Raw genomic sequence first — 56,105 nt, forward strand, 5'->3', positions numbered from 1 at the left:
TCGCGTTCGGCGTCGACTCGACGTTCGCCTCGCGGGCGTTGTCGGAGGGCGTGTTCGCCGAGTACGCCTCGCCGGAGGCCTCGAAGGGCGCCCAGCGGTACAAGGCCGACGACACGAACCGGTTGCAGGCCGTCGACGTCGGTGACGTGTGCCTGAACATCGACCCGGCCAAGCTCGGCGGCGTCGAGCCGAAGTCGTACGACGACCTGGCCGACCCGAAGTTCAAGGACAAGCTGGTCGTCGAGAACCCGGCCACGTCCTCGCCCGGTCTCGCGTTCCTGCTCGGCACGATCGCCAAGTACGGCGAGAACGGCTGGCAGGACTACTGGACCAAGCTCAAGGCCAACGGCGTCAAGGTCGTGAGCGGCTGGGAAGAGGCCTACAACCAGGAGTTCTCCGCCACCAAGGGCGACCGGCCGATCGTCGTGTCGTACGCGTCGTCGCCGTCGGCCGAGGGCGGCAAGACCAAGGCCGTGCTGGACACCTGCTACCGCCAGGTCGAGTACGCGGGTGTGCTGTCCGGCGCCAAGAACTCCGCCGACGCGCAGAAGGTCCTCGACTTCCTGCTGGGCGAGAAGTTCCAGGCCCAGGTGGCCGAGCAGATGTACGTCTACCCGTCGCGTGAGGGTGTCGCGCTGCCCGAGTCCTGGGCCAAGGACGCGCCGTTGCCGTCCTCACCGCAGTCGCTTCCCGCGGACAAGGTGAAGGACAACCGCGAAGCGTGGGTCGAGCAGTGGCGCAAGCTCGTGCAGGGCTGAGTTCCCGCACGGGGTGGTCGGCGGCGGCGCTGTTGCCGCTGGCCTTCCTGGGTTTGTTCTTCGCGTGGCCCGTGCTGGCGATCGTGTCGCTCGGGCTGCGCGAAGGTGGCGTGGCCTCCGCGCTCGCCGACAGCGACACCTGGGAACTCGTCGGGTTCACGCTGGGCCAGGCGCTGGCGTCGACGGTCGTGGCAGTTGTCGCCGGGATGCCGCTGGCGTTCGTGCTGGCACGGTGCCGGATCCGCGGGCTCGGCGTGATCCGGGCCGCGGTGATGGTGCCGTTCGTGCTGCCGACCGTGGTGGTGGGCCTGGCTTTCCGGACGTTCTGGCCGGACGGCGGGGTGTTGCCGATCGTGCTGGCGAACGCGTTCTTCAACGTGGCCGTGGTCGCGCGAACCGTGGGCGGGCTGTGGGCCCACACCGATCGACGGGCTGAGGACGCGGCGCGGGCTCTGGGAGCTTCGCGTCCGCGCGCGTTCGTGTCGGTGGTGCTGCCGGCGTTGGCACCGGCGATCGGCTCGGCCGCGGCGGTCGTGTTCCTCTTCTGCGCTACGAGTTTCGGCGTGGTGCTGGTGCTGGGCGGGTCGCGGTACCGGACCCTGGAGACCGAGATCTACCTGCGGACGGTCGAGTTGTTCGACCTGTCCGGGGCGGCGGCTCTGTCGTTGTTGCAGTTCCTCGCCGTGCTCGCGGTTCTGGTGCTGGGCGCTCTGGCCCGGCGCCGGCGCGAGACCGCGCTGGCGTTGCGGGGCAGGGAAGAGCTGGCGCGGCGGCCGTCCGGTGGCGAGTGGTACGTGGTGTTCGCCGCCTTCGCCGTGGTGGTGGCGTTGCTGACGCCGGTGGTCGGGCTGGTGACGCGGTCACTGTCCACTCGGGACGGATGGAGTTTCGCCGGGTACGTGGCGCTGAACTCCCGTGGCGACCGCGGCACGCTGGCGGTGACCGGGATCGACGCCGCGGTGAACTCGTTGCGGACGGCCTTCGACGCGACGCTCGTGGCATTGGTGGTCGGGGTGTTCTCGGCGGTGGTGCTGGTCGGGTTGCGGCGGTCCGGGAGCCGGGTGTCCGAGGTGCTCGACACCGCGCTGATGCTGCCGCTCGGGGTGTCCGCGGTGACGGTCGGCTTCGGCTACCTGATCACGATGGACGCGCTGCCCGGCGACTTCCGCACCTCGCCGTTGCTGGTACCGCTGGCGCAGGCGTTGGTGGTGACGCCGTTGATCGTGCGGATGGTGCTGCCGGTGCTGCGGGCCGTCGACGAACGGCTTCGGCAGGCGGCGGCGACGCTGGGCGCCTCACCGTTCCGGGTGTGGCGTGAAGTGGACCTGCCGCTGGTCGGGCGGTCTTTGGTGGCGGCGGCCGGGTTCGGGTACGTGGTGGCGCTGGGCGAGTTCGGGGCGACGAGCTTCCTGGCCCGTCCGGACGCGCCGACGCTGCCGGTGGTGATCGCGCGGCTGATGTCGCGGCCGGGGGAGTTGAACAGCCAGATGGCCTACGCGGCGTGCGCGCTGCTGATGGTCGTGACGGTCGGGTGCGTGCTGCTGATCGAACGGTTGCGCGTACCGAGCAGCGGGGAGTTCTGATGGCGCTGGAACTGGACTCGATCACCGTCCGCTATGGACAGACAGCCGCGGTGTCGGACGTGTCGCTGTCGGTGGCGGACGGCGAGGTCGTGGCGTTGCTCGGGCCGTCGGGGTGCGGGAAGTCGACGTTGCTGCGCACCGTGGCGGGGCTGGAGAAGCCGTCCGCCGGCGCGGTCCGCTGGGACTCCGCCGACCTGGCCGGCGTTCCGGTGCACCGGCGCGAGTTCGGGCTGGTCTTCCAGGACGGGCAGCTGTTCCCGCACCGGACGGTCGCCGGGAACGTGGCCTTCGGCCTGCGGATGAAGAAGGTCGAGCGCGAGGCGCGGGACAAGCGAGTGCTGTCGCTGCTCGAACTCGTCGGCCTCGAAGGCTATGCCGACCGGCGGGTGACGCAGCTGTCCGGCGGTGAGCAGCAACGAGTCGCGCTGGCACGGGCTTTGGCGCCGTCGCCTCGGTTGCTGCTGCTGGACGAACCGCTGTCGGCGCTGGACCGGGCGTTGCGCGAACAGCTCGCGGTCGACCTGGCCCGGTTGTTGCGGGAGGCCGCGACCACGGCTCTCGTGGTGACGCATGACCACGACGAGGCGTTCACGCTGGCCGATCGCGTGGCGATCATGTCGCGCGGCCGGATCGTCCAGGTCGGGCCGCCGGCCGAGGTGTGGTCGTCACCCGTGGACGTGGAGACGGCGAAGTTCCTGGGCTGCAACAAGTTCGTGCCCGGTTCGTTCGTCGGGCTGGACGTGGAACGGGTCGGGCTGCGGGCCACCGCGCTCCGGGTCGACTCCGACGGCCTGCTGGAGGGCACCGTGCTGGAGCGGGTGCACCGACGCGATCACGTGCGGCTGCTCGTGGAGATCGGCGGCGAGGAGTACGAGGCCGTCGGTCCGGTGTCCGTGGGGGACCGCGTGCGGCTCGCAATTGACTTGGACGGCGTCGCGCGCGTCGGGTAGTCATGGAGCCCTATGGGACTTCATGAGGGACGGGTCGCGCTCGTCACGGGCGTGAGCAGGCGGCAGGGCATCGGCTACGCGATCGCGTCCCGGCTTCGTGGCCTGGGCTTCGATCTGTTCGTGCAGCACCACGTCGCACACGACGCCGCACAGCCGTGGGGCGCGGACTCGGTGGACGAGGTGCTGGCGGACCTCGGCGCTCAAGGCCTGGGTGTGGATCTGGCCCGGCCGGACGCGCCGGACGAGCTGATGGCCGCGGCTGTCGAGGCTTGCGGACGTGTCGACGTCCTGGTGTGCAACCACGCGCGGTCTGGCGGCGACGGTCCGTTGGGCTCGTTGGACGCGGCGATGCTCGACGAGCACTACGCGGTGAACACCCGCTCGTCGATCCTGTTGGCGCAAGCGTTTGCCCGCCAGTGGACCAGCACCGGCGGCGGACGGGTCGTGTTCCTGACGTCCGGGCAGAACCTCGGCCCGATGCCCGGTGAGATCGCCTACGCGGCCTCGAAGGGGGCGCTGGCGGCGATCGTCGCGACGCTGTCGCACGAGCTGGCGGACCGGGGCGTCACCGTCAACGCGGTGAACCCCGGCCCGACCGACACCGGCTGGGCCGGGCCCGGGCTGACCGACTTCGTGAACGAGCGGATGCCGGCGAAGCGCTGGGGCCAGCCGGACGACGCCGCCCGGCTGATCTCCTGGCTGTGCACCGACGACGCCGCGTGGATCACCGGACAGGTGCTCAACAGCGAGGGCGGGTTCCGGCGGTGATCAGCCACGCCCCGGACGGGTACGAGTGCCCGTTCTGCTTCCTGCTCGCCGGCGGGGAGACCGAGATCGACAGCCAGAACGACGTCGTGCTGCGCACCGAACGAGCCACGGCGTTCGTCGCGTCCGGCTGGTGGGCCAACAACCGCGGCCACGTCATCGTGATCCCCAACGAGCACCACGAGAACATCTACGACCTGCCCGCCGAGTACGGCCACGCCGTGCACGACGTCGTCCGCGAGATCGCCATCGCGATGCGGGACGCGTACGGCTGCGAGGGGATCTCCACCCGTCAGCACAACGAGCCCGCCGGTGGCCAGGACGCGTGGCACTTCCACATCCACGTCATCCCGCGGTACCAGGGCGACGACCTCTACGGGTCGAAGCCGCTGCCGGGATTCGCCACCGGCGAGCAACGCCGGCCTTACGCGGACAAGCTGCTAGCTGTCCTTCGTGACCAGGCGGATCGCCGCCAGCCCGGTGCCGATCAGCAGGTAACACCCGGCGAGCAACGTGCTGTCGCCGATCTGCCCCCACGGGATCGGGTCGCGCATCACGTCGATCAGCCCGGGGAATCCGGTCGTGATCAGGAACGGGTGCAGCCAGTCCAGTGACGAGAACTGCCCCAGCACCTGGAACACGATGATCGTCACCATCGTCGCCGCCTGCACCACCAGCGGGTGCTCGGTGGCGGACGAGACGGCGAGGGCGACCGCGCCGATCGACACCATCTGGAACGTCACCAGCAGGATGAACAAACCGATGCGCACCAGGCCCTCTCCGGTCGAGAGGGTGGTGCCGGACAACGTCGCCATGCCGTCGGAGCCGAGGAACGCGGTGCCGGCGATGATGCCGACGACGGCCATCAGCGTGACGGCCAGCAGCGACATCGCGGTGAGCCCGAACAGCTTCACGAACAGCAGCCGCACGCGGGACACCGGCGCGACCAGCAGGCCGCGCAACGTGCCGTGCTGGGCCTCGCCCGCCAGGCCGTCCGCCGCCCAGATCGACGCCACCAGCGGCAGCAACAGGTTGAGCGACAGGAACAACGTGAAGATCGGCACGACCATGCCGTTGCCCTCGATGATCGCGGCGAGGCCAGGACCGCCGCCACCGTCCTCGCCGGCCGTCCAGATGCCGAAGCTGATGATGATCGGCACGAGGATCAGGCCGAACAACCCGATGAGGGTCCGCGGCCTGCGCAGCATCCAGCGCACCTCGGAGCCGAACTGACGCGTGATCATCGCCGTCCCCCGTCCAGAGTGTCCACAGCGGACATTCCGCGCTCGGCCTCCTCGGCCTCGGTGAGCCGCGCGAACAGCTCCTCCAGACCGGTCTTCCAGCGCGTCGCCTCGTAGACCTGGGCGCCTCCGTGCACGAGCGTCTCGATCACCTGCGGCGCGCTCGTCCCCGCGAGCTCGACCCGCAGGCCGTCACCGAGCGGCCGGGCGGAGATCTTGGCCTGCCGCAACGCGCTCAGCGCCTTCTCGACGTCCGGTGTGATCACCTGGAGCGCCGAACCGCCCGCCTGCAGCAGTTCGGTCAGCTCTCCTTGCGCCACAACGGTTCCCCGGTGCAGCACGGCGACGTGCGTGCAGGTGGCCTCGACCTCGCTGAGCAGGTGGCTCGACACCATCACCGTGCTGCCGGACGCGTGCAGGTCCGCGATGATCTTGCGGATCTCCCGCGTGCCGGCCGGGTCGAGGCCGTTGGTCGGCTCGTCGAGGACGACGAGCTTGCGCGGCACGAGCAGCGCCGCGGCCAGGCCGAGACGCTGCTTCATGCCGAGCGAGTACCCCCGGTACCTGCGGTGGGCCGCCTGCGCGAGCCCGACGCGTTCGATCGCGTCCTCCACCGCCTGCTTGATCTCCTTGCGCGGCAGCAGAGGCTCGAACGCGGCACACCTGACGAGGTTCTCCCGCCCGCTCAGGAACGGGTGGAACCCCGGACCCTCGACCAGCGCGCCGACGTGCGGCAGCACCTGCTCGGCTCCGTCGGGAAGACGTTGGCCGAGCAGTTCGATCTCCCCCTGCGTGGGGCGGACCAACCCGAGCAGCATCCGGATCGTGGTCGTCTTGCCGGACCCGTTGGGCCCGAGCATGCCGAGCACGGCACCTTCCGGCAGCTCCAGGTCGACGCGGTCCACGGCGACCGTGCTCCCGTACTCCTTGCGCAGACCCTTGGTCCGCGCGGCGACAGCGTGTTTCGACGGCGCTGTCACCGGCGCGCTGGTCGAGGTGGTCACTTCACCTGTCCGATCGTGTCGAACAGGACCTGCTCGGGCACGGCGCCCGCGACGACACGGCCGTCGTCGGCGATCAGGACCGTGGCGACCTTCGTGTTGAAGATCTTGCCGCTACCCCAGGCACCGCTCACCTTCTTGGTGAACCGGTCGACCATGCCCTGCGCCTCGGCGGGCACCTGGGTCATGGCCTCCGCCGGAATCCTCGCGCCGACGACGGTGTCCCAGCCGGTGCCGAAGATCTGCGGGTCCTTGCCCTGCAGTGCCTGCTCGATGCCCATCTCGGGCATGCGGTCGCGGCCCTTCTCCTCCTTGGCCTCCGGCGTGGTGACCTTGGCGTTGGCGGGCGGCGTGAACTCGAACAGCTTCGAGTCCTGCGGGCCGACGTTGATCTCGCTGAAGCCGACCAGGCCGACCGGCTCGCTCGTGCCGTTGGTCAGCACGGCGACGCGCAGCGGCATCTTGAGCTCGGAGTCGACCGCGATCCGCACCTCGCGGATCAGGGTCTTCTCGCTGGCCTTGGGGGTCAGCACGAGCTCGTAGGCGGCACGGTTCGCGACTCGCGCGGTGCCGTCGACGCTGATGTCGCTGAACTCCTTGGTCAGCCCGACGACCTGCTTGGCCGCCGCGGCCGGGTCCATCGTCTCGGCCTTGCCCGCGTCCGGCTTCGGCTGGTCGGCCTTGTGCTCGGACTTGGTGACCTCGTTGTCGGCGGAGTTCCACGACCACGTGGTCGTGCCGTCGTCGACGATGGTCTGCTCGGACTGGCCGTTCGGCAGGGCGGCGCGGAACTTGCCGTTGCCGTCCGTCCAGATCCGCGCGCTGTGCTTGCCGTCGGCGAGCTGCGGGATCTCCGCGATCGACGGGAGACCGAGCTTGTTGTCGACCTCCACGGTTCCGCCGAACGCACTCGGGTTGCTCGTCAGCACCTGCTCGACGAGCGTTTCCGCGGACACATCAGGCAGGGACGGCGGCTGGCCCGCACCCGCCGGCATGGCGAGCAGGCTCAGGCCTGTCGCTCCGGTGATCACTCCGGCCGCCGCAGCGGCCAGGGTCACCTTTCGCTTGTTCATCAGTGGTCCCCTCCTCCAAGGGCTTGTGCTCATAGCTTGGTGGTGGGTTGCTGAGATGGTGCTGAGACTACTCCCACCTGCGGTTTTGCGCTCCGCGCAGAGCGCTTTCTGAGAGTCGGCTGAGATCTTGCGCGCGGCTGAGAGTCACGCGCGGCATGCTGTGACCCGTGAAGCCTCGGGTGCTGGTCGTGGACGACGAAGTCGGCGTGCGTCGGGCGTTGGAACGCGGCCTGACGGCGGAGGGCATGGAGGTCGTCACCGCCTCCGACGGGCCCACGGCGTTGCGGGTCGCGTTGACCGGGGCCTTCGACGTGGTGCTGCTCGACATCATGCTGCCCGGGCTGTCCGGGTACCGGATCCTGCAGCGCATGCGCGCCGACGGGGTGCGCACGCCCGTGCTGATGGTGTCCGCGAAGGACGGCGAGGTCGACCAGGCCGACGGGCTGGACCTCGGCGCCGACGGGTACCTGGTCAAGCCGTTCAGCTTCGTGGTGCTGGTCGCGCAGGTCAGGGCGTTGCTGCGGCGCGGTGGCGGGGCGCGCCGGAGGCTGACGCTGGGGCACCTGGTGATCGACCGCGGGCTGCGCGAGGTCAGCTGGGCCGGGCAGGACGTGTCGCTGTCGCCGCGCGAGTACGCGGTGCTCGACGTGCTGGCGTCACGGGCGGGGTCCGTGGTGACCAAGGACGAGCTGCTGCGGACCGTCTGGGGAGACGAGCAGGCCGCCACTCGCAACGCGGTCGAGGTCTACGTGGGGTACCTCCGGCGCAAGCTGGACGCCGTGGGGGCGGGCGAGGTCGTGCGGACCATCCGTGGACACGGCTACATCGCGTCGACCCCTGACCTCGACAACGCGCTGGGGAACAAGTGAACCCTCGCCGCTGGTGGTTGCGGCGCACGTTGCGCTTCCGCATCACCGTGGTGGCCACGGGGGTGGCGTTGCTGTGCCTGCTGGCGTTCACCGGGCTGGCGCCGGCGTTGATCGGGCTGATCCAGATCACCGCCGTGGACCAGGAACTGGAGAAGTCGCCGCCGCGGGTGCTCGACGTGTCCGGGACGCCGGTGGACGGCCAGCCGCCGCTTCCGTTGACGGCGCAGGACATCCGGGCCCTGAGGTCCGGCGAGCCCGTGCTGCGGATGGAGGGGGAGTCCGCGCTCAGGTTCCGCGGGCAGGTGGTGTTCGCCGGGGACGGGTCGCCTCGCCTGGAGGTCTACGCGAGCACGTTGCTCGGCTACGGGAAGGCCAACACGCTCGGCACGCGCTGGCTGGCGTTCGCGGCGGTGCTGGTGGCGGGGCTGGTGGGGATCGCGACGTGGCTGTCGGTGCGGTCGTCGTTGCGGCCGGTCGAACGGATGCGGGTCGCGGCGGGGGAGCTGCCGCACGGGGAACGGTTGCCGGTGCCGTTGGCGCGGGACGAGTTGCAGGCGCTGGCGGAGGCGTTGAACGGGTTGCTTGCCCGGCGAGATGAGGCTTCTGACCGGTTGCGCAGGTTCACGGGCGACGCGGCGCACGAGTTGAGGTCGCCGGTGGCGTCGGTGCGGGCGCAGGCCGAGGTCGCGGTGGCGCATCCGGATCCGGACTTCTCGATCGAGGTGCTGGAGTCGGTGGTCGAGGAGTCGATCCGGCTCAGCGCGCTGGTGGAGTCGCTGCTGATCCTGGCGCGGGCGGACACCGGGGTGCCGGGGCGGGCGGAGGCGGTGGACCTCGTGCTGGAGGCCGAGGCGGCGATCTCCCGGCTGGACACGGAGTTGCTGGTCCGGCTGACCGCGCCGCCGTCGGCGTGCCTGGTGTCGGCCACCCGGTCCGAGGTCGAGCTGGTGCTGGACAACCTGCTGCGCAACGCCGCCCGGTACGCGTACTCGACGATCACGCTGACGCTGGTGCCGGTCGGGCGGGACGTGCGGTTGCTCGTGGACGACGACGGGCACGGGATCCCCGCCGAGCACCGGACGAAGGTGTTCGACCGGTTCTACCGGGTCGAGGAGGACCGCGGGCGCCGCTCCGGCGGGTTCGGTCTGGGGCTCGCGCTGGTGTCGCACCTCGTCGGGCGGCGCGGCGGGTCTGTCCGTGCCGCGGAGTCACCTGCCGGTGGTGCGCGTTTGGAGATCCGCTGGCCGTCCTGGTAGCAAGCTCTGGTGCCAGAGTTGCGAGCGTCGGCGCTGGTCGACGCGCCTGTTTCCGCTGTCGCGGGTGCCCTGTTGGACACGTCGCTGATCACGGGGTTCGGGGTTCGCGTCCCAGGACCCTTGCTGTGTCCGGGAGATGTGCTCGTCGGGCCGTTCGGAGTCCGGCTGACGGTCACCCGTGTTGATCTGTCCGGTGTGTCTGCTTCCGGCGATTTCCTGGAGCTGCACACGGATCTCGTCGTGACCGGGGCCGGGACGATGGTGATCGACCGGGTGGGCTGGACCTCCGTGCGCGGCGTCGTCGGGTGGTTCGCGGACATGACGGTCGGGCGCGGCATGGCGTTGCGGGTGCTGGAGAAGCGTTCGGCGTTGCTCGCGCGGCGGTGCGAGGAGCTGCGCACGGCCCGGGTCGTCGTGGGGGCCGCGATCGTCCGGGATGGACGGTTGCTGGCGCAGCAGCGGTCCTACCCGGAAAGCCATGCGGGCCAGTGGGAACTGCCCGGCGGCCGGGTCGAGCCCGGCGAGAAGCCCGCCGACGCGTTGGTGCGCGAGTGCGTGGAAGAGCTCGGGGCGACGGTCGTCGTCGGTGAGCAGATCGGGCCGGACGTGCCGTTGAAGAAGGACCTGGTGCTGCGGATCTTCGCGGCCGAGCTCGCCGGCGGTGAGCCGGAAGCGTTGGAGCACAACGCTGTCCGGTGGCTCACCGTCGGCGAGCTGGCCGGTCTGGACTGGCTGCCGGCGGACCGGGTGCTGGTGCCGGCCCTTCACTCGCTCCTCAGCTGAGTCCGGACAGGCGCAGGGCCGCGTTCAGCCGGTGCTGGGCGCGGTCGCGGGCCCGTTCCGCACCGGCCTCCCGGATCCTGTCCAGTTCGGCGGGGTCGGCGAGGAGCTCCAGCGTGCGGTCGCGCACGGGTTTGAGCTCCTCGATCACCGCTTCGGCCACGACGTCCTTCAGTTCGGAGAACCTGCTCGTGTAGTCCTCCGGCTCCTTCCCGGTGCAGGAGCTGAGGATCTCGGCCAGGTTCGCGATGCCGTCGGTGGACGAGACGGCCCTGCGGACCTTGCGCCGCACCAGGTCCGGCTCGTCCAGCACGAAGACGACGCCCGCGGAGTTCTGCGCCGACTTGTCCATCTTGCGCGCCGGGTCCGAGAGGTCCTTGATGCGCGCCCCCACCTTCGGCACCACCGCGGTCGGCACGATGAACGCGTCGCCGTACGCGTGGTTGAACCGGCGGGCGAGCGCACGGGCCAGTTCGACGTGCTGGAGCTGGTCCTCGCCGACCGGGACCTCCGCGGTGCCCTGCAACAGGATGTCCGCGGCCATCAGCACCGGATAGGTCAGCAGGCTCAGCCGCACCGACTCGCGGCCGAGCGACTTCTCCTTGAACTGGATCATCCGCGCGGCCTCGCCGTAGGTGCAGGTGCACTCGAGGACCCAGTTCAGCGCCCCCAGTTCGCGGATCAGATCGCTCTGCACGCACACGCTCGCCGGGTCGATGCCGGACGCGATGAGAACGGCGAGCTGTTCGCGCGTCAGGGATCGCAGACGTTGTGGATTGTGCGACGACGTCATCGCGTGCAGGTCGCTGATGAAGTACACGTCCTCGTGGGTGCCCTCACGAGCCCACGTGCGCAGCGCACCCAGGTAGTTGCCCAAGGTGGGCTGGCCCGACGGGGTGATGGCGGAGAGCCGGATCATGGTGGTGGTCCTTCCGTTAGGACCGCCCCGGGACGAACGCATCAAAAAAGCCGCCCGTCGGGGCGGCCTGGGTACGCGTCAGTGGTTTCTGCGCGCAGCTACTCCGGCCGCCTGAAGGCGGCCCACCAGAAGGCGTTCAGAGTGCGCACGTCGCCCAGTATAGGGCTACCGTCGAAGGATGTTCATCGTGCTGCTGAAGTACGCCGCGCCACTGGAACAGATCGACTACGCCCTCCCCGACCACCGAGCCTGGGTCGAGAAGCAGTACGAGCGAGGCCTGTTCCTCGCCTCGGGGCGCCAAGTGCCGAGGACTGGCGGCGTGATCATCACGCGCCCCATGCCCCGGGGCAAGCTCGAGGCGCTGCTCGCCACGGACCCGTGGGCCGAGCAGAAACTGGTGAAGTACGAGATCTGCGAGTTCGAGGCGACTCGGACGGCGCCAGAACTCGTGAAGCTCAACGAGGCCGTGCTCCAGCACTAGGGCCTTGCGGCGAGCCACGCGATCGCGGTGTCGAGCACGCGATCGTGGGTGCCGTCTGGGTTCTCCGCGTGGTTTTTTACGTGGTTCCCCACGGGCTCGTGCGGGGCGATCGGCTCGTTGCCGTACGTCCGGCCCGTGCGGTCGGCCATGTACGCGGTCGTGATCGCGAGCCGGGCACCGTCGGAGAGCCTGAACGTCTGGTTCGCCGTCGCGTAGCCGGCCGTCGGTTCGCCGAAGGTCCGGATGTTCCGCGCGCCCAGGAACGAGATCAGCACCGCCTCTCCCGAACTCGCGGTGTGGCGGTCGGTGAGCACCGCCACCGGTTCGGTCCGCGCCGGCGGGATCCTTCGCCACCGGAACGCCGTCCTCCCGCCGTTGTAGACGTGGCCGCGGCGGACTCCCCAGCCCGACGAGCCACCGTCCGGCCCGATGAACCTGCCCCTCTCGCCTTCGCCGAGCAGCGGCGCGACCACCGTGAGCATCGGGTGCATGTCGCCGCCCCGGTTGCCGCGCAGGTCCACCACCCACCCGGTCGGTCCACCCGCGATCAGGCCGCGCAGGAGGGTGAGACCGGCGGAGACGTACGCCCCACCGTTGCGGGAGTCGGTCTCGGGCAGAACCAACCACCCGGTTGCCCCAGTCGACCGACCGGTTGGTCCGAGTAACCGACTGGTTGGTCCAGTCGATGGGCCAGTCGGTCCAGGTAACTGGCTGGTTGGTCCGAGCGACCGGCGGGTTGGTCCAGGTAACTGACCGGTTGGCTCAGCTGACCGACTGGTTGGTTCGACTGACCGTCCGGTTGGTTCGGATAACTGACCGGTTGGTTCGAGTAACCGTCTGGTCAGCCTGGCCAACCGGTGAGTCAGCCCAGCCAACTGGTTAGTCGCTCCAGCCAACCGCTCAGTCGCCCCAGCCGGCTGGTTAGTCGCCCTGGCCGGCCGCTCAGTCGGCTCGACCAACCGCCCAGTCAGCCCGGCCAACTGGTCAGTCGGCTCAGGTAACTGACCGGTTGGTCCGACCAACTGGCCAGTCGGTCCGGCCAACCGCCCGGTCAGCCCGATCAACCGACCGGTCGGAACGGTCCGCCTCGCAGGCGAGGCCGCCCACGAGGCCGTGATCAGGTGGGTGTGCGGGTTGCCGAGGGTGGCGATCACGTGACGGATCGCTTCGTAGGTGTCCTCAGGCCCGTTCGCCGAGGCGGTGGCGACGTGAGCTTCGGCACGCAGGGCGGGCCAGTCGGCCTGAGCGCTCTCGATCGAGTGAAGCTGGAGAAGTTCTAGGGCCCTGTCCAGATATGCGCGGACCTCGGCGGTGCTCAAGCGGCCTTCTTCAGCGCCTTCTTGGCTGCCTTCGCGGCCTTCTTCGCAGCCTTCTTGCGGGCCTTGTCACGCTCCTTGAGCAGGAACGGGACCGGGCAGCGCTTGCACTGGGGCTTCGACCGGCAGCACTTCTTCTTGAGCTTTTTACCCACTGGTTGCACTCCACTCCGACACGTTTCGCTAGAGTAGGTGAGGCTCAGTTCACTGGCAGTCTTGTGTGGTAATGGCGACGCAGCCGGTAGTATTGGTAACGGCCCTGCGCATCGACGTGTCCGGCGCGAGCCCCTCCAACGCCTTCGAAGCTCTAGGAGTTCCGCGTGCCCACGGCCACCGCGTCTGCCCTTCAGACGCGAACTGACCTGCGAAATGTCGCGATCGTCGCGCACGTCGACCACGGTAAGACCACCCTGGTCGATGCGATGCTGCGCCAGTCCGGCGCCTTCTCCGCGCGTGCCGAGCTCGTCGACCGGGTCATGGACTCCGGCGAGCTCGAGCGCGAGAAGGGCATCACGATCCTCGCCAAGAACACGGCTGTGCGCAGGCACACGCCGGACGGCGACGTGATCATCAACGTGGTCGACACCCCCGGCCACGCCGACTTCGGCGGTGAGGTCGAGCGCGCGCTGTCGATGGTCGACGGCGTCGTCCTGCTGGTCGACGCGTCCGAGGGCCCTCTGCCTCAGACGCGCTTCGTGCTGCGCAAGACGCTCGCGGCCGGCCTGCCGGTGATCCTGCTGGTCAACAAGGTCGACCGTCCCGACGCCCGGATCTCCGAGGTCGTCGAGGAAGCCCACGACCTGCTGCTCGACCTCGCGACCGAGGTGGGCGCCGACGAGTCCGTGCTGGACCTGCCGGTCGTCTACGCCTCCGCGCGCGCCGGTCGTGCGTCGCTGAACCAGCCCGAGGACGGCGGCCAGCCGGACGAGGAGAACCTGGACGTCCTGTTCCAGGTGCTGCTCGACCACATCCCCGCTCCCCACGTCGACGTCGACGGCCCGCTTCAGGCGCTCGTCACGAACCTCGACGCCTCGACCTTCCTCGGTCGTATCGCGCTGTGCCGCATCCACCAGGGCACGATGCGCAAGGGCGAGACCGTGGCGTGGTGCCGTGAGGACGGCGAGCCGGTCAAGGTCCGCATCACCGAGCTGCTCATCACCGAGGCGCTGGACCGCGTCCCGGCCGAGTTCGCTCGTGCGGGTGACCTGGTCGCCATCGCCGGCATCTCCGACATCACCATCGGTGACACGCTGGCCGACGCCGAGAACCCGGTGCCGCTGGACCGGATCACGGTCGACCAGCCGGCCATCTCGATGACCGTCGGTGTGAACACCTCGCCGCTCGCCGGCCGCAACGGCGGCACGAAGCTCACCGCCCGCGTGCTCAAGGCCCGTCTCGACGCGGAACTCGTCGGCAACGTGTCCGTCAAGGTGCTCCCGACCGAGCGTCCGGACACCTGGGAGGTGCAGGGCCGCGGCGAGCTGGCGCTGGCCATCCTGGTCGAGCAGATGCGCCGCGAGGGCTTCGAGCTCACCGTGGGCAAGCCGCAGGTGGTCACGCACACGGTCGACGGCAAGATCCACGAGCCGTTCGAGCGCCTGTCCGTCGACTGTCCCGAGGAGCACCTCGGCGCCGTCACGCAGCTGCTGGCCAACCGCAAGGGCCGCATGGAGAACATGTCGGGCCACGGCACGGGTCGCATCAAGCTCGACTACGTGGTTCCGTCGCGTGGCCTCATCGGCTTCCGCACCGAGTTCCTCACCGAGACCCGCGGCACCGGCATCGCGAACGCCGTCTCCGAGGGCTACGCCCCGTGGGCCGGCGAGATCCGCACCCGCCACAACGGTTCCCTGGTTGCCGACCGCACCGGCTCCATCACCGCCTACGCGATGATCCAGCTGGCCGACCGCGGCACCTTCTTCGTGGAGCCGGGCGCCGACGCCTACGAGGGCATGGTCGTGGGCGAGAACCCGCGCGCCGAGGACCTCGACGTCAACATCACCCGCGAGAAGAAGCTCACGAACATGCGCTCCTCCACGGCTGACGTGATGGAGACCCTGGCCCGCCCCCGCAAGCTCTCGCTGGAGGAGGCGCTGGAGTTCTGCGCGTCCGACGAGTGCGTGGAGGTGGCCCCGGAGGTCATCCGCGTCCGCAAGGTCACGCTGGACGCGAACCTGCGCGGCCGCGAGCGCTCGCGTCTCAAGGCGCGCGGCTGAGCACGACGCTGACGTAACGTCCGACAGGGGCGGCTGGGCCGATGGCCTGGCCGCCCTTCGTCGTGCGTGGGGGCGTGTGGGTGCCCGCGTGGACGCCGGTGGAGCGAACGGACTCGGGCGCGCTCACGCAAGGGTCCCCTTGGAGTCAGGGTCCCCCGCGACCCAACGTACCGAGCAGGTCTGACACTTCCGGACGCCTGAACAAGCCTCACCCCAGTGGAGCGCGGTCGGCCCGAACGAAGCCGCGGGCGTAGCCGTCCGCCAACGCCGCGTCACACCGGCGCGCGGAGGGTTTCGCCGCCACAACCGCACGGTGTCCAGGTCGAACCACCCGACCAGGTGAGCCGTAGTACCCACCGGGCGAGCAACCCCGCGACCGCGCGGCACGTCCTTCAGTGGCACGGGTGACAAATCCTGGGTTGCCCGAACGCCACCACCAACCTTCTGGCAATGTGAGGACCATGAGGCGACTCGGGGGAGTGCTTGCTGCTGCCGTTCTGTGCGGCACAGCCGCGGCGTGCACGAACGCGCCGCCTCCGCCCCTGGTCGCGAAGTCCGAGGCTCCCGTCATCACGACCACGGGGCCCAAGGTCACCGAGATCGTGGTGGGCGTGGACGACGTGGCGGGTGGTTACAACCCGCACGCTCTCGCGGCGCAGAGTCCGATCACGACGGCGCTCAGTTCGCTGGTGCTGCCCAGTCCGTTCCGGCCCGGCAACGACGGCGCTCCGCAGCTCGACCGGAACCTCATGGTGAGCGCGAAGGTCACCAAGGCAGAGCCGTTCACGGTCACCTACACGATTCGCAAGGACGCCAGCTGGTCGGACAGCGCTCCGATCGCCGCCGAGGACTTCTACTACCTCTGGCAGCGTATGCGGACCGAGCCCGGTGTGGTGGATCCGGCAGGTTACCGGCTCATCAACAACATCAGCGCGCGTGAGGGCGGCAAGGTCGTCGAGGTCGCGTTCGGCAAGCCGTTCCCTGGGTGGCGCAGCCTCTTCTCGAACCTGTTGCCCGCGCACCTGCTCAAGGACGCGCCCGGTACGTGGTCGAACGTGCTGTCCACCGGCTTTCCCGCCACCGCAGGGCCTTTCCAGGTGCGCAGCCTCGACGAGCCGCGCGGTGAGGTCGTGCTCGAGCGCAGCGATCGGTACTGGGAGGTGCCGACGACGCTCGACCGGGTCGTGATCCGCAGGGCCACGCACAGCGCGATGGCCGAGTCACTGTCCAAAGGCGACAACCAGGCGGCGCTGCTGCGGGCTGACGCCGCGGACGTGAACCTGTTCCAGGCGATTCAGAACGTCACGACGAAACCCGTGCCGCGCAACGAGGTCGTGCAGGTGCTGCTGCGGCCCGCGAGCGAGCAGCTCAAGGACGTCAAGACGCGCAAGGCGATCGTGGCCTCATTGGACCGCGAGGCGCTCATCGCGTCCGGGACGCAGAGCGGGCCGAGCACGCCGTTCCGGGCCGACTCGTACGTGGTGCCGCCCAGCCGCGCCGGGTACGTGAAGACGATCACCGCGAACACGCTCGACGCGGCGGCGAGCGACCAGCTGCTGACCGAGGCCGGGTACGTGAAGACCGGCACCGAGTGGCAGAAGTCCGGCAAGGCGCTGAAGCTCAGGATCGCGGCGCCGGAGAAGGTCGAGCCGTACGTCGGCATCGCGAACAGGATCAAGGCCCAGCTGAAGGACCGGGGCATCGACTCCGAGGTCGTCACGCCCCCGGCCGAGGACCTCTTCAGCAAGCAGCTGACCGAGAAGGACATCGACATCGCCGTCGTGCCCCGAGTGGACGCCGGCGACTCGGCGGCGGCGCTCGCGAGCGAGTACGGGTGTGCCGGTGACGCTCCGGACGGGGCGACGCCCAGCCCGCAGAACATCGCGGGTTTCTGCGATCCGGCGATCCAGGCCGACATCGACGCCGCGCTGAACGGCAAGACGCTGGTGTCCGACGTGCTGGCTCGCGTCGAGCCGTTGATCGCGGCCCAGGCCGTTTCGGTACCCCTGTTCCAGATCGTCGATCTGCTCGGAGTTCTGCCGGCGACGGTTTCGGGCGTCGACACCGGGGCACCCCTGGCGGGCGTGCTCAGCGGTGCACCCGAATGGCGGCGTCTCGACAAGTAGCGGCGGGTGGGAAATCCGTTGCGCGAGTCCTTTTCGTGTTGCTACGTTCGGCCGTTCTCGTTGACAGAATTTCACTCGCCCGGTCAACGAACGCTGGCGCCCGGTAATCGGGCCATTGCGGCGTGCAACAACCTGTTTCCATTGGGTCACGATCCCCCTCTCAGGTAGTGACCGCCACCTCAACGGGTTCTTACCGTGCTGCCCACGATGTGCCGGTTCGGGGCGCGTATGGCACATCTCGGTTATGGGCGTGCATGCCGACCTGGCCACGGCCGCCCAGTGCTAGGAGGGCACGTGTCAATGAGGAGAACCAAAGCACTTCCGGCGATCGCGCTGGTTGCCAGCGCGTCTCTCGTGCTGGGTGCCTGTGGTGGCGGTGGCGGAACCAGCGACGCGGACGGTGGCGACGCCACTGTCGCGGAGATGGCGACTGCCCGCGGTGAGTCCGCGGACGGCTACACCGCGCCGGATACGAAGCAGAGCGACCAGGTCGTCGTGTCGACCGACAAGCCGTTCACCTCGTACAACAACGCGACGGAGGACGCCAACCAGTCCTACAACACGTTCGCGCTGACGCTCGTGCAGCCTGGTGCGCACCTGCTGAACGGCAACAACAAGGTCATCCTGAACAAGGACGTCATGGAGTCCGTCGAGGTCACCTCGAAGTCTCCGCAGGTCGTGACCTGGAAGCTGAAGAAGGGCGTCAGCTGGTCCGACGGCGAGGCCTGGGACTGCGACGACTTCTACATGGCGTGGTTCACGCAGAGCAACTCCTCGAAGAAGGCCGACGGCAGCAAGTACTTCAAGCCGGCCGGCACGACCGGGTACGACCTCATGACCGGTGAGTGCAAGGACGACCAGACGTTCGTCGGCACGTTCTCGGCTCCGTACCCGGACTACGAGGACATGTTCAACAACGACGTCCTCCCGGCGCACATCCTCGAGAAGAACGCCGGCGTCGCGGACATCACCAAGCTCAACAAGGACAGCGCCGCCGCGGACATCCAGAAGGCAGCCGACTTCTGGAACGAGAAGTGGAACGGCTTCACCAAGGACCTCATGCCCGGCGCGGGTTCCTACGTCCTGACCGGCTTCGAGCCGAACCAGTCGGTGACGCTGGAGCGCAACCCCAAGTGGGTGGGCAAGCCCGGTGGTCCCGCCAAGATCGTCCTCAAGGCGATCCCGGACCCCGTCGCGCAGGCGCAGGCACTGGAGAACGGTGAGCTCGCCGTCAACTCCTTCGCCCAGCCGGACGCGAACGCGGCCACGAAGCTCAAGGGCCTCAACGCCCAGGGCGTGACGTTCGGCGCGGGCCCCGGCCTGTCGTTCGAGCACCTCGACATCCAGATGAAGAACCCGGTGCTCGCCAAGGAGGAGATCCGCAAGGCCTTCTTCATGTGCGTCAAGCGCCAGGACATCATCGACAAGCTCATCAGCGAGGTCCAGGCCGACGCGAAGCCGATGGGCAGCCTCATCTTCTTCCCGAAGGACGAGGGCTACAAGGACGTCTACGCGGACAAGGCCAAGGGTGACGCGGCCGAGTCCAAGAAGATCCTGACCGCCGCCGGTTGGGCGCAGGGTGCCGACGGCGTGTTCGCGAAGGACGGCGTCCGCGCCTCCTTCCGGATCAGCCACACCGACATCCCGCGTCGCAAGCAGACCGTCGAGCTGATCCAGGGCCAGTGCAAGGAAGCCGGCATCGAGGTCAAGGACGACACCGACCCGAACTTCCTCGACGAGCGCGTCTCCGCGGGTGACTACGACGTCGCTCTGTTCGCGTGGTCCGGCTCGCCGTTCAAGGGCGGCAAGAAGTCGATCTACGAGACCGGTGGTGGCCAGAACTGGCAGAACCTGACCGTGCCGAAGGCCGACGAGGCCATGAAGCAGGCCGTCTCGCAGACCGCGATCGCCGAGTCCCTGAAGTACTGGTCCGAGGCGGACTCCGAGCTGGCCAACGCCTACGGTTCGCTCCCGCTGTTCCAGATGCCGAACATGTGGGCCTTCAAGGGTCTCGACCGCGTGTACTTCCAGAGCTACTACGGCGCGCTGTGGAACGCCAACGAGTGGCAGACCAAGTAAATCGCCTTAGCTCATCAGCTGAAGTGCGCAACGCCTGACCGGGCGGGGCCGGACCACGAGTCCGGCCCCGCCCGAGCCGGGTTGCCCCCTAGGAGCCCGCCCGTGATCCGCTACATCATCCGGCGCCTGCTGATCTCCATACCCATCCTGCTGATCGGCAGCTTCGCCTGTTACGTCCTCGTCGCGACCGCCGGAAACCCGTTGGCGGAAATGCGATTCCGGCCCGGTGTCACCGAAGCCGACATCAAGGCCGCGGAGATCTCCCTGGGCCTCGACAAGCCCGTGATCATCCGCTACTGGAACTGGCTCACCGACTTCCTGTCGGGAGACTGGGGCCAGAGCATCGCCCTCGGTCAGGCCAAGACCGCTGTCTTCCCGGCCGTCACCGACGCGCTGTGGACCACCGGACGCCTCGTCATCGGCGCCGAACTCCTCGCTCTGACACTGGGTGTCTCGGTCGGCGTGCTCGCCGCCGTGCGCCAGTACTCGATCTTCGACTACCTCGCCACCAGCACCGCGTTCCTCATGTTCTCGATGCCGATCTTCTGCGTCGCGGTCATCGTGAAGAACTACGGCATCCAGTTCAACAACGTCCTGGAGTCGATGGGACTGGACCGCTGGCTCACCACCGCAGGCCCCCGGCCGGGTGGCTTCAGCGGCAGCTTCGGTGAAGTGATCTTCAAGTACACCGGCACGTTCCTGCTCCCGACGGTCGCGCTGATGCTGATCAGCTTCGCCGCGTACAGCCGGTTCGAACGCGCCTCGATGCTCGAGATCCTGCACTCGGACTTCGTGCGCACCGCGCGGGCGAAGGGCATCTCGCAGAGCCGCGTGATCTTCCGGCACGCGTTCCGCAACGCGCTGATCCCCGTGGCCACGCTGTTCTCGCTGAACTTCGGTGGCGTGCTCTCCGGCGCGATCATCACCGAGACCGTGTTCGGCTGGGCCGGGATGGGCACGCTGCTGGTGAACTCCGTGCGGCAGTTCGACCCGCCGATGCTGATGGGCTGGCTCGCCATCACGGCCACCCTGATCGTGCTGTTCAACCTGATCGCCGACGTCGTGTACGGCATCCTCGACCCTAGGATTCGCCTTGGCTAACATCAACCTGGCGTCCGAGGGCGGAGTGGTGAACAGCGCTCCCCAGTCAGATTCCCACGAGTTCGACGCGTCCAAGACCCGCACCCAGGGCCAGCTCGTCCTGCGGCGCTTCCTGCGCCACCGGCTCGCGATGGTGAGCCTCGGCGTCTTCGTCTTCCTGGTCCTCTTCGCGTTCGTCGGCCCGTTCATCTGGACCTACGACTTCGAGGACGTGACCAGCAAGTCCTACCAGCCGATGAGCGGCACCCACCCGCTCGGCACCACCCAGGTCGGCAAGGACATGCTCGCGCTGCTCATGCGCGGCACCGGCTACTCGCTGCAGATCGCGTTGATCGTGGCCGCGCTGGCGACGGCGATCGGCGTGACGTTCGGCGCCCTTGCGGGATATCTGCGCGGTTTCGTCGACACGGCGCTGATGCGCCTGGTCGACCTGCTGCTGATCATCCCGCAGATCGCGGTCGCCGCGATCGTCGTGAAGGGCTTCTCCGGCAGCTGGTACGTCGTCGCGCTGGTGCTCGCCGCGTTCGCCTGGATGCAGATCGCCCGCATCACGCGCGGTGAGACGCTTTCCCTGGCGCAGCGGGAGTTCATCGAGGCGGCGCGGGCCTGTGGCGCCTCGACCTCGCGGATCATCTTCAAGCACCTCGTGCCGAACATGATCGGCAGCATCACCGTCAACGCCACGCTGGCGATCGCGTCCGCGGTGCTCACCGAGGCCGCGCTGTCGTTCCTGGGACTGGGCGTCCAGCCCCCGGACACCTCGCTCGGCGTGATCGTGCTGGAGAACTACGGGCAGTTCCTGAACCGGCCGTGGCTGTTCTGGGGTCCGTTCATCGTGCTCGTGTCGCTCTCCCTGGCCGTCAACTTCATCGGTGACGGCCTGCGCGACGCGTTCGACCCGAGGCAGACGAAGGTGCGTGCCTGATGACCTCTGTTTCCGAACTGTCGGAGGACTTCCTGCCCTCCAACACCACCGCACCGCTGCTGTCGGTCAAGGACCTGTCGGTCACCTTCCCGACCGACGACGGCGACGTCCGCGCCGTGCGCAACGTCTCGTTCGACCTCAACGCCGGCGACGTGCTCGGCATCGTCGGCGAGTCGGGCTCCGGCAAGTCCGTGTCCTCCATGGCGATCATGGGGCTGCTGCCCAAGAACGCGGTCATCGACGGCTCGATCCGCTACCGCGGCGAGGAGCTGAACGGCCGCAGCTACAAGCAGATGCAGCCGTTCCGCAGCAAGCACATCTCGATGATCTTCCAGGACCCGATGACGTCGCTGAACCCCGTCTACACCGTGGGGTGGCAGCTCGCCGAGACCTATCGCGCGCACCACAACGTCTCCAAGAAGGCGGCGTGGGCCAAGGCGATCGAGTCGCTGGAACTGGTCGGCATCCCGCAGCCGGACAAGCGGGCGAGCCAGTACCCGCACGAGTTCTCCGGCGGCATGCGGCAGCGTGTGGTGATCGCGATGGCGATCATCAACGACCCCAGCGTGATCATCGCCGACGAGCCGACCACCGCGCTCGACGTGACGGTGCAGGCGCAGATCCTCGACACCATGCTGCGCATCCAGACCGAGACCGACGCGGCGATCGTCATGATCACGCACGACCTCGGCGTGGTCGCGGGCATGGTCAACCGCGTGCAGGTGATGTACGGCGGCACCGTGGTCGAGTCCGGCCCGGTCGACGACGTCTTCGAACGGCCGCGGATGCCTTACACGGTGGGACTTCTGGGTTCGGTCCCGAACCCGGCCACCCTGGGCAAGCGGCTCACCCCGATCAAGGGCGCGCCGCCGTCCCTGGTGAACCTGCCGACCGGCTGCTCGTTCTCGCCGCGGTGCCCCCTCGTCTCCGAGGTGTGCCACGAGTGGGAGCCGCTGCTGGAGGAGGCCGGCGCCGCGAACCACAAGACGCGGTGCCACCGCTGGGAGCACCTGGCGACCATCGAGCAGCCGCAGAAGCTGTTCCTGCACGACGAGATCGGCACGGTGGAGAACCCGGCCGCGTTCGCCATCGCCAACCCCGACGAGTCGCTCGAAGTGACCGCCGTGCACGGTTCTCTGCTCACGGAACTGAAAGACGAGGAGGCGAAGTGACCGGGCCACTGCTGGAGGTCACCGACCTCGTCAAGGAGTTCCCCGTGCGGGGCAAGGGCATCATCCCGCGCAACACCGGTTCGGTGCAGGCCGTGTCCGGGGTGTCGTTCACGCTGCACCCCGGCGAGACGCTCGGCCTCGTCGGCGAGTCCGGTTGTGGCAAGTCCACGACCGGGCGCGCGATCCTGCAGCTGCACAAGCCGACCTCCGGCTCGGTGAAGTTCGAGGGCCGCGAGCTGACGTCCATGAGCGCCAAGCAGTTGCGGCCGCTGCGCAGGGACATCCAGATCGTGTTCCAGGACCCGTACGCGTCGCTGAACCCCAAGTGGCAGGTCAACGACATCATCGCGGAACCGCTGGTGATCCACGGTGTCGAAGGTGGCGTGCAGCGGCGGGTCAACGAGCTGATGGAGCTCGTCGGGCTCAACCCCGAGCACCGCAGCCGGTACGCGCACGAGTTCTCCGGCGGTCAGCGGCAGCGCATCGGCATCGCCCGCGCGCTGGCGCTCAACCCGAAGTTCCTGGTGCTGGACGAGCCGGTGTCCGCTTTGGACGTCTCGGTGCAGGCCGGTGTCGTGAACCTGCTGGAGGAGCTGCAGGAACGGCTCGGGCTCGCGTACCTGTTCGTCGCGCACGACCTCTCGGTGGTGCGGCACATCTCCGACCGGGTCGCGGTCATGTACCTCGGCAAGATCATCGAGATGGGCGAGCGGGAGGCCATCTACGGCAAGCCGATGCACCCGTACACGCAGGCGTTGCTGTCGGCGGTGCCGATGCCGGACCCGAAGAAGGAACGTCAGCGGCAGCGGATCGTTCTGACGGGTGACGTGCCGTCGCCGGTCAACCCGCCGTCGGGGTGTCGCTTCCGCACCCGGTGCTGGAAGGCCCAGGACATCTGCGCCACCGAAGAACCGAAGCTGGAAAGGCGTGGTGGACCGGAGGGAACACTGTCCGCCTGCCATTTCGCCGAGGAACGTTCGGTCGTTTAGAAGCCTCGCCGACCAAGTGAGATGTTTAGCAAAGGCCGCCTTTATCAACTGATGAGGGCGGCCTTTACTCTGATTCGGTGACGCTGACTGCCCCACCACGGTTGCTCTTCGTGCACGCCCACCCGGACGACGAGAGTCTCTGGACCGGCGGCACCATCGCGCGCTACGCCTCGGCCGGCGCGCACGTCACGGTCATCACCTGCACGCTGGGGGAAGAGGGCGAGATCATCCCGCCCGCGCTGGCGCACCTCGCCGCCGACGCAGCCGACCAGCTGGGCGGATACCGCGTGGGCGAGCTGAGATCGGCCTGCGCCGCGCTCGGCGTGACGGACCACAGGTTCCTCGGTGGCATCGGCCGCTGGCGCGACTCCGGCATGGTCGACGTGCCGTCCAACGCGAAGCCGCGCGCGTTCGTCCAGGGATCGCTCGAAGACCAGACCGCCCAACTGGTCGAGATCCTGCGCGAGGTCAAGCCGCAGGTCGTCGTGAGCTACGACGCGTTCGGCGGCTACGGCCACCCCGACCACATCCGCGCGCACGAGATCACGGTCGCCGCGTGCGCGCAGGTCTCCGAGGTCGAGCGCGTCTTCTACGCGGTGACGTCCCGCGACGCCACGAACGCCGGTGTGGCCGCCCTGGAGAACGTCCCCGAGGCGTTCCGGCTGCCCGAGCCCGGCGAACTCCCGGTGACGCCGGATGAAGAGATCACAACGGTTGTCGACGTGTCGGAGCACCTGACGGCCAAGCGCCGCGCTTTGCGTGCACACTCGACGCAGGTCAGTGTGTGGGACGGCGGGTACGCGTTGTCGAACGACATCGCGCAGCCGCTGGTCGGTGCCGAGTACTACGTGCTCGCCAAGGGCTCCGCGACCGGCGCGGAGGTAGATCTTTTCGGAGGACTGGGTGACCGGTAGCTGGCGAGTTTTCTTCCTGCTGCTCCTGTGCGTCGAGGCAGCAGCACTCGCCGTGCTGGAAACGATGTTCCTGCCCCTGCGCTTCGACGGCACGCTGCTGCCGAGGCTCGGGGACTGGCCGTTCCCGATCACCATCGTGGTGGCCGCCGTCACGACGCCGTTGCTGGTGTCGTGGGCGGCCTCGCTGTCCGAACGGGTCTTCTCCGCCGCGCTGCCGCTGCTCGTGTGGTTCCTGACGCTGATGGTCTTCGGCTACTTCGAGCCCGGTTACGCCTCGGGCAGCCCCGTCCTGCTGCTGCAGGACTGGCGCGGGCTGCTGTTGCTCGCCGGTGGCGCGCTGACCGGTGCGGTGGCCGTGGGTGCCGTGATGGCGCGCAACGCGGCCAACCGGCCGGGCCTCTACGAGACCGCCGGGATCCAGTAGCGGTAGCGGTGGTGCTCGGTGCAGCCGAGTTCCTCGTACAGCCGGATCGCCGGTTCGTTGTGCTCGGCGACCTGCAGCACGCACGTCGTGGCGCCCTGTTCCAGTCCCCAGCCCGCCAGCTCACCCATGAGCCGCCGTGCGAGGCCCTGACGGCGATGTGACGGCCGCACGGCGAGCCGGGCGACGTGCAGGACGTCCTCGACCACGGCGCCCCGCACCGCCGCGATCACGACCCCGTCCTCGGTGATCGACGCGAAGCAGACGTCGCCGCCGCTGCCGAGGACGTGCCGCTGGGCGGCGGAGACCTCGGATCCGGCCGTGAGCTCCCACCATCCGGGAAGATCACGACTCTCGGCTACGCCGTCGGCGAACTTCTCCAGCGGACCGGTCATCACCAGCGACTCGGCCCCGCCGGGGTGGTCCAGGTCGACGGTCCAGCCCGCGGCGGCCATCTCGGGTTCGGGCGGTGAGCCCTTGATCACGTGCGCGGTGGGTTTGATGCCGTGCTCGCGGGCGAACTCTTGAGCGGCCCTCAACGCGTCCGGAATCGGGACGCCGGGGTCGCCGCAGGTCAGCGTGCTGTTGGCGCGGCCGGTGAAGCCGTCGGCGGCCCGCATCAACCAGTCTCCAAGCGGAACTTCTGCCAGGACGGGCCATGCTCGCGCGCAGAGTGATTCCAGGTGATCCACGGTGTGCACACGTCCATCCTGACTATGTTGGCGAGGGAGTTTCCGGTCAGGAGTTGTGACGTGGCACACCGCACAGCTAAGGCAAGCCTGACCGGGTGATACTCGAACGTGCCGCGTACTCTCCGGCTTGCGCGGTGTGACCGATGAAGTTGGAGAGCGCAGTGACTTATGTGATCGCCCAGCCGTGCGTGGACCTGCTCGACAAGGCCTGCATCGAAGAGTGCCCTGTCGACTGCATCTACGAAGGCGACCGGATGCTCTACATCCACCCCGACGAGTGTGTGGACTGTGGCGCTTGCGAACCCGTGTGCCCGGTGGAAGCCATCTACTACGAGGACGACGTCCCCGACGAGTGGAAGGACTACACCAAGGCGAACGTCGACTTCTTCAACGAACTCGGCTCGCCCGGTGGCGCGTCGAAGGTCGGCAAGGTCAGCGCCGACCCGGAGTTCGTGAAGGTGCTCGCGCCGCAGGCTGAGGGGCATTGATCATTCAACGCAGAGGCCCGGCGCTGCCGGACTTCCCGTGGGACCTGTTGGCAGGCCACGCCGCTAAGGCGCGCAAGCACCCCGGTGGCGTGGTCGACCTGTCGGTCGGCACCCCTGTCGACCCGGTTCCCGCGGTGATCCAGTCCGCGTTGTCGTCGGTCGCCGACATCCCCGGCTACCCGACCACCCACGGCATTCCCGAGCTGCGCGCGGCCTTCGTCGCCGCGGTGGAACGCCGGTACGGGATCGTCGGGGTCGAGGAGGCGGCGGTGCTGCCCACGATCGGCTCCAAGGAGCTCGTGGCGTGGCTGCCCACCCTGCTCGGCGTCGGGCCGGGTGACGTCGTCGCGGTGCCCGCCGTCGCGTACCCCACCTACGAGGTGGGCGCGCTGATGGCGGGGGCCGAGGTCGTGCGCCTGGCCGACGGGGAACTGCCGCCCGCCGGCACGAAGCTGGTGTGGCTGAACTCCCCGTCGAACCCGACCGGCCGAGTGCTGTCCGCCGAGCAGCTGCGGGACGCCGTCGCCGCCGCACGCGCTGTTGGCGCGGTCGTGGCGTCCGACGAGTGCTACCTCGCGCTGCCGTGGGACTCCTCACCGGTGTCGGTGCTGCATCCGTCCGTTGTGGACTCCTTCGACGGTGTGCTCGCCGTGCACTCGCTGTCGAAGTCGTCGTCGCTCGCGGGCTACCGGGCCGGGTTCGTCACCGGCGACCCGGAGCTGATCGCGGGCCTGCTCGAACTGCGCAAGCACGCCGGCATGATCGTGCCGCGGCCCGTGCAGGAGGCCATGCGCGCCGCCCTCGAGGACGACGAGCACGTGGCCGAGCAGCGGTCCCGGTACCTGGCCCGGCGTGAGGTGCTCAAGCCAGCGCTGGAGGCGGCCGGGTTCACCGTGTCGCACTCCGAGGCGGGGCTCTACCTGTGGTCGTCGCGTGGTGAGGACGCCTGGGAGACGATCTCCTGGCTGGCCGACCGCGGCATCCTCGCGGCCCCTGGCACGTTCTACGGACCGGCCGGCGAGAAGCACGTGCGGATCGCGCTCACGGCCACCGACGAGCGAGTCGCGGCAGCTGTCGAGCGCCTCAAGGCTTGAGGGCCGACCAGACCCTGCGGGTGAACTGGTTGGGCGGCACCGCGTCCGTCGTCAGACGCACGCTGGTGCTGATCTCCTCGCCGCTCAGGCCGAGGCCGAGCACGAGGTGCCAGTGCAGGTCCCAGAGGTCGGAGAACGCGTCCAGTTCCACGTCGGCGTCCGCGCTGACGTGGAGCACGGCCGGTTCCGCGACGCGCACGACGCGTTCGACCGCCCGCACGTCCCGCGTGTTGGTGCGGAAGCTGAACGCCAGGTCGACCGTCTCGCTGTCGAGCCCGTACGTCGCGTACGAGTGGCATCTGTGGTGCGGCAACGACAACGGCTGGTTCGTCTCCAGGTAGAGGTCGCCCTCGAACCGCAGCGTCGGCGAGTGCTGGCTCAGCGTCGCGCGGGCGCTGACGAACTCCCAGCCGGGCATGTCCAGCTTGGGCACCAGCAGTTCCAGCACCTCGCTGCGGCGCGCGGAGCGGGTCCGCTCACCTGAGCGCCACGGGATTTCCCTGCTGTAGGGCTCTTTCTTCGTGACGAACACGTACGGCGCGTTGTCGGTCTGCAGGCTCAGCACCACGACCGTGCGGCCGCGCGCCCAGTCGAACGCGACGGTGGTCAGACCCGGTGCCACGCCGTCGAAGTGGCTCTCGACCCGGGGCCACCAGCTCGACAGCTCCTCGGCCAGCGCGCCTTTGACGTAGCGGCCCTTCTCGTCGACGCCGACGATCCACATGGCCTCCGACCCGCGCGCGGCGTTGCACAGCGCGGCGATCTGGCGGGCGGCCTTGCCGTGGTCTATCGGCCACTGCGTCTTGAACTCCACGAAGGAGTCCTCGGACTGCGCCCCCTCCAGGGCACGCTCGATCGCGGCGCGAGCGTTCAACTCAAGTCGCTGTTTCAGCACGTGCACCTCCTAGAGCCGGCCCCTGCAAGCGACTGAGACCCAGTCTGCCTTCGCAGACCGGGCCCCAGACACCGCATTTCTTCTCCTAGAAGAGGCTGGGCCTCTTTCAGTCGTTGGCGTGCAGAGCCGCGTTGAGCTCGACGCCGGTGCCCTTGCGGGGTTTCACCAGGACCGTGCCGGTCACGGAGTCCCGGATGAACAGCAGGTTCGATTGTCCGCTCAAAGTGACCGCCTTGACGACCTCGCCGTCCGGCGCCGTCACCTTCGTGCCGGCGGTGATGTAGAGGCCCGCCTCGATCACGCAGTCGTCGCCGAGCGAGATGCCCAGGCCGGCGTTGGCGCCGAGCAGGCAGCGCTCGCCGATGCTGATGACCTGCTTGCCACCGCCGGACAGGGTGCCCATGATCGACGCGCCGCCGCCGACGTCCGAGCCGTCGCCGACCACGACGCCACCGGAGATGCGGCCCTCGACCATCGAGCTGCCGAGCGTGCCGGCGTTGAAGTTCACGAAGCCCTCGTGCATGACCGTGGTGCCGGCCGCGAGGTGGGCGCCGAGCCGGACGCGGTCCGCGTCGCCGATGCGGACACCGGACGGGAGGACGTAGTCGACCATGCGCGGGAACTTGTCGACGCTGAAGACCGTCACCGGGCCGCGCAGACGCAGACGGGTGCGGGTCTGTTCGAAGCCGTCGACGGCGCACGGGCCGTGGTTCGTCCACACGACGTTCGTCAGCAGGCCGAACATGCCGTCGAGGTTCGCGCCGTGCGGCTTGATCAGGCGGTGGCTGAGCAGGTGCAGGCGCAGCCAGATGTCGTAGGTGTTCTCCGGGGCGGCTTCCAGGTCGATGACGACCTTGACGCCGACGACCTCGACACCGCGCTCCAGGTCCTCGCCGAGCAGCTTCGCGGCGGCTTCTCCGAGCGCTTCCGCGATCTCGGCGGACGACACGCGGACGGTGCCCAGGTCCGTCGCGTCGCCGAGGGCGGGGGAGGGGTACCAGGTGTCGAGGACGGTGCCGTCCGGGGTCACAGTGGCCAAGCCGATGCCGTATGCGGTGCTCACGGGTACCGAGCTTAGTCCGATGGTTCAGTCGGGCACTTCCGCCGAGAAGTACAGCGAGCCCAGGTCGCCGCGAGTCGCGATGAGGGCCTCGTTGCACTTCGACTGCCGCGCATCGGTGCTGGAGATGTTGTCGACGCGCACCTCATCGCACTGGTGCGCTTCGAAGTCGCCCACGGCGGTCATCAGGCGGGGCAGCACCTCGCTGACGTCCTGCTGGACGTGCTTGCCCCGCAGGGACGTGTCGAGCCGCCGGGTCATGGTGCCGACCTCGTCGACCCACCCGGCGCAGTCGGCGGGCGTGAAGTTGTGCTGCGAGCCGCACGGGGCGGTGAACAGCGCCCGGATCTCGGCGCACTGCCGGTCACAGGCGGCAGGAGCCTCGCCGCAACCGGTCGCCAGGAGCAGCAGGGAGATGACCAGGAGTGTGCGCTTGATCACGCAGCGCACGGTATCGGCTGAACGGCCTAGCGCCCAAGCCGCCTGAGTAGGGTGAACGCGTGTCCGACACCCTTGATCTGTTCGCCGACCCGATCGATCTGACGACCTCGCTGGTGGATGTGCGCAGCGTGTCCGGGGAGGAGGCGGAGATCGCGGACCTCGTGGAGCGGTCGCTGCGACTCCACGCGCCCCACCTGGAGATCACCCGATCAGGGAACGCCGTCCTGGCCCGCACGAACACGGGCAAGGAACGTCGCGTGGTGCTCGCCGGGCACCTGGACACCGTGCCGATCAACCAGAACTTCCCGAGCCGCCGCGAGGGCGGAATCCTGCACGGTTGCGGCACCGTCGACATGAAGGGCGGCGACGCGGTCATGCTCGCGATCGCGGCCCTGAGCGAGAACGCCCGCCACGACCTCACGTTCGTCTTCTACGACTGCGAGGAGATCGAGGCCGAGCGCAACGGGCTCACCCGGATCGAGCGCGAGCTCCAGGAGTGGCTGCTGGGCGATCTCGCGATCGTGTGCGAGCCGTCCAACGGCACGGTCGAGGCCGGCTGCCAAGGCACCATGCGCATCGAGATCAGGACGACGGGCAAGCGCGCCCACACCGCCAGGGCGTGGATGGGCCGCAACGCCATCCACGGCCTGGGCGAGGCGCTGCGCAGGCTGGAGGCCTACGTGCCGCGGCAGCCCGAGATCGACGGCTGCCACTTCCACGAGGGCCTGCAGGCCGTGAAGATCAGCGGCGGCGTCGCGGGCAACGTCGTGCCGGACGAGGCCGTGCTCACGGTCAACCACCGGTTCGCGCCGGACCGCACGGTGGAGCAGGCCGAAAAGCACCTGCGCGAGGTCTTCGAGGGCTTCGACGTCACCGTCACGGACTTCGCGGCCGGCGCGCTGCCAGGTCTGAACGCCCCTGCGGCACTGGAGCTCATCGAGGCCGCCGGAGGCACGCCGGTCGCCAAGCTGGGGTGGACGGACGTCGCGCGGTTCGCGGCGCTGGGCATGCCCGCGGTCAACTTCGGGCCGGGCGATCCGACGCTCGCGCACACCCAGGAGGAGAACGTGCCGGTCCAGCAGGTCACCGGGTGTTTCGACGTGCTTAAGCGATTTCTGTTGAACTGATCCCTAAGATCTCAGTGATGACGGAAGAAAAGAAGAACGGCGCCGTCGACGAGCGCCCGTCGGAGAAGCGTCGCGGTCCGGTCGTGGAGCGGCGTGATCGCAAGGACGACCGCACGACCACCACTGACCAGCGGCTGTTGGACTCCCGCGGCCCGTCGGACTGGGTGCACACCGACCCGTGGCGGGTGCTGCGGATCCAGGCCGAGTTCGTCGAGGGTTTCGGCGCGCTGGCCGAGGTGCCGAGCGCGGTGACCGTGTTCGGATCGGCCCGCACCGGCCGTGACCACCCGGAGTACCAGATCGGCCGGGACCTGGGCAAAGCACTGGCAGAAGCCGGGTTCGCGGCGATCACCGGTGGTGGCCCCGGTGCCATGGAGGCGGTCAACCGCGGTTGTTCGGAGGCCGGTGGCTTCTCGATCGGGCTCGGCATCGAGCTCCCGTTCGAGCAGGGCCTCAACCCGTGGGTCGACCTCGGCGTGAACTTCCGCTACTTCTTCGTGCGCAAGACGATGTTCATCAAGTACTCGCAGGCGTTCATCTGCCTGCCGGGTGGTTTCGGCACGCTCGACGAACTGTTCGAGGCGCTGACCCTGGTGCAGACGAAGAAGGTCACGAAGTTCCCGGTCGTCCTGTTCGGAACCGAGTACTGGCAGGGCCTTTACGACTGGATCCAGAACTCGGTGCTCCCCGGTGGCAAGGTCGGCGAGAAGGACCTGGCGCTGCTGCACCTCACCGACGACATCGACGACGCGGTGCGCGTGGTCAAGGACGCGCACAAGGCATGGGCGGACTCACACTGATGTATGTCGCTGTCTACTGCGGAAGTCTCGCCACTGTCCCGCAGAGCTACATCGACCTCGCCGCCGAGGTGGGGCGCCAGATCGCGGCACGCGGTTGGCACCTCGTCTGGGGCGGCGGGCAGACGTCGATGATGGGCGCGGTCGCGCGGGAAGCCCGTGCGGGCGGCTCGCACACCTACGGCGTGATCCCGAAGGGCCTGGCCACCAGGGAGATCGCCGACCGCGAGTCGACGGAGCTGCACGTCGTCGACACCATGCGCGAGCGCAAGAAGATGATGGACGACAAGGCGGACGCGTTCCTGACGCTGCCGGGTGGCATCGGCACCGCCGAGGAGTTCTTCGAGGTGTGGACGGCGGGCGTGCTGGGCATGCACGGCAAGCCCGTCGTGCTGCTCGACGTCGACAACCACTACAAGGGACTCGTGGAGTGGCTGACGGAGTTGCGGGACAAGGGTTTCGTCTCGCACGCCGCGATGCAGTCGCTGATCGTCACGGACGACGTGTCAGTCGCTCTTGACGCTTGCGTCGTCTAGCCCTTTGGCCTGAGCCAGGATCTGGGTCTCCGGCAGGAGATCCGGCAGCGGGCGGTACGACGTCGCCGTCACCTCGAACCGCTTGCCGGACACCACCCTGCCCTGCCAGGAGCCCGCGATCTCGCCGTCCACCAGCACGGCGCCGCGCCGGCCCAGGATGCGGAAGATGTCCTTCTGCGCGGCCTTGTCCGGCAGCAGCAGGTCGCGGTCACGGGCCTGCAGGTACGGGTCGGTCGGCGGCAGGAGCCTGACCTCGGGCGGTTCGGCGTCGGCGATCTCCAGGTCCTCCGGCAGCCACGCCTTCTGGCCCTCGACGGTCACCTCGGCCAGGCCGTCCTTCGGCCACCGCTTCTTGACCTCACGTGTCGACGTGCCGAAGTAACTGGCCACTTCGGACGGTCCGGCGGGACCGTGCAGCGTCAGGTACCGGTGCACCAGCTCGTCGAAGCCCGCGGTCTTGCGCGGGACGCCCGGCCAGCCGTGGATGCGTTCGAACGTCACGGTCTTCTCCTCCGGGATGATCCGGAGACCCGCGGGCAGCGCGCCGAGGCGGAAGATCGGGTCGCTGACGTGCTCGGTCTGGCAGCCCCGGCACGGTTCGATGGTCTGCTGGGGAGCCAACGGGGTCAGGGCCTTGCTGACCTCGCCCTTGGTCATCGGCTTCGTGACGATCGACCTCATCGCGGTGGCGATGTGCCGCAACGCCGCCACCATGTCGTCCACCTTCGGACGCGAGGCACGGGCACGGGCGTCGGCGTCGCTCCACGGCCACAGCGCGCGGGAGAAGGCTTTCAGCTCACCGTCCCGGTGCAGATGAGGAGCACCGCGGACGGACCAGATCAGGGTGAAGTCGTCGGCCGAGGGTGTGTGCAGGCGCGCGGCGAGACTCAGCAGGGCCGAGCCGGAGGTGTTGTCCTGGATGCCCAGTGACAGCACCGCCAGCTCGGTCGCGTCGGAGATCCGCCGGTCCAGTTCGTGCTGATGGATCCGGTGGAGGAGCACCTGCTGCCGGGTGAGGTCCACCCGGACATTCTTACGCCTTCGGAACCGTGAGGCTCGACGGTCCGAAGGTGACGGTTGAGCCGCGAGTTGATTCCGTCAGATAACGCGGGTCCACCGTGTCGATCACGAGCGCCAGCCGGTTGCCGGCGTCGACGTTCCACACCGTCGGCTCCAGCTCCACGTCGAGCGTCTGCGTGCGGCCCGCGCCGGTCACCTTGACCGGCTTGTGCGTGATCAGCGCGCCCAGGCCCAGCGGTCCCACCTCGTACAGGTACGCGAACAACGTCGTCGTCTCCGCACTCGGGGTGACCTGGAGCTTGAGCTTCGGCGTACCGGCCACCGTCGCTCCTCGGGGATACGAGGGCCCGCTCCACACGCCCGCGACGTTGCGGTCGACGAACGGCAGCGACACCCCGGTCGGGATGTTCAGGAACCCTTGCAGCGCACCGGAGAGCAGGATCGTGCCGCTGTCGGCCACCGTGCCCCAGCCCGCGGCGATCCGCTTGCCGTCGAGCTGCACGGTGTCCACGTTGCCGTCCGGCCAGGCGCCGAACGTCTTCCACGAGCCGCCGTTGTTGGGCTTGAGCCGCACCGGCTGTTCGGCGTCGATGCCGTTGGCCGTGCCCTTGACGTAGCGGTCGAACCAGCGGCCGACCGACTCCCAGATCTCGTTGGGCAGCCCCGCCGCGCCGAACAGTTCGGCGGTGGCGTGGTCACCCGGCGAGAGCATGAGCCGCTTCGGGCCGGTCAGCTTGCCGTAGAAGTCCGTGATCTGACCCGGCGCGAAGATGCCGTCGTTCCAGGCGTTGCCGAGCAGCACCGCCGTGCCGTTGGCGTTGATCTGCGCGATCTTCGAGGCGGCCGAGCGTTCCGCGGAGATCGGTACGACCTCCCAGAACCGGCCGTCGCGGTAGGCGTCCTCGGCTTCGACGAGGACCGGCCCGGGACGCCCGGTGGCCTTGCCCGCCGCGAGCAGGACCTCGACGGCCTGCTTGTTCACGGTGTTGTTGGGGTAGAGCGAGCGGGCCAGGTCGGTCCACGTGCTCAGCGCCGCCGCGGCCTTGATGCGCTTGTCGTTCGCCGCGGCCAGCAGGGACTGCCCGGCGCCGTAGGAGATCCCGGCCGCGCCGACCTTGGTGCCGTCGGCGTGCGCGTTGGCGATGGCCCAGTCGATGACCTTGCTGACGTCACCGACGGTGTCAGGGCCGGCGACGTCGATCGTGCCGGCGGAGTCCCAGAAGCCGCGGCTGGTGTAGCTCACCACGACGTACCCGGACTCCTTGGCGAGCTTGGCCGCCGCGCCGACGTACTCGATGTTGGGGACCGCCCAGCTGGACGGCATGACGAGCAGCGGGAACGGGCCGCTGCCCAGTCCGGTCGGCTCGACGACGAGGGCCTTCAGGACGGTGCCGCCGACGCCGGGGATCGACCGGTACGAGATCTGGTGTCCGGGGGCCGCCGTGGCGGCGACCGGAGCACCGAGCAGGGTTGAGAGGAGTACCAGCACTAAAACAAGTGATCGTCGCACTCTGGTCCTCCTTGACCATGACGTAGATCACACAGGGTTTGTTACTGCGGAGTAAACCAGGTGGCTACTCGTGAGTAGCAAGGAGCTGTGAGCCAGCTCACTGTCTACGCTGGGTGGTGTGAACCGATTCCGCGTCACTGAGCTGCCGAAAGACCGCGTGCTGGTCGTTGCGCATCTGACCAGCGCGGACGAGTTGAGACAGGCCGTGGCCGCCGGCGCCGACGTCGTCGAGTTCGACGGCGATCTGGAACTGCCGTCACTGCCCGAAACGTTGGATGTGGTGACGATCCCAGCGGGGGACGAGGACTTCACGCTCGCGGCTGCCACAGTGGCTGCGATGTCCGGAGCACGCGCGGTTCGTGCTTCCGACGTACGCCAGGCGAGGAAGGTCGTGGAGATGGTCGCGAGCGTGACGGGCACCCGTCCGCCGGTCCGGGCGATGCGGGCGCTCGCCTGATGCTGCCCTCCGTCGAAGCCTGGTTCGCCTCGCACACCTGGCAGCAGCCGACCTGGACGCCGGACGAGCTGGTCGCGATGAAGCGCGGCCGGACGGTGTCGGTGGTGCTGCCCGCGCTGAACGAGGAGGAGACCGTCGGGGACGTGGTCTCCGTGGTCCGGCCGTTGCTCGGCACCCTCGTGGACGAGCTGGTGGTGATGGACTCCGGCTCGACCGACCGGACCGTGGAGGTCGCGTCCGCCGCCGGGGCACGGGTCGTGCTGCGCGAGGACGTCGTGCCGTGGCTGCCGCCGTTGCCCGGCAAGGGCGAGGTGCTGTGGCGGTCGCTGGCCGCGACCACCGGCGACCTGATCGTCTTCCTCGACTCCGACCTGGTGGAGCCGGAGACCGCGTTCGTCACGGCGTTGCTCGGGCCGTTGCTGCTGGACGCCGGCGTGCACCTGGTGAAGGGGTTCTACCGGCGGCCGTTGCGGCTGGAGAGCAGCGGCGGCGGGCGGGTCACCGAACTGGTGGCGCGGCCGTTGCTGAACACGTTGCGGCCGGAGCTCTCCGGTGTGGTGCAACCGCTCGGCGGCGAGTACGCCGCCACGCGGTCCTTTTTGGAGTCGGTGCCCTTCGCGGCCGGGTACGGCGTGGAGATCGGGCTGCTGCTCGACGTGCACCGGGTGCACGGGCTTTCCGCGCTGGCCCAGGTGAACCTGGGCGTGCGCAAGCACCGGAACCGGTCGTTGCTGCAACTCGGCGCCATGTCTTCGCAGATCATGGGGACGGCGCTGGCCCGGTGCAGCGTGGTCGCGGAGTCCGGGCCGTTGACGCAGTTCGTGCAGGTCGGCGGCGAGTGGCTACCCGACTCGACCGACGTGCTCGTGGCTGATCGGCCCCCGATGGTGAACGTGATCGAAAAGGGCTAGCTGCTCGGTCCGGTGGGTGACGACCAGGGCGGTGCCCTGGGAGTTCTCCAGGACCTTGCCGAGCACGCGGTCGGCCTGTTCCGGGTCGAGGCCTTCCGTGGGTTCGTCCAGGAGCAGGACTTCGGGATTCGCCAGCACCGACCTGGTGAGGATCAGGCGTTGCCGCTGGCCGCCGGAGATCTCCTCGCCGCGTTCGCCGACGACCTGGTCCCAGTCGAGATCGAGTTCGGTGATCTTCGCGGCCCGGTCCAGTTCCTCCTGGGTGGCATCGGGTTTGGCCAGCAGGACGTTCGTGCGGACGGTGGTGTGGAAGACGTGCGCGTCGGCCAGTGCGCCTTTGCTGGGTTCGAGGCGGTGGGCGATTGCGTTGAGCAACGTGGTCTTGCCCGCGCCGCTCGGGCCGACGATCGCGGTTCTTCCTCGCAGGTCAGGGGTTTCTGGCTGGTGGGCCGGTTCGGGCTCGTCGGTGGGTTCCGGGCTGTGCCTGGTCAGGGCCGCGAGCGGAACGGTGATCTCGAACGCGGCGATGGCGGCCATGATCAGCCAGGCCGGTTCGTGCTGGGCGAGCATGAGCAGGGCCGCGCCGAACTGGACGGCGATCGCCAACGGGGTGAGGTCGCGCGTGCGTTCCTTGCGGGACAGTTCTTTCGCGGTTCTGGTGGCACTGCGGAGTTTCTCGTCGAACAGGCCGTAGGCGATCAGTTCTTCTTCGCTGTGGACCAGTTCGGTGGTTTGTCCGGTCAGCCTGGCGCGCAACGGGGTCAGGTCCCTCGGGTCGCGGATCGCGAGCCAGGGGAGCAGGGCGAGGTTGATCAGCAGGCCGGCGATCAGCGGCAGCGAGAAGCCCGAAGCTGTTGCGACGACTGCGCTGACCAGGGCCGCGGTGATCCACGGCAGGGTCGCGCGGAGCCTGGTGTCGAGCCGCTGGTCGACGTTCGTGACGATGCGGGTCAGTGCCGTGCCGGACGGGATGTGCCTGCGGTGCGCGAGGTCGTCGTAGACCTGGCCGCGCAGCTCGACGGCTTCGCTGAGCACGGCCTTGTGGCTGGTCAGGCGTTCGAGGTAGCGCAGGGCGCCCTTGGCCAGCGCGAGCGTGCGGACCGCGACGATCGCCACGGTCAGCGCCTGCATCGGCGGGTGCTCGGCGGCGCGCATGATCAGCCAGGTCGCCGTGGCGGTGAGGCCGACGCCGGCCAGTTCGGCGAGCGTTCCGACGAGGATCGCGAGCTTCACACCGTCACCACCCTGTCGACCTCGGTGAGCAGTGCCGGGCGGTGCGCCACGATCACCGCCGTCCTGCCTCGCGTGAAGTCGCGCGTTGCCTTGAGCACCAGCGTTTCCGTCTCCGCGTCGAGGTGCGCGGTCGGTTCGTCCAGCAGGAAGAGTCCTGCCTGACGCCGGTCCAGGGCGTTGGCCAGCGCGACCCGCTGCTGCTCGCCGGACGAGAGGTTCGCCGGGACGAGCGTGGGTCGCTGTGGCACCCACGACAGCGCTTCCAGCCACTTCTCTTGGTCGATTTCGGTGAGATCGACGCCGCCGACAAGCACGCGTCCGTCGTCGGGTCGCACGAAACCCAGCAGCAGTCCCAGAACCGTGCTCTTGCCCGCGCCGCTCGGGCCGACCAGCGCGACTCGTTCGCCGGGCTGGATGCGCAGCGAGAAGTTCTTGAGGCTGCGCACCGAGACGTTGTCGAGCACGATCTCGGTCTGGGCGAGGTCCGGTGGCGCCTGGCCCGTTGTTTCTCGTGGTGAGGGCACTTTGGCGAGCACTTCCCGGCCTTGAGCACTGGCGTGGTACTGGGCACCGGCCGCTCGGAGCGGCAGAAACGCCTCCGGGGCAAGGAAGAGCACGAGGAGCGCGGTGTGCAGCGGCACTCCGCCGTCCAGCAGCCTCAGTCCGACCGGCACGGCGACCATCGCCACCGACATCGTGGCGACCAGTTCCAGCACGAACGCCGAGAGGAACGCGACCCGGAGCGCCGACATCGTCTCGGTCATGTGCTGTGCGGCCAGCCTGCGGACCGTCGTGGACTGCGCCTCGGCCCGCCCGAACGCCCGCAGCGTGCCGATTCCCTTGACCACGTCGAGGAAGTGCCCGCCGAGAGTGGCCAGCGCGTCCCACTGGCGAGCCGTGCGTTCACGGGTGTGGGCGCCGACCAGCGCACCGAAGATCGGGATCAACGGCAGTGTCACGAGGATCGTCAGTGCGGCGGTGAGGTCGGCGAACGCCAGCCTGATCACCACCGCGAGAGGCACGGCCACGGCCAGAACCTGTTGTGGCAGATACCCGACGACGTACGGCGTCACGTCGTGCACGCCCCTCGTGACCAGCGTGGCGACCTCGCCGGCCTTGGTGCCGGGCGAGCGCAGGAATGCCTCCCGCAGCCGTGCGCGAGTCCGTTCGGCGGCCCGATGTGCCCACTCGCGGTGCACCCACCACACCAGCACCCGCAGCCCGATGACCAGGCACAGCAGCGCAAGCCCGGTCCCGCCGCCGAGCACCGACGCCAGGAGTTCGGCCTGGGCCAGCACCAGGAACGGGATCGGGATCAGCGCGAGGAGATGGCGACGATCGACCATTGCACCAACACCACCAGCGGGATGATCGGGATCGCGACCCACGCGAGCAGGCCGAGCGTGTCGTTGTGCGCCATGAGCCCGGTGACGTCGATCGAGCTGAACGCGAGCGGAATCGGCAGCGCGCACAGCAACGCGGTGACCGGGAACAGCTTCCAGCGCCGTGCCTGGAACACCCAGCCGTGCACCGCGAACAGCACCGGCATCACGAGCGCGACCGGCCACGGCGCGTGCAGCAGATGCGCCAGGAACAGCCCCCAGCCCACCGACACCATCAGCGCGCCGGTGAACACCAGCCACCACCACAGCCGGAGCTGCACCGCGGCCATGAACAGCACCAAACCGGCCAGTACCAGCGTGAACGTGCTGTGCGCACCCGACAGCAGTTCACCCTCCAGTCGCGGGAACGCCGCGAACAGCACCCCGATCGCGGCGACCAGCCACACCTCGTTGCCGAGGAAGAACGGGTTCATCTGCTGCAAGGCGACTTCGCGCCTGCGGAACGGCAGCAGAAGTCCTGTGCCGTAGTCGAATCCGGCCAGCGCGAAGTAGCCGACGGTCAGCGTGCCGAGCACGACGAGCCAGAGCGTTTCCATCAAAGGGTCACCACCAACGGCGAGACGGGAGCGGGCGCCACGTCCGGACCACGGCGGACCGCACGTGCGATCAACGCCCAGTCGACACAGGCCAGCACGACGAACAGGGACGTGAAGACGATGAGCGACAACAGGATCTGCGAAGCGTCCACGTGCGACACCGCGTCCTCGGTCCGCAGCAGGCCGTAGATCAGCCACGGCTGCCGCCCGATCTCGCGGAACAACCACCCGAAGATGGCCGCCATGAACGGCAGCGGAATGCCGATCACCATGAGGTACAACGGAAAGCGCATCCGGATCACGGCGTCCCTGATCAGCAACGGCAGCGTGAGCCAGCTGACCGTCGTCAGCGTCATCCCGATGATGATCATGAATCCGAGTGGTGCCCCGATCCACGGCGCCGCCTCGGTCTTGTGCGGCTGGTACTGCGCGATCACCGGGAACTGCGCGAACCCGGCCCCGATCAGCGACGGCGTGGCCAGCGCGGTCGTGACCACGCCCAGTCGCAGCGACCGCCGGAAGAAGTCGACCTCGGGCGTCCGCCGGATGAAGTGGTAGGCCGAGACGCCGGTCATGAACACGCCGCCGACCGTGATGGACGCGAAGATCACGTGTGTCAGCGCGGCGGTGAAGGTCGGGTTCGACAGCAGCGCGCCGAAGTCGTCCAGCCGCAACACGTTCCCGTCGACCCGGTAGCCGACGGGGTGCTGCAGGAACCCGTTCGCCGCCATGATCCAGAACGCCGACGCGAACGCGGTCAGCGCCGTCAGGTACAGCAACGACAGGTGCACCCAGCGGTTCAGCCTGCCCCAGCCGAAGATCCACAGCCCGAGGAACGTCGACTCCAGGAAGAACGCGATCAGCGTCTCCATCGCGAGCGGCGCGCCGAACACGTCGCCGGCGTAGGTCGCGAGGCCCGACCAGTTCAGTCCGAACTGGAACTCCATCACGATGCCGGTGACGATCCCCAGCGCGTAGTTGATCACGTAGATGCGGCCCCAGAACCGCGTCATCCGCTCGTGCACGGGCGCGCCGGTGATCGTGAACCTCGTCTGCATGATCACCAGCAGGGTGACCAGACCCAGCGTGAGCAGCACGAACAGGAAGTGGAACGAGGTCGTCAACGCGAACTGGAGCCGGGCGAGGTCTACTGCGCTCATGGGTAGGGACGCTATGTGTAGGTCCGCTACTTATGAAGGCGCGAACGAGCATTTCAGGGGGATCTCAGGGCTGACCCTGAGCAAAGATTTCAGGGACCGCGGACAAGGCTGGATCCGTAGACTCGCTACCCATGAAGCCCGACGCGCTCCGCGGCCATCTCGACGCGTTGCTGCTGGCGACGCTCGACGACAGGCAGCTGCACGGCTACGCGATCATCGAGGCGTTGCAGCAGGGCAGCGGAGGGGCGCTGGACCTCCCGACGGGCACGGTCTACCCGGCGCTGCGCAGGCTGGAGCGGGCGGGCCACGTCGTCAGCGACTGGAGCACGGTCGGCGGCCGCAAGCGAAGGACCTACAAGCTCACGCAGGCGGGGAAGCGCGCCCTGAACGCCGAACGCACCGCGTGGCGCGAGTTCACGACCGTCATCGACGGGGTGCTGGGAGGTGACGGCAAATGGGCACAGACGTGATCGAGCGCTACGTGACCGATCTCGGGTCACGGCTGCAGGGCTCGAAGAAGCAGGTCCGCGACCTGCTCACGGAGACCCGCGACAGCCTCGCCGATGCCACCGAGGCACACGTGGACCGCGGACTGACCGAGCGGGAGGCGCAGAAGCGCGCCGTCGAGGAGTTCGGCCCGGTCCGCGAGATCGCGAACGAGTACCAGGCCGAGCTGGCCGTCGCGTACGGCACGCGCACGCTCGTCTGGCTCGCGATCGTGCTGCCGTTGATGCACATGGCGTGGGAGTACGGGCGGATGCTGCTCATCGGGCCGTGGCAGGACTTCGGCACGATGCCGCCGGCCTGGTACCTGTGGGTCGCCAAGGCCAACGACCTGACCAGCGGCATCGCGTCCGGCGTAGCGCTCGTGGCGTTGATCCTCGGCCGTGTCCTCGCCCGCAGGTACGACACGAAGCTGCTGGCCAGAGTCGGTGCGACCATCGCGCTCGCCGCCGTCGGCGCCGTGCTGCTGGGCAACGTCTCGATCATCCTGGCGACCGCGCACTTCGACGCGTCCCGGCTCCTGCAGTCGTTGCCGATGAGCATCGCGAGCCTGATCACCTGGATCGTGATCATTCGTCTCGGTCTGCTCGCTCGCCGCTGCCTGAGCTGTGCCACGATCGTCGCGTGACCAACGCCCTGATCTACCTGATCGTGATGATCGCCGTCGCGGCAGTGGTGTTCCTGCTCGCGGCGTTGGTGTTCGGGCGCGGCGAGGAGCTCGCGCCGCTGCCGCCCGGTGCGTCGCCCACGCGGCTGCCCTCCGGCGACATCACCGCGGAGGACGTCCGCGAGCTGAAGTTCCAGCAGGTCTTCCGCGGCTACAAGATGTCCGAGGTCGACTGGGCGTTGCAGCGGCTCTCGACGGAGGTCGAGACGCTGCGGGCGCGCGTCGCGGAGCTCGAGGACGCCGAGAACCTGGAGAGCAGTGAGCACTGATCTTGAGCTGACCGTCGAGGTGGCGGCGCCGCCGGACACGATCTTCCGGGCCATGTCCGACTGGGAGCGCCAGTCGGAGTGGATCTTCGGCACCACCGTGAAGGTGGTCGCCGGTGACGGGAAGTCCGTCGGCAGCGAGATCGACGCCGTGACGTTCGGCGTCAGCGACCGCATGCGGATCACGCGCTGGGACCCGCCGCACGCCGTCGAGGTCCTCCATCTCGGCCGCGTCGTGCGCGGAACCGGCGTGTTCGCCGTGCGCGGCAGCCGTTTCGTGTGGTCGGAAAGCCTCGACGTGCCGTTCTTCTACCCGTTGGTGAAGCCGCTCTTCGTGCTGATGCTGCGTCGTTCGTTGCGGCGGTTCGCCCGGTTCGCGGAGGAGTACCGGTGATCACCCGTTGCCCCTGGGGCGACTCGACCCCGGACTACGTCGAGTACCACGACACCGAGTGGGGCGTGGAGCTGCACGGCACCAACGAGCTCTACGAGCGGATGTCGTTGGAGGCGTTCCAATCCGGACTGTCGTGGATCACGATCCTGCGCAAGAGGCCGGCGTTCCGCGCGGCCTTCGGTGACTTCGACCCCCAGCTGGTCGCGAAGTTCGGGCCCGCCGACGTGGAACGGCTGATGGCCGACGCGGGCATCGTCCGGAACCGGCTGAAGATCGACGCCGCGATCCACAACGCGCGGGTGATCGTCTCGGAGGACGTCGACCTCGACGCACTGCTGTGGTCGTTCGCGCCCGCTCGCCACAAGCGGCCGAAGACGATCTCCGACGTCCCGGCGATCACGGACGAGTCCAAGGCGATGGCCAAGGAACTGAAGAAGCGCGGCTTCAAGTTCCTCGGCCCCACCACGTGCTACGCGCTGATGCAGGCGACCGGCATGGTCGACGACCACATCTCGACGTGCTTCCGGGCCAAGAAGGCGACTACTTCCCGATGAACTTCGGGGCGCGCTTGTTCACGAAGGCGTCGACCGCCTCGCGGTGATCCTCGGTCGCGCCGCAGTCGGCCTGGGTGCGGCGCTCGGCCTCGAGCGCGTCCTCCAGGGTCCCGTCCGCCGCCGCGGCCAGCGCTTCCTTGATCTTCGCGTACGCCGTCGTCGGGCCCTTGGCGAGCTTCGCGGCCAGCAGGTGCGCGGTGGAAAGCAGTTCCTCGTCCGGCACGACCTGGTTGACCATGCCGACCCGCAACGCCTCCTCGGCGCCGACGGGCTGCGCGAGAAGCATCATCTCCATCGCGCGGCCGTGGCCGATCAGCCGCGGCAGCGTGTAGGACGCGCCGGAGTCCGCGGTCAGGCCGACGTTCGCGAAGGCCATCAGGAACTTCGCGGACTTGCCCGCGATGCGCAGATCGGCGGCGTAGGCGAAGGACGCGCCCGCGCCCGCCGCGCTGCCGTTGACCGCGGCGATCACCGGCTTCGGCATGCCGATCAGCTCGCGCACGATCGGGTTGTAGTGCTTCTCGACGGTGTTCAGCGGCGCCGGATCACCGGCCTGCAGCAGGCCGATGTGCTCCTTGAGGTCCTGACCCGCGCAGAACGCCCTGCCCGCACCCGTGATCACCACCGCGCGCACCGACTCGTCCGCCGACGCTTCCTTCAACGCGGCGAGGAACGCCTCCTTCAGCGCGACGGTGAAGGCGTTGAACGACTCAGGGCGGTTGAACGTGAACGTGCGCACACCATCGGCGTCGTCGACGAGGAGCTCGGACACTGGACCTCCATCAAGCTGTGGAAACGTTGCGGACCGGTCGCAGGCACTCGTCGACGAACCGACTCGTGCCCGGTGCCAGCCGCAGTGTCTGTTCGTCGAAGAACGACGCTGCCGCGTGGCCCGGCCAGTCCGGTGGCAACAGTTCAGCAGGAAGACCGGGATCGCGGAACAGGAACTTCCGCCACGCGTGCAGCAGCTGCTGTGACGCCGCGAACGCCGCCGCGTCGTCCGTTTCGTCCACAACGGACACCTTCTCGTGCCAGTGCGCGACGAACCCGGCGTAGTCGCGGCCCAGCTCGGCCAGGTCCCAGGCCTTCGCGGCGAGCTCGGCGTCCCCACCGTCGTGTGAACCGTGAAAAGTTCGTGCGGGAACTTCTCCGGCGGCCAGCACGTCGGCCAGTTCCGGGGACGGCCGGGGAGCGATCCACGTCACAGGACCGAGCGCGCCGTAGCCGAGCAGTTGCAGTTCCGAGGCCAGGTGATCGCGCGAGTCGCGGCCGGGGATCTCCTCCAGCACCACCACGTGCCAGCGACCGTCCCACGTGGACGGCCCGGTGCGGTAGATGCGGGCGGCGGCCTCGTCAAGTCGCCGTTCCCCGCGAGGTGTCATCGCATATCCAGGCCCGTCCGGCAGCCTGGACGGCTGCAACCAGCCCTGCCGGACCGTGCGGGACACGGCCGTGCGGACGGCCGGCGCGGCGAAACCCAGGGGCTCGAGCAGCCGGACGAGCGCGGCGATGGTGGCGGCGCCACCGCGTTCGCGAAGGTGGCCGCCGTAGACGTCGAAGAGCGCGGAACGGGCTCGCACCCGGCCCATCCTGTCACGACACGACCTGGTGTGCCGAAAGTGTTGTCTTGTCGTGAAAACAGGTGTTGATCAGGCACAAGTCAAGATCGACAAATATCACCCGGACTCGCCAAAAGATCGGTTCGGTTTCGCCCCTGAGTCGCCATAGGGGAGAATGGAGCAGATCCGGCCCTGGCCGGACGGGGAAGATGTTGACGGAGGGAGCACGCGATGGCGGCCATGAAGCCCCGGACCGGCGACGGTCCCCTCGAGGTCACCAAGGAGGGACGCGGCATCGTCATGCGCGTGCCGCTCGAGGGTGGTGGGCGCCTCGTCGTCGAGATGTCGGCGGACGAGGCCAGCGCCTTGGGCGACGCGCTGAAGGCCGCCGCCGGCTGAGGCCTCCCGGTGAGAAGCACGTGAAGCCCCGGTTTCCACAGTGGAGACCGGGGCATCGCTTCGTTCTCGCCCTGGGGGAGAATGAGCGGTCGTCAATGCAACAGGGGAGGTCCAGTCGTGGCGTCGACGGTGCCGTCAGTGCCAACCAAGCTCGTGGACGTCGAGGTGGCCACCTCGACGCGCCGCAACGTTCCGGCGGTCGTGCTCGCGGCCACCGGTCCGGCGCTGGGACCGGGCGGCGACGGCATCGACGTCTCCGACCTGACCGGCAAGGCCGGCGAGGCGGTGCGGCACGACGAGGCCTGGACCCTCGGTGTCGGCACCGGGACGCTCGCCGACTACCGCACGGCCGGGGCCAGCCTCGTGCGTGCGCTGAGCGGTGAGGACGCGCCCAAGACGGCCGACGTCCTGCTGACCCCGGACTTCGACGCCGAGAAGGTGCGCGCGTTCGTGCTGGGCGCCGCGCTCGGCGGCTACCGCTTCAAGGTCACCGGCGAGGACGGCCCGAAGCGCGTCGGCTCGTTGCGGCTGATCACGCCCGACGACGGGTTCGAGGAGGTGCTCACGTCGGCCGCGCTGAAGGCCCACGCGCTCGCCACCGCGACCTCGCTGGCACGTGATCTCGCCAACACCCCGTCCAACGTCAAGGACCCGCGCTGGCTCGCCACGACCGCCGCCAAGCTGGCGGACAAGGTCGACGGGCTGAGCGCCACCGTCCGAGACGAGAAGTGGCTGGCACAGCAGGGCTTCGGCGGTGTGCTCGCGGTCGGTGGTGGATCTGCCCGCCCGCCGCGGTTCCTGGAGCTGACGTACGGCACCACCGGTCCGCACCTGGTGTTCATCGGCAAGGGCATCACGTTCGACACGGGCGGCATCTCGGTGAAGCCCGCGGACGGCATGCACCTCATGCGCACCGACATGGCGGGCGGCGGAGCGGTGATCTCCGCGCTGCTGACCGTGGCGCGCCGGCGGCTGCCGATCAGGGTCACCGGCCTCGTGCCGTGCGCGGAGAACCACGTGGGCGGGTCGGCGTACCGGCCCGGCGACGTCGTGCGCCACTACGGCGGCGCGACCACCGAGGTGCAGAACACCGACGCCGAGGGCCGCATGGTCCTGGCCGACGCGATGGCGTACGCGGTGAAGAACCTCAAGCCCGACCTCGTCGTGGACGTGGCGACGCTGACCGGCGCGATGAAGGTCTCGCTCGGCCTGCGCACGGGCGCGGTGTTCACCGCGTCCGACGAGATCGCGGCCGAGGTCGTCGCGGCGGGTGCGAACGTCGGCGAGAAGTGGTGGCGCATGCCGTTGCTGGAGGAGCACGTCGGTGCCGTCGCCAGCGAGATCGCGGACTACAAGCAGTGCCCGCCCGGACCGGGTGGCATCACGGCGGCGTTGTTCCTGCAGAAGTTCGCGGGCGACGTGCCGTGGGCGCACCTGGACATCGCGGGTCCCGCGCGGTCGGAGAAGGTCTACGACGAGGTCGTCGCGGGCGCCACGGGCTTCGGCGCGCGGACGCTGGTCGAGCTGGCTGAAAAATATTCACGTTAGTCCCTACGATCAGCCCATTCGAGACGGCGGCGTTCCACGGCATGATGTGAGCTCCTTCACAACGTCGTAGAGGAGCGCCCGTGTTACTCCGCCTGGCTCTCGCCGTCTCGCTGGTCCTAGCGGCCGTGACCCCTGCCACCGCGGCCACGCCCTGGTGGGAACCGGTGGCGCGGCCCGCGGTGGACTCGCAGATCAACGTGACCGGCGAGCCCTTCAAGGGCACGGACGGCCAGGGCAGGGTGCGCGGGCTCGTCGACGCGCACAACCACCTCATGACCAACGAGGGCTTCGGCGGCCGGCTGATCTGCGGCAAGTCGTTCTCGGAGCAGGGCATCGCCGACGCGCTGAAGGACTGCCCCGAGCACCACCCGGCGGGCCTCGGTGCGATCTTCGAGGCGATCGTGACGGGCGACTTCGACGGCCACGACCCGGTGGGCTGGCCGACGTTCAAGGACTGGCCTTCCTCCACGACGGTCTCGCACCAGCAGAACTACTACGCCTGGCTGGAACGGGCGTGGCGCGGCGGCCAGCGCGTGCTGGTCCAGGACCTGACGAGCAACGCCACGCTGTGCGTCATCCACCCGTTCAAGGACAAGCCGTGCGACGAGATGCAGTCGGTCCGGCTGCAGGCCCAGCGCACCTACGAGCTGCAGGCGTTCGTCGACAAGCAGTTCGGCGGCGCGGGCAAGGGCTGGTTCCGCATCGTCACGTCGGCCGAGCAGGCCCGTGACGTGGTCGCGCAGGGCAAGCTCGCCGTGGTGCTCGGCATCGAGACCTCTGAACTCTTCGGCTGCCGGACGTTCCTCGACATCCCGTTGTGCAACAAGGGCGACATCGACCGCGGCCTCGACGAGATGTACGCGCTCGGCGTGCGCAGCGCGTTCCTGTGCCACAAGTTCGACAACGCGCTGTGCGGCGTCCGGTTCGACTCGGGCACGCAGGGCGGCGTGATCAACGCGGGCCAGTTCCTGCGCACCGGCCAGTGGTGGCAGACCGAGGTGTGCAAGGGCCCGCAGCAGGACAACCCGATCGGCACCGTCGGCCCGAACGCGCTGATCCCGGCTTCGGTGGTCGCACCCGCGTACGACCCGGCGAAGCGGTGCAACGTGCGCGGCCTGACGTCGTTGGGCGAGTACGCGGTGCAGGCCATGATGAAGCGGCACATGATGATCGAGGTCGACCACATGAGCGTGAAGGCCGCCGGCCGCACGCTGGAGCTCGCGGCGCAGGCGAAGTTCCCCGGCATCGTCTCCAGCCACAGCTGGATGGACGCGCAGTGGACCGAGAAGGTCTACCAGCTCGGCGGGTTCGTGGCGGGCTACGAGAACAGCCCCGAGGGCTACGTCTCCCAGGCGGCCGCGGCGGAACCGTTGCGGCGCAAGTACGACGTGGGCATCGGATTCGGCTCCGACTACAACGGCGTGGGCTCGCACCCGGCACCGCAGACCGGCGTGACCTACCCGTTCCGCAGCTACCCGGACGGCCCGCTGGTCGACCGGCAGCGCACCGGCGAGCGGGTCTGGGACATCAACGTCGACGGCGGCGCGCACATCGGTCTGCTGCCGGACTGGGTCGAGAAGGTCCGTCAGCTCGGCGGCGACCAGCTGGTCCAGGACATGCTCGGTGGCGCCGAGTCGTACCTGCGGACGTGGTCGGGCACTCAGCGCTGGACGCCGTGAGTCCTGAGCGCGTGTTCGCGGAAGGCGCGGACGGCGGGCGGCAGCGGGTGGTCCTTCAGCCAGGCCAGCCCGAACACGCGCGCCGACCGCGGCGTCAGCGGTAGCTCGCGAAGGCCTGGCGGCGGTGTGGACTCGGCGTGCGTGAGGATCGCGACGCCGAGCCCGGCCGCCACCAGGCCGCGCACGGTCTCGATCTCCTGGCTCTCGAACGCGACGCGAGGGGTGAGGCCGGCTTTCGCGAACATGTCGTCGGTGATCTGCCTCAGGCCGTAGCCGTGCTCCAGCAGGATGAGGTCCTCGTCCACGAGGTCGGAGAGCCGCACGACCTCGCGTGCGGCCAGCCGGTGCGAGACCGGGGCGACGACGATCAGCTCCTGCTCGAAGATCACCACCGACTCCACCTCCGGCTCGTCCGGTGGCGGGGCGACCAGTGCGAGGTCGATCTCGCCCTGGAGCAGCTTGTCGACCACGGTGTAGCGGGCGTTCTGGATCAGGCCGAACCGCACGTGCGGGTGCTCGTCGCGGAACCCGCGGACCAGTTCCGGCACCACGGACCGGCCGAGCATGTGCAGGAAGCCCAGCACGACGCGGCCCTTCTCCGGATCGAGTTCCTCCTCCACCTCGCGCAGGCCCGGCTCCAGCGCGGCCAGCGACCGGGTCGCGGCCTCGGCCAGCAGCCGGCCCGCCCGCGTGAGGCGGACCCGCCGGCCGGTCTTCGTGATGATCGGCGCGCCGAGCTGCTCACCCAGCTCGGCGAGCCAGCGGCTGACGGTGGGCTGGGGGAGCCCGACGCGTTCTGCGACACGAGTCACGTGCTCGTCGGCGGCAAGCGCTTTCAGCACCGCCAGCTTCGGTGCCAGCTCCAATTCATCCACGGATTGATTCTGGCGCATTTCCGTATTGGACGTATGGCTTAGCGTCAATCGTGTGAACAGGTTGACCGCGGCCATCGCCGCATCGGGGTTCGCGTGCTTCGCGCTGCTGTACACCCCGCAGCCGGTCATGCCGCAGATCGCCGCCGAGTACGGGCTGGGGCCGGGCAGCGCGTCGCTCGCGCTGTCGGCGGCCACGATCGCGCTGGCCGTGGTGGTCGTGCCGATCGCGATGCTGTCCGAACGCCTCGGGCGGCGTCCGGTGATCGTGGTCAGCGTGCTCGCGGCGGCGTTGCTCGGGCTCGTGCTGCCGTTCGCACCGAACTACGAGTTGTTCCTGGGGCTGCGCGTGCTGCAGGGCATCGCGGCGGCCGGGGTGCCCGCGGCGTCCATGGCCTACCTGGCGGACGCCCTGGACAAGAAGAAGCTCGGCGCCGCGATGGGCGCGATGATCGCCGGGAACAGCCTGGGCGGCATGTCGGGAAGGCTCGTCACCGGCATGACCGTCGACTGGCTCGGGTGGCGCGGCTCTGTGCTGCTCGCCGGGGTGTTCGGGCTGGTCGCGGCCCTGGTCGTGGTGTTCTTCCTGCCCAAGGCGCAGGCGATGCCGAAGCGCGCGCCGAAGGGCATGAAGGCGGCGCTGAAGGACCCCGTGCTGCTGTCGATGTACGTCGTCGCCGTGCTGCTCGTGGGGACGTTCATCTCGTTCTACAACGTCGCCGGCTTCCAGTTGCAGGGCCCGGCGTGGCTGGAGACGCTGGTCTTCCTCTTCTACGGGCTCGGCAGCACCTCGGCGGCGTTCGCGGGCAGGCTGGCCGACCGGTACGGCCGCGGCAAGGTGCTGCTGCTGTGCATCGGCGTGGTGGCTCTAGGCGCCCTGGCGAGCCTGCTGTGGGTGCCGCTCGGCCTGGCGATCGTGACGGCCGGGTTCTTCGCGTCGCACACCACGGCGAGCGGCTGGGTCGCCGCGCGGGCACCCGAACACGCCCGCGGCCACGCGTCCGGGCTGTACCTGGCCGGGTTCTACGTGGGCAGCAGCGTGGGAGGGACGTCCGGCGCCACCGCGTACGAGGAGTGGGGCTGGGGAGGGCTGGTCCTGGTGATCCTCGGCTGGCTCGCGCTGGCCGCTATGCTGGCTCAGAACTCCAGGGCGAGGGTGACGCGCGAGTCGACCGGTGCGATGGTGGTCTTGCCGAGGCGCGACAGGTCCACCGTTCCGTCGACCATGCCGACCGAGACCGAACGGGTGTCCGCCGGGACCTCGACCACGATCGCGAACGGCAGCGGGCCGCCGTCGTAGCGGGCGCCGACCTGCCGGGCGGTCGACCCGTCCGGCAGCGTCACGGTGATCAGGTCCTTGGTCAGCAGGCCGCCCGCGGTGTCGGGCAGGTTGCCGGTCGCCTCGACCCGCACCTCCAGCAACGCCTTGTCGGCCGCGGAGATCGTGGCCACGTCGTACTGGCTCTCGCCGAGCTTGACCGGGCGTTGCCGGCCGAGCCGGACGCCGGTGACCTTCATGCCGAGCTCGCGGTCGCCGAAGCGGATCTTCTGCGTCTGGTCGGTGAACTGAGCGGGGGCGGCGGCGCGTTGCAGCACGTGCGGCGGGTTGTCGGTGCGTTTGCCGGACGGGACCTCGACGCGCTGCTCCAGCGACTTGGCGCCGAGCGTGCCGAGCACGAGCGACTCGGCGCCCTGCTGCGGGTCGGGCACGGTGTAGACGACGAAGACCGAGCCGTTGGCCGGCAGCCGGTCGGCGGGGAGGACCTGGCGCTTGCCCGGCACCTCCAGCGCGAGCTCCGACGGCTGCGGGGCGAACCCCTGCCAGTTGGTGCGGTGGAAACCGCTGTCGGTCTCGTTCAGCTTCTCGACCTTCATCCTGACCACGCGCAGCCGTGACCCGGCCTCCGCGCGCACCGTGCCCTCGGCGGTGAACCAGATGTCCGGGTTCGCCCAGCCGGTGACCGCGGTGCTGAGCAGGTCGTCGCGCAGCTTGATGTCGGCGTTGCCGAGGCCGAGGTCGACGTTGTTGCGCTTGCCGTCGTCGGGCAGCACGGCCAGGAAGTCGCGCCCGGCGGTCATGTCCTGCTGCTTGGACGGGTCGATCTCCTTGCCGTCGGTGCGCACGAGCTTCCCGGACGGCGTGCTCCGGTTGCCCTTCTCCGGCACCTGCGGCGACTGCACCTCGTAACGGACCTCGTCATCCGTCTTGGTGACTTCCTTGAGCGGCACGGGCACCCAGTCGGTGCCGGCACCGGTGCCGGGGACCTGGACCGGCCCGCACCACAGCCGCTTGTCGACCTCGGACTCGAGGCCCGTCTTCGCGAACCAGCAGCTGACCGCGGCAGCGCCCGCCCGTGCCACGTAGCCGTACTCCAGCGTGTAGGCGAGCTGCGCCTCGGCGTTCGCCTGCAGGTCAGAGGCCTCGGCGAGCTTCTTGCCGTCCACCGTGAGCTGCACCGCGGCCGGCTGGGCGGCGGGAGCTGTGGCACATCCGGTCACTGCCAGGAGGACCGTCAGACCCAGCACCGCACAACGCACAGTTCTCGCGCCCCTCACCAGTTGAAACCACAACGTCACTACTGGTTAAAGGCGGCGCTCACTCTTCGGGGTTGCCCCGGTAGAGTGTGACTCAAATCACACTGCGGTAGACCTCGACCGTCTGCTCGGCCATCGAGGACCAGGAGAACTCCTGCTCAGCCCGCGTGCGCCCGGCGACTCCGAAACGCTTCGCGCGGGCGGGGTCTGTGACGAGTTCGTTGATCGATTCGGCGAGCTGCTGTCGATATGTCGACAAATCATTCTCGTCGTAGTGGACGAGAAGGCCCGTTTCGCCGTGCACGACGACCTCGGGAATGCCACCGACGTCGCTCGCGACGACCGCCGTGCCGCACGCCATCGCCTCCAGGTTCACGATGCCCAGCGGTTCGTAGACCGACGGGCACGCGAACACCGTCGCGTGGCTCAGGATCTGCCGCACCTCGGCGGGCTGCAGCATCTTCTGGATCCAGAAGACCCCCGGCCGCGCCTGGGAGAGTTCGCTGACCGCCTGCCGGGTCTCCTCGGCGATCTCCGGCGTGTCCGGCGCCCCGGCGCACAGCACGATCTGCGCCTCCGGGTCGATGTGGTGCGCGGCCGCGACGAGATGGCCGACGCCCTTCTGCCGCGTGATCCTTCCCACGAACGCCACGATCGGCTTGGTGGGATCGATTCCACGGGACGTCAGGGCGTCCGTCTCCTCGACCGGGTGATAGGCGACGCTGTCGATCCCGTTGCGGACGACGTGCACCTTCGCCGGGTCGAGCGAGGGGTAGGCGTCGAGCACGTCGATCCGCATGCCCTCGCTCACGGCGATGACCGCGTCGGCGTGTTCGTACGCCGTGCGCTCGGCCCAGGAGGAGATCCGGTACCCGCCGCCGAGCTGCTCGGCCTTCCACGGCCGGCGTGGTTCCAGCGAGTGCGCCGTCACCACGTGCGGGATCCCGTGCAGGAGTTTGCCCAGGTGACCGGCCATGTTGGCGTACCAGGTGTGCGAGTGCAGGAGGTTCGCCGCGGACACCGCGGCGGCCATCTCGAGGTCGACCGCGAGGGTCGTCAGAGCCGCGTTCGCCTGCTCCAGGCTGTGCGGTGGGTTGTGGGCCGTGGCGTCCGATCGGGGTGCACCGAAGCAGTGCACGTCGACGTCCACGAGTTCGCGAAGATGGGGCACGAGGAAACCCACGTGCACACCAGCCCCACCGTAAACCTCCGGCGGATACTCCCGTGTCAACAGCGCAACTCGCACGCACTCACCGTAGATCACGGACGTCCCTGTTGGGACAAACCGGTTTGCGTCTGGTTCGAGAACGATCGCACGGATAGGGTCACATACCGTGAAGGGGCAGCCGCACGTTCTCGGAATTGTGCTTGCCGGTGGTGAAGGCAAGCGCCTGTGGCCACTGACGGCCGACCGCGCGAAACCGGCTGTGCCCTTCGGGGGCAACTACCGGCTGGTCGACTTCGTGCTGTCGAACCTGGTCAACGCGGGGCTCGCGAAGCTCTGCGTGCTGACGCAGTACAAGTCGCACTCACTGGACCGCCACATCTCGACGACGTGGCGCCTGTCCAATGTGCTCGGTCAGTACGTGACACCGGTACCGGCGCAGCAACGCCTGGGCCCGCGCTGGTACACGGGCTCGGCGGACGCGATCTTCCAGTCGCTGAACCTCGTCCACGACGAGAAGCCGGACCACGTCGTCATCTTCGGCGCGGACCACGTGTACCGGATGGACCCCGGCCAGATGATCTCGCAGCACGTCGAGTCGGGCGCGGCCGTGACCGTTGCCGGTATTCGGGTGCCGCGCAACGAGGCCAAGGCCTTCGGGTGCATCGACTCGGACGCGTCCGGGAAGATCACGCGCTTTCTGGAGAAGCCGTCCGAGCCGCCGCACGTGCCGGACGACCCGGATGTAACTTTCGCTTCAATGGGCAACTACGTCTTCACCACCGAGGCGCTGCTGGACGCGCTTCGCGGGGACGCGTTGAACCCCGACTCGGATCACGACATGGGTGGCGACATCATCCCCATGCTGGTGGATCGCGGGAAGGCGCACGTCTACGACTTCCAGGACAACGACGTGCCCGGTGCCACCGACCGGGATCGCGGGTACTGGCGGGACGTCGGGACGATCGACGCCTACTACGACGCGCACATGGATCTTGTTTCGGTCCATCCGATCTTCAACCTGTACAACCAGTTGTGGCCTATTCGGACGGCCACGCCGCCGTTGCCTCCGGCCAAGTTCATCGCCGGAGGGTCCGCTGAGGACTCGATGGTGGGGCCCGGGTCGATCATCTCCGGGAAGATCCACGGGTCGGTGATCTCTTCCGACGTGACCGTTGAGGTCGGGTCTGTGGTGCAGGGGTCGGTGCTGTTGCCCGGGGTTCGGATCGGCAAGGGTGCTGTGGTTCGGCGGGCTATTTTGGACAAGAACGTTGTTGTGCCTGATGGGGCTTTGATCGGTGTGGATGCTCCTATGGATCGGGAGCGGTACACGGTTTCTGCCTCTGGGGTCACTGTGTTGGGGAAGGGTGTTCGGGCTTACTGAGTCGCCGCTGTTCGTGGGTGGTTGGCTTGCGGGCGGCGACCTTGCGGGCGGCGATCTTGCGGGCGGCGATCTTGCGGGCGGCGATCTTGCGGGTGGTCACCGTGCGGGCGGCCTGGTTGCGTTGAGTGCTTCCCCTGGGGGCTCTGCCCCCAGACCCCCGGCAATCTGATCGGGGGATAGCGCCACACGCGGGTAGATGGCACGCCTGTTGCGTTGGGCGGCTGCGCGTTGCTTAGAGGGTTGCGTTGGCGGTGGGGTCCCGTCACGAGCCGCACCAGGAGCGGGCCACATGTGAGAGGGAGGGTCAAGTCGACGAAAAGCGTGTCGACTTGACCCTCCCTCTCACATGCAGCAAGAGCTGTGGCGCGACTCGTGACGGGACCCCACCGCCCTGGCCGTTCGGTAAGGACGGCTCGCCTTCGGCTTCGCGGGTGAGTTGCGTACCCATGAGCGTGCGCTGCGTTTAGCCGCGAGCGGGCTAGGGCCTGCGGGCCGCTACCAGTAGGCCGTCGCCCAGCGGGAGGATCACCGGCACCAGGCGGTCGTCCTCCTTCACCAGGCGGGCGATGTCCCGCATTGCCTGGGTCGAGTCGTCCCGTTTGCTGGGATCCACGACGGCGCCGTGCCACAGGACGTTGTCGAACGCGATCACGCCGCCTGGGCGCAGCATGCGTACGCCGTGTTGCAGGTACTGCGGGTATTCGGGCTTGAAGGCGTCCACGAACACGAGGTCGTACGCCGCGTCCGTCAGGCGCGGGAGGACGTCCAGGGCCTTGCCCATGATCAGGCGGGTGCGCGACGGGGAGATGCCTGCCGCCGCGTAGGCCTCGCGGGCCGCTCGCTGGTGTTCGGAGGCCACGTCTATCGAGGTCAGGATGCCGGACTTGGGCATGCCCGCCAGGAGGTAGAGGCCGCTGGTGCCTGCGCCGGTGCCGATCTCGACGACCGCGCGGGCCTGGAGTGCGGTCGCCAGGAACCGCAGGGCGGCGCCTCCGCCCGCGCCGATGGGCACGCAGCCCAGTTCCTGGCCGCGTGCTCGTGCTGCCAGGTGTACGTCGTCCTCGGGGAGGTACTGCTCGACGTACTCCCGCAGGGCCGATTCCGGGGTCACGGGGTAGCAGGTTAGTGCTTCGAGTGCTCAAAACGGGTGAACGTGGCCCGAACCGAGATTCTCAGGGTGCTCTCAGCCCACTCTCACGATCGTTTAAAGGGAGCAGGAGAAGGTACAGAGGCAAGAAGCCAGGCTCTAGTCGGGAACAAGCCGGACCCGTCGCCCGTTGAGCCGCATAAGGGTCGCCGGGCGGCCCACATGGAGGTGCCGAAACACCTGATGCGCACGCAGTCGAGTTCTCCGGAGGCCGTCGCGCCCATCGAGACGGCCGACTGGACGCCGCCCTCGTGGGACGCGATCGTCCGTGAGCACGCGGACAGGGTCTACCGGCTCGCGTACCGCTTGACCGGCAACCAGCACGACGCCGAGGACCTGACGCAGGAGACTTTCATCCGCGTCTTCCGGTCGCTGGCGTCGTACAAGCCGGGCACCTTCGAGGGGTGGCTGCACCGCATCACCACCAACCTCTTCCTCGACATGGCACGCCGGCGCAGCCGCGTGCGCATGGAGGCGCTGCCCGAGGACAACGACCGCCTCGAGGGTGACGACCTGTCCCCTGAGGAAATCTACGACGAGAACCACCTGGACCCCGACCTGCAGGCCGCGCTGGACGAGCTCCCGCCGGAGTTCCGCGCCGCGGTCGTGCTCTGTGACGTGGAGGGCCTTTCCTACGAGGAGATCGGCGCCACGCTCGGGGTGAAGATGGGTACGGTGAGGAGCAGGATCCACCGGGGCCGCCAGGCTCTGCGGGTCGCGCTCGAACGCCGTCGTCAGGAATCGTTGCTGGAGGACTCTGCATGACCGACCTCCGTGGTTGGGGCCTGCCTGAGCAGCATCTCTTGCCGGATGCCGTGGTCGCGTTCGTGGACGGAGAACTGTCCTCGACCGCCCACGAGCGAGCCTCCGCGCACATCCAGCGCTGCGGCTTCTGCGCGTTCGAGACCTACACGCAGCAGCAGGCGCGCTCCGCCGTGCGCACCGCTTCGGCGCCCACGGCGTCCGCCTCGCTGCTCGACAGGCTCGGCGCGATCCCACAAGAGGTCGATCTGCCGTCCGCTCCGGACGGGCTCGCGATCACCGAGGACGGTCAGTTCGTCGCCGTGCAGAGGACGGACAAGCCCGCGTTCGGCTCAGGGCCGGTGCTGGGTTCGTCGAGACCTCTGGGCAGCAACG

At 68.9% G+C, this 56,105-nt stretch carries 57 protein-coding genes and 1 pseudogene (2 of these 58 running past the window's edge); 37 read left to right on the forward strand and 21 right to left on the reverse strand.

Going from position 1 to position 56,105, the window contains the following annotated elements; translation table 11 throughout:
* The 5 genes and pseudogenes from ACIQF0_RS29250 to ACIQF0_RS29270 form a co-directional block, all read left to right on the forward strand.
* A protein-coding gene (locus ACIQF0_RS29250) for a thiamine ABC transporter substrate-binding protein (RefSeq protein ID WP_360037822.1) crosses the window boundary here: on the forward strand, positions 1-758 show its 3' portion. Its footprint begins 241 nt before the window's first position; only the last 758 of its 999 coding nucleotides appear in the window; the start codon falls outside the window, past its left edge; it ends in the stop codon at positions 756-758.
* Positions 734-2,341: an ABC transporter permease gene (locus ACIQF0_RS29255; RefSeq protein WP_401034912.1), complete on the forward strand. Its 1,608-nt coding sequence runs from the start codon at positions 734-736 to the stop codon at positions 2,339-2,341. Before ACIQF0_RS29250 ends, ACIQF0_RS29255 begins: the two co-directional genes overlap by 25 nt.
* Positions 2,341-3,291, forward strand: coding sequence for an ABC transporter ATP-binding protein (locus tag ACIQF0_RS29260; protein WP_401034507.1), 951 nt, complete (start codon positions 2,341-2,343; stop codon positions 3,289-3,291). The genes ACIQF0_RS29255 and ACIQF0_RS29260 overlap by 1 nt, the downstream gene beginning before the upstream one ends.
* A 12-nt stretch (positions 3,292-3,303) precedes the next feature.
* Complete coding sequence (locus tag ACIQF0_RS29265) at positions 3,304-4,059, forward strand: SDR family oxidoreductase (RefSeq protein WP_401034510.1); 756 nt, start codon at positions 3,304-3,306, stop codon at positions 4,057-4,059.
* An 86-nt stretch (positions 4,060-4,145) separates the two neighbouring features.
* Positions 4,146-4,406: pseudogene (locus tag ACIQF0_RS29270) on the forward strand (HIT family protein); the annotation flags it as partial.
* Positions 4,407-4,496: 90 nt separating this feature from the next.
* Here ACIQF0_RS29270 and ACIQF0_RS29275 read toward each other — a convergent pair.
* The 3 genes from ACIQF0_RS29275 to ACIQF0_RS29285 are packed head-to-tail and all read right to left on the reverse strand — an operon-like array spanning position 4,497 to position 7,371.
* Positions 4,497-5,300 carry an ABC transporter permease gene (locus tag ACIQF0_RS29275; protein WP_401034512.1) on the reverse strand — a complete coding sequence of 268 codons (804 nt, stop codon included), beginning with the start codon at positions 5,298-5,300 and terminating at the stop codon, positions 4,497-4,499.
* A complete protein-coding gene (locus ACIQF0_RS29280) occupies positions 5,297-6,301 on the reverse strand; it encodes an ABC transporter ATP-binding protein (protein ID WP_360037811.1) in 1,005 nt (334 codons plus the stop codon). Before ACIQF0_RS29280 ends, ACIQF0_RS29275 begins: the two co-directional genes overlap by 4 nt.
* Complete coding sequence (locus tag ACIQF0_RS29285) at positions 6,298-7,371, reverse strand: hypothetical protein (protein ID WP_360037808.1); 1,074 nt, start codon at positions 7,369-7,371, stop codon at positions 6,298-6,300. The genes ACIQF0_RS29280 and ACIQF0_RS29285 overlap by 4 nt, the downstream gene beginning before the upstream one ends.
* A gap of 167 nt (positions 7,372-7,538) precedes the next feature.
* Between ACIQF0_RS29285 and ACIQF0_RS29290 the strand changes: the two genes are divergently transcribed.
* From ACIQF0_RS29290 to ACIQF0_RS29300, 3 genes are read left to right on the forward strand one after another with little or no spacing between them, the layout of a single operon-like run.
* Positions 7,539-8,240 (forward strand): response regulator transcription factor, encoded by a 702-nt coding sequence (locus tag ACIQF0_RS29290; protein WP_360037805.1) that lies wholly within the window; start codon positions 7,539-7,541, stop codon positions 8,238-8,240.
* The gene (locus tag ACIQF0_RS29295) at positions 8,237-9,496 is read left to right on the forward strand and encodes a sensor histidine kinase (RefSeq protein WP_401034516.1); all 1,260 of its coding nucleotides are present in this window, start codon (positions 8,237-8,239) and stop codon (positions 9,494-9,496) included. Before ACIQF0_RS29290 ends, ACIQF0_RS29295 begins: the two co-directional genes overlap by 4 nt.
* Before the next feature lie 9 nt (positions 9,497-9,505).
* Positions 9,506-10,279: a (deoxy)nucleoside triphosphate pyrophosphohydrolase gene (locus ACIQF0_RS29300; protein WP_401034519.1), complete on the forward strand. Its 774-nt coding sequence runs from the start codon at positions 9,506-9,508 to the stop codon at positions 10,277-10,279.
* Here the strand turns inward: ACIQF0_RS29300 and trpS are convergent.
* Entirely contained in the window at positions 10,272-11,195 is a 924-nt protein-coding gene (gene trpS / locus ACIQF0_RS29305; RefSeq protein WP_360037796.1) for a tryptophan--tRNA ligase, read from the reverse strand. The genes ACIQF0_RS29300 and trpS overlap by 8 nt on opposite strands.
* A gap of 178 nt (positions 11,196-11,373) precedes the next feature.
* Here trpS and ACIQF0_RS29310 point away from each other — a divergent pair, with 178 nt between their 5' ends.
* Positions 11,374-11,676: a YciI family protein gene (locus tag ACIQF0_RS29310; RefSeq protein ID WP_285643463.1), complete on the forward strand. Its 303-nt coding sequence runs from the start codon at positions 11,374-11,376 to the stop codon at positions 11,674-11,676.
* On the opposite strand, the gene ACIQF0_RS29315 is transcribed toward ACIQF0_RS29310, so the two are convergent.
* Positions 11,673-12,299, reverse strand: a complete 627-nt coding sequence (locus ACIQF0_RS29315; RefSeq protein ID WP_401034523.1) for a S41 family peptidase — start codon at positions 12,297-12,299, stop codon at positions 11,673-11,675. The two genes, ACIQF0_RS29310 and ACIQF0_RS29315, sit on opposite strands and share 4 nt — an antisense overlap.
* Positions 12,300-12,991: 692 nt before the next feature.
* The gene (locus ACIQF0_RS29320; RefSeq protein ID WP_162185756.1) at positions 12,992-13,147 is read right to left on the reverse strand and encodes a hypothetical protein; all 156 of its coding nucleotides are present in this window, start codon (positions 13,145-13,147) and stop codon (positions 12,992-12,994) included.
* Between the two features lie 165 nt (positions 13,148-13,312).
* Between ACIQF0_RS29320 and typA the strand changes: the two genes are divergently transcribed.
* The 9 genes from typA (at position 13,313) to ACIQF0_RS29365 (ending at position 24,938) form a co-directional block, all read left to right on the forward strand.
* The gene (gene typA, locus ACIQF0_RS29325) at positions 13,313-15,208 is read left to right on the forward strand and encodes a translational GTPase TypA (RefSeq protein WP_360037791.1); all 1,896 of its coding nucleotides are present in this window, start codon (positions 13,313-13,315) and stop codon (positions 15,206-15,208) included.
* Between the two features lie 461 nt (positions 15,209-15,669).
* Complete coding sequence (locus tag ACIQF0_RS29330) at positions 15,670-17,334, forward strand: ABC transporter family substrate-binding protein (RefSeq protein WP_401034526.1); 1,665 nt, start codon at positions 15,670-15,672, stop codon at positions 17,332-17,334.
* Positions 17,335-17,634: 300 nt separating this feature from the next.
* Entirely contained in the window at positions 17,635-19,413 is a 1,779-nt protein-coding gene (locus tag ACIQF0_RS29335) for an ABC transporter family substrate-binding protein (protein ID WP_360037785.1), read from the forward strand.
* A gap of 102 nt (positions 19,414-19,515) precedes the next feature.
* Positions 19,516-20,514 carry an ABC transporter permease gene (locus tag ACIQF0_RS29340; protein WP_360037782.1) on the forward strand — a complete coding sequence of 333 codons (999 nt, stop codon included), beginning with the start codon at positions 19,516-19,518 and terminating at the stop codon, positions 20,512-20,514.
* On the forward strand, positions 20,507-21,439 hold the full coding sequence (locus ACIQF0_RS29345) for an ABC transporter permease (protein WP_396425139.1): 933 nt from the start codon (positions 20,507-20,509) through the stop codon (positions 21,437-21,439). Before ACIQF0_RS29340 ends, ACIQF0_RS29345 begins: the two co-directional genes overlap by 8 nt.
* Positions 21,439-22,611 carry an ABC transporter ATP-binding protein gene (locus ACIQF0_RS29350; RefSeq protein WP_360037779.1) on the forward strand — a complete coding sequence of 391 codons (1,173 nt, stop codon included), beginning with the start codon at positions 21,439-21,441 and terminating at the stop codon, positions 22,609-22,611. Before ACIQF0_RS29345 ends, ACIQF0_RS29350 begins: the two co-directional genes overlap by 1 nt.
* A complete protein-coding gene (locus tag ACIQF0_RS29355) occupies positions 22,608-23,600 on the forward strand; it encodes a dipeptide ABC transporter ATP-binding protein (RefSeq protein WP_360037776.1) in 993 nt (330 codons plus the stop codon). The genes ACIQF0_RS29350 and ACIQF0_RS29355 overlap by 4 nt, the downstream gene beginning before the upstream one ends.
* 77 nt (positions 23,601-23,677) lie before the next feature.
* The gene (gene mshB, locus ACIQF0_RS29360; RefSeq protein WP_360037773.1) at positions 23,678-24,514 is read left to right on the forward strand and encodes an N-acetyl-1-D-myo-inositol-2-amino-2-deoxy-alpha-D-glucopyranoside deacetylase; all 837 of its coding nucleotides are present in this window, start codon (positions 23,678-23,680) and stop codon (positions 24,512-24,514) included.
* The gene (locus ACIQF0_RS29365; RefSeq protein ID WP_360037771.1) at positions 24,504-24,938 is read left to right on the forward strand and encodes a hypothetical protein; all 435 of its coding nucleotides are present in this window, start codon (positions 24,504-24,506) and stop codon (positions 24,936-24,938) included. The genes mshB and ACIQF0_RS29365 overlap by 11 nt, the downstream gene beginning before the upstream one ends.
* On the opposite strand, the gene ACIQF0_RS29370 is transcribed toward ACIQF0_RS29365, so the two are convergent.
* Positions 24,914-25,555, reverse strand: a complete 642-nt coding sequence (locus tag ACIQF0_RS29370; RefSeq protein WP_401034532.1) for a GNAT family N-acetyltransferase — start codon at positions 25,553-25,555, stop codon at positions 24,914-24,916. The genes ACIQF0_RS29365 and ACIQF0_RS29370 overlap by 25 nt on opposite strands.
* Before the next feature lie 233 nt (positions 25,556-25,788).
* On the opposite strand from ACIQF0_RS29370, the gene fdxA reads away from it, so the two are divergent.
* Together fdxA and dapC are read left to right on the forward strand one after the other, a co-directional pair.
* Complete coding sequence (gene fdxA / locus ACIQF0_RS29375; RefSeq protein ID WP_030480843.1) at positions 25,789-26,115, forward strand: ferredoxin; 327 nt, start codon at positions 25,789-25,791, stop codon at positions 26,113-26,115.
* A 2-nt stretch (positions 26,116-26,117) separates the two neighbouring features.
* Positions 26,118-27,209, forward strand: a complete 1,092-nt coding sequence (gene dapC, locus ACIQF0_RS29380) for a succinyldiaminopimelate transaminase (RefSeq protein WP_396425148.1) — start codon at positions 26,118-26,120, stop codon at positions 27,207-27,209.
* On the opposite strand, the gene ACIQF0_RS29385 is transcribed toward dapC, so the two are convergent.
* From ACIQF0_RS29385 to ACIQF0_RS29395, 3 genes are all read right to left on the reverse strand, one after another.
* Positions 27,199-28,104, reverse strand: a complete 906-nt coding sequence (locus ACIQF0_RS29385) for a hypothetical protein (protein ID WP_319980231.1) — start codon at positions 28,102-28,104, stop codon at positions 27,199-27,201. The genes dapC and ACIQF0_RS29385 overlap by 11 nt on opposite strands.
* Positions 28,105-28,210: 106 nt before the next feature.
* On the reverse strand, positions 28,211-29,167 hold the full coding sequence (dapD, locus tag ACIQF0_RS29390) for a 2,3,4,5-tetrahydropyridine-2,6-dicarboxylate N-succinyltransferase (protein ID WP_360037763.1): 957 nt from the start codon (positions 29,165-29,167) through the stop codon (positions 28,211-28,213).
* A gap of 24 nt (positions 29,168-29,191) precedes the next feature.
* On the reverse strand, positions 29,192-29,605 hold the full coding sequence (locus tag ACIQF0_RS29395) for a hypothetical protein (RefSeq protein ID WP_401034536.1): 414 nt from the start codon (positions 29,603-29,605) through the stop codon (positions 29,192-29,194).
* A gap of 59 nt (positions 29,606-29,664) precedes the next feature.
* Here ACIQF0_RS29395 and dapE point away from each other — a divergent pair, with 59 nt between their 5' ends.
* From dapE to ACIQF0_RS29410, 3 genes are read left to right on the forward strand one after another with little or no spacing between them, the layout of a single operon-like run.
* Positions 29,665-30,732 (forward strand): succinyl-diaminopimelate desuccinylase, encoded by a 1,068-nt coding sequence (gene dapE / locus ACIQF0_RS29400; protein WP_401034538.1) that lies wholly within the window; start codon positions 29,665-29,667, stop codon positions 30,730-30,732.
* 17 nt (positions 30,733-30,749) lie between these two features.
* On the forward strand, positions 30,750-31,532 hold the full coding sequence (locus ACIQF0_RS29405) for a TIGR00730 family Rossman fold protein (protein WP_401034540.1): 783 nt from the start codon (positions 30,750-30,752) through the stop codon (positions 31,530-31,532).
* A complete protein-coding gene (locus ACIQF0_RS29410) occupies positions 31,514-32,065 on the forward strand; it encodes a TIGR00730 family Rossman fold protein (protein ID WP_401034543.1) in 552 nt (183 codons plus the stop codon). The genes ACIQF0_RS29405 and ACIQF0_RS29410 overlap by 19 nt, the downstream gene beginning before the upstream one ends.
* Here the strand turns inward: ACIQF0_RS29410 and ACIQF0_RS29415 are convergent.
* Both ACIQF0_RS29415 and ACIQF0_RS29420 read right to left on the reverse strand, forming a co-directional pair.
* Complete coding sequence (locus ACIQF0_RS29415) at positions 32,036-33,088, reverse strand: winged helix DNA-binding domain-containing protein (RefSeq protein WP_401034545.1); 1,053 nt, start codon at positions 33,086-33,088, stop codon at positions 32,036-32,038. The genes ACIQF0_RS29410 and ACIQF0_RS29415 overlap by 30 nt on opposite strands.
* A 10-nt stretch (positions 33,089-33,098) precedes the next feature.
* Positions 33,099-34,595 (reverse strand): CocE/NonD family hydrolase, encoded by a 1,497-nt coding sequence (locus tag ACIQF0_RS29420; RefSeq protein ID WP_401034548.1) that lies wholly within the window; start codon positions 34,593-34,595, stop codon positions 33,099-33,101.
* Positions 34,596-34,713: 118 nt separating this feature from the next.
* Here ACIQF0_RS29420 and ACIQF0_RS29425 point away from each other — a divergent pair, with 118 nt between their 5' ends.
* Positions 34,714-35,052 carry a hypothetical protein gene (locus ACIQF0_RS29425; RefSeq protein ID WP_360037742.1) on the forward strand — a complete coding sequence of 113 codons (339 nt, stop codon included), beginning with the start codon at positions 34,714-34,716 and terminating at the stop codon, positions 35,050-35,052.
* On the forward strand, positions 35,052-35,963 hold the full coding sequence (locus tag ACIQF0_RS29430; protein ID WP_401034550.1) for a glucosyl-3-phosphoglycerate synthase: 912 nt from the start codon (positions 35,052-35,054) through the stop codon (positions 35,961-35,963). The genes ACIQF0_RS29425 and ACIQF0_RS29430 overlap by 1 nt, the downstream gene beginning before the upstream one ends.
* On the opposite strand, the gene ACIQF0_RS29435 is transcribed toward ACIQF0_RS29430, so the two are convergent.
* Genes ACIQF0_RS29435 through ACIQF0_RS29450 form a run of 4 tightly spaced genes read right to left on the reverse strand, consistent with a single transcriptional unit; the run spans position 35,895 to position 40,295 of the window.
* Positions 35,895-37,196, reverse strand: a complete 1,302-nt coding sequence (locus ACIQF0_RS29435; protein ID WP_401034553.1) for an amino acid ABC transporter ATP-binding/permease protein — start codon at positions 37,194-37,196, stop codon at positions 35,895-35,897. The two genes, ACIQF0_RS29430 and ACIQF0_RS29435, sit on opposite strands and share 69 nt — an antisense overlap.
* On the reverse strand, positions 37,193-38,542 hold the full coding sequence (locus ACIQF0_RS29440) for an ABC transporter ATP-binding protein/permease (protein WP_401034556.1): 1,350 nt from the start codon (positions 38,540-38,542) through the stop codon (positions 37,193-37,195). Before ACIQF0_RS29440 ends, ACIQF0_RS29435 begins: the two co-directional genes overlap by 4 nt.
* Positions 38,512-39,135 carry a cytochrome d ubiquinol oxidase subunit II gene (locus ACIQF0_RS29445; protein ID WP_401034558.1) on the reverse strand — a complete coding sequence of 208 codons (624 nt, stop codon included), beginning with the start codon at positions 39,133-39,135 and terminating at the stop codon, positions 38,512-38,514. Before ACIQF0_RS29445 ends, ACIQF0_RS29440 begins: the two co-directional genes overlap by 31 nt.
* Complete coding sequence (locus ACIQF0_RS29450; RefSeq protein WP_401034561.1) at positions 39,135-40,295, reverse strand: cytochrome ubiquinol oxidase subunit I; 1,161 nt, start codon at positions 40,293-40,295, stop codon at positions 39,135-39,137. Before ACIQF0_RS29450 ends, ACIQF0_RS29445 begins: the two co-directional genes overlap by 1 nt.
* A 131-nt stretch (positions 40,296-40,426) precedes the next feature.
* Here ACIQF0_RS29450 and ACIQF0_RS29455 point away from each other — a divergent pair, with 131 nt between their 5' ends.
* Genes ACIQF0_RS29455 through ACIQF0_RS29475 form a run of 5 tightly spaced genes read left to right on the forward strand, consistent with a single transcriptional unit; the run spans position 40,427 to position 42,680 of the window.
* Positions 40,427-40,765, forward strand: coding sequence for a helix-turn-helix transcriptional regulator (locus ACIQF0_RS29455; RefSeq protein WP_319980217.1), 339 nt, complete (start codon positions 40,427-40,429; stop codon positions 40,763-40,765).
* Positions 40,750-41,427, forward strand: coding sequence for a permease prefix domain 1-containing protein (locus tag ACIQF0_RS29460; protein ID WP_401034565.1), 678 nt, complete (start codon positions 40,750-40,752; stop codon positions 41,425-41,427). The genes ACIQF0_RS29455 and ACIQF0_RS29460 overlap by 16 nt, the downstream gene beginning before the upstream one ends.
* Positions 41,424-41,735, forward strand: a complete 312-nt coding sequence (locus tag ACIQF0_RS29465; protein ID WP_360037722.1) for a DivIVA domain-containing protein — start codon at positions 41,424-41,426, stop codon at positions 41,733-41,735. Before ACIQF0_RS29460 ends, ACIQF0_RS29465 begins: the two co-directional genes overlap by 4 nt.
* Positions 41,725-42,126 carry an SRPBCC family protein gene (locus ACIQF0_RS29470; RefSeq protein WP_360037720.1) on the forward strand — a complete coding sequence of 134 codons (402 nt, stop codon included), beginning with the start codon at positions 41,725-41,727 and terminating at the stop codon, positions 42,124-42,126. The genes ACIQF0_RS29465 and ACIQF0_RS29470 overlap by 11 nt, the downstream gene beginning before the upstream one ends.
* A complete protein-coding gene (locus ACIQF0_RS29475) occupies positions 42,126-42,680 on the forward strand; it encodes a DNA-3-methyladenine glycosylase I (protein WP_401034916.1) in 555 nt (184 codons plus the stop codon). Before ACIQF0_RS29470 ends, ACIQF0_RS29475 begins: the two co-directional genes overlap by 1 nt.
* Here the strand turns inward: ACIQF0_RS29475 and ACIQF0_RS29480 are convergent.
* Both ACIQF0_RS29480 and ACIQF0_RS29485 read right to left on the reverse strand, forming a co-directional pair.
* Positions 42,667-43,452 carry an enoyl-CoA hydratase-related protein gene (locus ACIQF0_RS29480; RefSeq protein ID WP_401034568.1) on the reverse strand — a complete coding sequence of 262 codons (786 nt, stop codon included), beginning with the start codon at positions 43,450-43,452 and terminating at the stop codon, positions 42,667-42,669. The two genes, ACIQF0_RS29475 and ACIQF0_RS29480, sit on opposite strands and share 14 nt — an antisense overlap.
* Before the next feature lie 10 nt (positions 43,453-43,462).
* A complete protein-coding gene (locus ACIQF0_RS29485; protein WP_360037711.1) occupies positions 43,463-44,260 on the reverse strand; it encodes a PaaX family transcriptional regulator C-terminal domain-containing protein in 798 nt (265 codons plus the stop codon).
* Between the two features lie 210 nt (positions 44,261-44,470).
* On the opposite strand from ACIQF0_RS29485, the gene ACIQF0_RS29490 reads away from it, so the two are divergent.
* The 3 genes from ACIQF0_RS29490 to ACIQF0_RS29500 all read left to right on the forward strand — a co-directional run bounded on the left by ACIQF0_RS29490 (position 44,471) and on the right by ACIQF0_RS29500 (position 47,865).
* The gene (locus tag ACIQF0_RS29490; RefSeq protein WP_065914675.1) at positions 44,471-44,638 is read left to right on the forward strand and encodes a DUF3117 domain-containing protein; all 168 of its coding nucleotides are present in this window, start codon (positions 44,471-44,473) and stop codon (positions 44,636-44,638) included.
* 81 nt (positions 44,639-44,719) lie between these two features.
* A complete protein-coding gene (locus ACIQF0_RS29495) occupies positions 44,720-46,186 on the forward strand; it encodes a leucyl aminopeptidase family protein (protein ID WP_401034572.1) in 1,467 nt (488 codons plus the stop codon).
* 80 nt (positions 46,187-46,266) lie between these two features.
* On the forward strand, positions 46,267-47,865 hold the full coding sequence (locus ACIQF0_RS29500; RefSeq protein ID WP_401034575.1) for a hypothetical protein: 1,599 nt from the start codon (positions 46,267-46,269) through the stop codon (positions 47,863-47,865).
* On the opposite strand, the gene ACIQF0_RS29505 is transcribed toward ACIQF0_RS29500, so the two are convergent.
* Positions 47,847-48,740 (reverse strand): LysR family transcriptional regulator, encoded by an 894-nt coding sequence (locus ACIQF0_RS29505; protein ID WP_401034577.1) that lies wholly within the window; start codon positions 48,738-48,740, stop codon positions 47,847-47,849. The genes ACIQF0_RS29500 and ACIQF0_RS29505 overlap by 19 nt on opposite strands.
* 52 nt (positions 48,741-48,792) lie before the next feature.
* On the opposite strand from ACIQF0_RS29505, the gene ACIQF0_RS29510 reads away from it, so the two are divergent.
* Positions 48,793-50,037 carry an MFS transporter gene (locus ACIQF0_RS29510; RefSeq protein WP_401034580.1) on the forward strand — a complete coding sequence of 415 codons (1,245 nt, stop codon included), beginning with the start codon at positions 48,793-48,795 and terminating at the stop codon, positions 50,035-50,037.
* Positions 50,038-51,366: 1,329 nt separating this feature from the next.
* On the opposite strand, the gene glgA is transcribed toward ACIQF0_RS29510, so the two are convergent.
* A complete protein-coding gene (gene glgA / locus ACIQF0_RS29515; RefSeq protein WP_401034582.1) occupies positions 51,367-52,518 on the reverse strand; it encodes a glycogen synthase in 1,152 nt (383 codons plus the stop codon).
* 88 nt (positions 52,519-52,606) lie between these two features.
* On the opposite strand from glgA, the gene glgC reads away from it, so the two are divergent.
* Complete coding sequence (gene glgC / locus ACIQF0_RS29520; protein ID WP_360037695.1) at positions 52,607-53,821, forward strand: glucose-1-phosphate adenylyltransferase; 1,215 nt, start codon at positions 52,607-52,609, stop codon at positions 53,819-53,821.
* A 478-nt stretch (positions 53,822-54,299) separates the two neighbouring features.
* Here glgC and ACIQF0_RS29525 read toward each other — a convergent pair whose 3' ends face one another.
* On the reverse strand, positions 54,300-54,932 hold the full coding sequence (locus ACIQF0_RS29525; protein ID WP_401034585.1) for an O-methyltransferase: 633 nt from the start codon (positions 54,930-54,932) through the stop codon (positions 54,300-54,302).
* Positions 54,933-55,151: 219 nt separating this feature from the next.
* Here ACIQF0_RS29525 and sigE point away from each other — a divergent pair, with 219 nt between their 5' ends.
* Together sigE and ACIQF0_RS29535 are read left to right on the forward strand one after the other, a co-directional pair.
* Positions 55,152-55,733, forward strand: coding sequence for an RNA polymerase sigma factor SigE (gene sigE, locus ACIQF0_RS29530; protein ID WP_169746025.1), 582 nt, complete (start codon positions 55,152-55,154; stop codon positions 55,731-55,733).
* On the forward strand, positions 55,730-56,105 hold the 5' portion of the coding sequence (locus ACIQF0_RS29535; protein ID WP_401034588.1) for a zf-HC2 domain-containing protein. Its footprint extends 155 nt past the window's final position; the window shows 376 of its 531 coding nt (coding positions 1-376); its start codon is at positions 55,730-55,732; the stop codon falls past the right edge of the window. The genes sigE and ACIQF0_RS29535 overlap by 4 nt, the downstream gene beginning before the upstream one ends.

This window comes from Lentzea sp. NPDC092896 (assembly GCF_044754905.1).
Lineage (GTDB): Bacteria > Actinomycetota > Actinomycetes > Mycobacteriales > Pseudonocardiaceae > Lentzea.

What these genes read in the sequence shown, in the direction of transcription:
- ACIQF0_RS29455 (WP_319980217.1), top strand. Translation starts at nt 40,427, where the DNA reads ATGAAGCCCGACGCGCTCCGCGGCCATCTCGACGCGTTGCTGCTGGCG.
- ACIQF0_RS29350 (WP_360037779.1), top strand. Translation starts at nt 21,439, where the DNA reads ATGACCTCTGTTTCCGAACTGTCGGAGGACTTCCTGCCCTCCAACACC.
- ACIQF0_RS29440 (WP_401034556.1), bottom strand. Translation starts at nt 38,542, where the DNA reads ATGGTCGATCGTCGCCATCTCCTCGCGCTGATCCCGATCCCGTTCCTG.
- ACIQF0_RS29330 (WP_401034526.1), top strand. Translation starts at nt 15,670, where the DNA reads ATGAGGCGACTCGGGGGAGTGCTTGCTGCTGCCGTTCTGTGCGGCACA.
- ACIQF0_RS29335 (WP_360037785.1), top strand. Translation starts at nt 17,635, where the DNA reads ATGAGGAGAACCAAAGCACTTCCGGCGATCGCGCTGGTTGCCAGCGCG.
- ACIQF0_RS29430 (WP_401034550.1), top strand. Translation starts at nt 35,052, where the DNA reads ATGCTGCCCTCCGTCGAAGCCTGGTTCGCCTCGCACACCTGGCAGCAG.
- ACIQF0_RS29370 (WP_401034532.1), bottom strand. Translation starts at nt 25,555, where the DNA reads ATGCGGGCCGCCGACGGCTTCACCGGCCGCGCCAACAGCACGCTGACC.
- ACIQF0_RS29495 (WP_401034572.1), top strand. Translation starts at nt 44,720, where the DNA reads ATGAGCGGTCGTCAATGCAACAGGGGAGGTCCAGTCGTGGCGTCGACG.
- ACIQF0_RS29410 (WP_401034543.1), top strand. Translation starts at nt 31,514, where the DNA reads ATGGGCGGACTCACACTGATGTATGTCGCTGTCTACTGCGGAAGTCTC.
- ACIQF0_RS29490 (WP_065914675.1), top strand. Translation starts at nt 44,471, where the DNA reads ATGGCGGCCATGAAGCCCCGGACCGGCGACGGTCCCCTCGAGGTCACC.
- ACIQF0_RS29260 (WP_401034507.1), top strand. Translation starts at nt 2,341, where the DNA reads ATGGCGCTGGAACTGGACTCGATCACCGTCCGCTATGGACAGACAGCC.
- ACIQF0_RS29460 (WP_401034565.1), top strand. Translation starts at nt 40,750, where the DNA reads ATGGGCACAGACGTGATCGAGCGCTACGTGACCGATCTCGGGTCACGG.
- ACIQF0_RS29445 (WP_401034558.1), bottom strand. Translation starts at nt 39,135, where the DNA reads ATGGAAACGCTCTGGCTCGTCGTGCTCGGCACGCTGACCGTCGGCTAC.
- sigE (WP_169746025.1), top strand. Translation starts at nt 55,152, where the DNA reads ATGCGCACGCAGTCGAGTTCTCCGGAGGCCGTCGCGCCCATCGAGACG.
- ACIQF0_RS29285 (WP_360037808.1), bottom strand. Translation starts at nt 7,371, where the DNA reads ATGAACAAGCGAAAGGTGACCCTGGCCGCTGCGGCGGCCGGAGTGATC.
- ACIQF0_RS29275 (WP_401034512.1), bottom strand. Translation starts at nt 5,300, where the DNA reads ATGATCACGCGTCAGTTCGGCTCCGAGGTGCGCTGGATGCTGCGCAGG.
- ACIQF0_RS29310 (WP_285643463.1), top strand. Translation starts at nt 11,374, where the DNA reads ATGTTCATCGTGCTGCTGAAGTACGCCGCGCCACTGGAACAGATCGAC.
- ACIQF0_RS29450 (WP_401034561.1), bottom strand. Translation starts at nt 40,295, where the DNA reads ATGAGCGCAGTAGACCTCGCCCGGCTCCAGTTCGCGTTGACGACCTCG.
- trpS (WP_360037796.1), bottom strand. Translation starts at nt 11,195, where the DNA reads ATGATCCGGCTCTCCGCCATCACCCCGTCGGGCCAGCCCACCTTGGGC.
- ACIQF0_RS29405 (WP_401034540.1), top strand. Translation starts at nt 30,750, where the DNA reads ATGACGGAAGAAAAGAAGAACGGCGCCGTCGACGAGCGCCCGTCGGAG.
- ACIQF0_RS29265 (WP_401034510.1), top strand. Translation starts at nt 3,304, where the DNA reads ATGGGACTTCATGAGGGACGGGTCGCGCTCGTCACGGGCGTGAGCAGG.